The following is a 57671-nucleotide window of genomic DNA, read 5'->3' as shown; positions in this document are numbered from 1 at the left end:
CTCTCGTCGCCGCGACGACGGCCAGCTTTTCTCTCAGGTTCTTCGCAACGGGTATCTCGCCCTGCCCGTGTTTTTCATCTGCGGCGCGTTCGCCGGCATCGGCGTCGTTGCATTCGACACCGCCCGCGATCCGTTCGAGTGCAGCCCATCCGACGTCGGGATCGTCGAATGCGCACGCATCGATCACGCCGTGCGCCGCTTCGAACACGGCGCGCGAGCCGGGGCAACAGCGTTCGGCTTCCGCGAGCTGCTGCGCGGAAGGCCCATGCGAGCACGCGCCGGGCAGGTCGGTCGGGTCGCATGCGCAACCGCCGCTGTCCGTTGCGATCCACGGTACCAGCCGCTGAAGGGCTGCCGTCGCGTCGCGGGACAGGCTCTCGCCTGCCCGCACGCGTATTGCATGCGACGCGACGACGGTCGTGTCGCCGGCGTCGCCCGCCGCCATCGCGCAAGCGGCCGCGTCGAGATGTTCGATCAGGTACTGCAACCACGCGGCCGTGCGCAGCCGGTCAGGCGTCGCGCCGCGGGCATCACCATACTTCGCTGGGTCGGTGAGCATGGGTCGTCCGGGATAGTTCTGGCCAATCGGAATGATGTTGTTTCAGTCGAATCGGGTGGCGCGGTATGCCGCGCCGACCCTGCAAGGCCGCCCGCATCGGATCGCGACACGTGCGGCCAACCGGCCATCGCGCCGATACGCGCGACGATATGAATGGATCGAGGTAACGGAAACCCGCCACGCTTGCCGCACGGCCCTCGTACGCGGCGGGCTCCCGCTTCGTTCCGCGACGCTTACTGCACGTGGAACTTCGGCGACGTCGTGACCGTGCCGGACACCGAGCAATTCGGCGTCAGGACGGAGTTATTGAACGTCAGCGACGAGTTCGGATCGTTCCACGCCGTGACCACCTTGCTCGGGCCGCACGCGCCGAGCAGCGCGACGTTCACCTGCACGTTGTTGATCGACAGCTGCGTCGTGCTGTCTGCCTGGCCCGTCCACGGCGACGTGCTGCTCGCCGTGCCGCTGATCAGGCCGCAGGTGCCGCCGCCCGAGAACGTCGTCGACGTGATGTTGACGATACCGGTCGACGTGATCGTCCCGTTGAACGTCGCCGTGCAGGTCGCGCTGATCGAGCCCTTGCTGAGGCTCGTGAGCCCCGACACGGAAAACGGCTCGCCGTTCGGATTCATCGGCTGGCCATCGGCGCGCGAAACGGTGACGGCGAAAGCAGGCGCGGCCGAAACCGCGGTGAAAGCCACTGCAGCAACAAGCGACACGATTTTGCGAATGCTCATTTGAACTGCCCCCTCTCTTCACAAATGGCGGCACGCCGCCAGGAACGCAACCTTCCGGCCGGACGAATCCGGCCAGCCGGTCGCAGGAAACCGCCGGCGCGCGTCATGCGCGCCGGTCGGTTCAGAACTTGTAGGAAATCCCGACGAACGTGATCAGCGGATCGGCCTTCAGCCGCGTGCGCGTGGTCGCGAGCGTCGAACCGTCCGCCGCCTTGATCACGAGCGACGAGTAGGTCTTCAGCGGCATGTACGTCAGCGTCGCGGTGAGCCCCCAGTGCTTGTCGATCGCATAACTCGCGCCGACGTTGTAGACCGGCGTGAACGACGACGACGCCTTGCCCTCCACCGACGTCGGCCCCGGCTTGCCGGCGCCGGCCGCGAGCACGCTGCCGAGGTTCTGGTTGATGTCCTTCGCGAAGTTGCCGTTCAGTTCGATGTTGCTGAACCAGCTGTAGGCCACGCCGATCCCGACGAACGGCCGGAACCGTGCCGTCGACGAGTTGAAGTAGTACTGCAGAATGATCGTCGGGCTCCACTGCCGCGCGTTCTTCACGGCCGGCTGGTTCGCCGGATCGTCCATGTTGACGCTGCCAAGCGCGCCGGCCGGGCCGGGCGGCTTGATCGTGCCGTGGCCGGTCAGCGTGAACTCGGGCGGCACGCCGAGCACCGACGTCACCGCGATGTGATCGGTGAAGAAGTGCGTGAGCGTGAGGCCGACCGTATCGGCGTTGTTGACCGTCAGGCTCGTGCCCGGCGACGTGAACGAACCGGGCAGGCGCAGCGGCCCGTTGATCGGCATGCTCGCGAGATTCGTCGTCAGACCGTTGGTCGAATCCTGCGGCATGATGTGCAACCACCCGAGCGTCGCGACGTTGTCGCCCGCCTGCTGGGCCGATGCGAGCGTCGACATGCCTGCGACGACACCCGCGACAATCAGCTTCTTCATCAAGTCTCCCCCTCATTCTGTCCGGGCGCCGCGCATCCGCGCGCGACGCCGCCGTGTCTCCGTCCGGGTGTGGTCACTGCACGAACGCGCCGACCGTGAAGTACGGATTGCTCGTATCGGCCATGTCGAGGAACCCGAACACGCCGCCGGTGAACACGAACTTGCCGGTCGCCGGGCCCGACGCCGCATCCGCGTGCACGGTCGTCACGACGCCCGGCACTTTCTGCGTGTAGTCGAGGTTGAGCGCACGCGTGAGTGCGGCCTGCGACGCGTTGAACGGATCGAGCAGCGTCGCCTGCGCGCCGATGAGCGCGGTCGCGCGGTAGTTGAACGCGCTGTCGACACCCGTGTACTCGCCGTTCTGCGAGCCCAGCGCGATCGCCGTCTGCGGGCTCAGGAACGAGATGCCCGATTCGTCGTCCGCGCTCGGCGGGCCCTGCGTGAGGTCCGCGTTCGCCGCGCCGGTGCGGATGAAGATCGGCACGAGCTGGTTGCGCAGCTTGCCGACGATCAGGATCCCCTTGCCGGCCTTCGCCGGATCGAGCGCGGCCAGCGTCGGCGGAATCTGCGGCTGGTAGTTGAGCGACTGGAACGCCGGCGCATCGGGTCGCAGCGTGAACGGCTGGTTCACGGTCGCGCTCGACGCGAGCGGCTGCCCGCCGTTCTTCTTGCCGAAGTTGTCGGTCTCGACGTAGCTGCCGTCCGCGTTGATCGTCACCTTCTGATCGAGCGCCACCGGCTGGAAGCTCTGCGACGGCACCTGGTGATAGCCGAGCTGGTTGTAGGTTCCGGCGATCTTCGTGAGATCGGTTTCCAGCGACGAGAAACTGATGAACGGGTAGTACGGGAACGTCGTCTGCGGAATCTTGCCGACGCCGATCACGCCGTTGAACTGGATACTCGCGCCGGGAATCGCGCCGCCCAGCACGCCTTCGCCGAGGAACAGCCGCGCGGGCCGGCTCGGGTCGAGGCTCGCGTTCTGCATCCGGAACGTGCACTGGTTCAGCTTCACCGTCGGCAGCCCCGTTTCGTCGGCCAGCGTGCCGTCGACCACGTTCGCAGGCGCCGTATCGCGGGTCGGCTGCACGGTGCCCGTGGTGGTCGGCACCGGCGATGCGAGGTAGGTCATCCGGTACGTCATCTTCGTCGTGTCGAGCTGCACTTTCACGAGCTCGCCCGACCCCGACCCGCCAATGAACACCGTGTTGTAGTCGATCGTCTGCGGGCACAGCCGCACCACCGGCGCGGGTGGCGGGTCGCCGTCGCCGCCGCACGCAGCCAGCACCGGCGCGAGCGACGCCGCGGCCATCCAATGTTTCAAATTCATAGGAATCCTCTTGAAATTCGATTCGCCGGCGGCGACGCATGCGCCGCCGGTGTTACGTGTTCAGTACGCGGGGTTACTGGACGAACGCGCCGACCGTGAAGAACGGGTTGACCTGGCTGTTGTTGACGACCATCGCGTAGACGTTGCCGGCCGTCACGATCCAGCCCGTGTCGCCCTTCTTGAAGATCGCGACGTTGCCGCTTGCACCCTTCGCGTTGAAGTCCTGCGTGGCCGTGACCTTGATCTTGCCGGGCGTGGCCTGCGTGTAGTCCAGCGCGAACTGCGAGGTCACCGACGACGTCTGCGGGTCGATGAACGCCGCGGTGCTGCCCTGGAACAGCGTGGACGTATAGTTCGCGGCCATCGTCGATACCGCGGTGCCGTCGTTGCAGCTGCCCGCCTGCGCCAGGAAGAAGGTGCCGTTGAAACTGCCGGGCAGATCCGGGTGCGGCACGTTGTTGTTGAAGCTCGGGCCCGAATTCGCGACCGCGAACGTCGCGGTGCTGGGCGCCACGACACCGCATGCGGACGCGCTCGTTGCGCCGATGAAGCCGCCCTTCAGCGAGTTTGCCGCGATGGCGGTGGTCGACGAGAGCATCGAGATCCCCACTTCGGCATCGGCGACCGACGCCAGTGCATTGCTCGAATCGACATGCGTGTAACCGACTCGAATCACGACCGGCACCCGCACACCGTTCAGCTTGCCGACAATCATGATCCCCTTCGCCTGGCTCGGCGTCGCGATCACGAGGCCCGGCGCCTGACCCGCCACCGGATACGAGACCGCACCGAACTGGTTCGCCACCGCGTTGCTCACGAACACGTTGTCGGCCGATCCGTCGGCGTTCTTGCGCAATGCCCACGGCGACCCGGTGGTCTGGCACGAGTAGTCGCTATTCGGGGTGATCGTGCACGAACCGTCCGCATTGAACGTCTGGTTCCAGTTGACCACGTCCGGCTCCCAGCCGACCGCCCCGGCACTGCTCTGGGCGCTGCCGCCGACGGGCGACAGGTGGATACCCACTTCGTTGTAGTTGCCCGCGACCTTCGTGAAATCAGTTTCGGTTTGGGTAAAGCCGATGAACGGATAAAAATCGAACGTGCGCGACGGCACGACACCCAGCAAGAAGCCGGGGAACGGTTCGATCCCGGCGAACGCGATCGTCGCCCCGGGAATCCCGCCGCCCACCACACCATTGCCGACGAACAGCATCGGCGGATCCGCGCGGTTGATCGTCACCGCATACGCGCCGTCGCTCGTCGCGCCACTGTCGAGCACGAATGCGCAGCGGTTCTGCTCGGCGGTCGGGAGATTGGTCGGATGATGGAATGCGCCGCTGATCGTCAGGCCCGCACGCGTGTTGTTGACCTGTCCTGCCGACGTCGGCACCGACGATTCGATGAACTGCATCTGATAGGTGAGCTTCGTCGTGTCGAACTTCACCTTCACGTATTCGCCGCTGCCGGCGCCGCCCGTATAGGTCGTCGTGTAATCGAGCGCGTCCGGACACAGCTTCGTCACCACGGGCGGCGTCGTTTCGGCGCCGCTCGGCCCGCATGCGCTGCCCGAGCACTGCGGCACGTTGATCGGCCCCGGATCGTCGCCGCCGCCGCAACCGGCGACGAACGGCAGCGCCAGCACGGCGCACGACAGGATCGCCTTCCGCCATTCAGGAATGCAAAGCATCAACCCCTCCTTTTCAGGTACGACAAGTCTCGTCCGGCCGGGCTGCATGGCCCGCCGGTTGGTATCGCGCCGCCGCACGAATGCGCGGCGCATGATGGTGCGCGCAAGACAACCGCTCCGCGGCTCACGCAAATGCGATGAAAACCGCGGCGGCAGACAAGCGCTCTCCCGCGGCGCCGTCATCCGGCACGGCGCCGTCGGAACAATCGAAACGGAAAGTGGTTCGCCGCTACACGGCGATGCGATAACGCAGGCAGACGACCTGCGTCGCGCCTGCATTCAGCGAAAAACTGGGAAACGGCAGTCCGATTGGCCCCGCGGATACGCGCTTCATGAATGGGTCTCCGTACGTACGCTTGATTGGTTATCGTGATGCGTCGTTTGTCGAAACTATGAGCGGACCATTCAAACAAGTAAATGGATGCCGAGTTCCAAACGATGCAAGTCGCCCGACCCTAGCGTTTACACGGTATTTGACACATTTTCAAACAGCCTTCATTTTATTTGCTCAGACAAATACCGGAGCGGTGTAACACGCGTTTGAACGAAGGCGGCCAACCCGCGCCCAGCCAAGCGGGCCGGCCCGCGACGGCCCGCACGGATGCTGCGGCGCAACCTTACACGTCGATGATCGCAAGCGTGCCGTGGCTGCCGGGCAGCACCGCATGACGCGTGCCGGCGAGCGCGAGATACATCTGCCCGGCCTCGACCACGACCGTTTCCGCGTCGACTTCGAGCATCAGCTTGCCGTCGAGCACCAGCAGCCCCTCGTTGTAGTCGTGCACTTCCGCTTCGTAAGGCTGCGCGTCCATGCGCAACACCTTGATCCTGGCCGGCCCGACTTCGCCGACGATCGTGGATTTCCATGCGACGGCCTGCCCGGCCGCCACCGATTTGAAATCGATCAAAGACATTCGCCCCGCTCCGTGAACCATGAAAGGAACGCATTATCGCGAGCGCGGCACATGCCGTCCCGGTACGGCGCGGCGGCGTTCGGGCGGCACAGTCGGCCGGCCGGCCGCGCCGGAACGCGATCGCCGCCCGATTCACGAAAAACGGCACGCATTGTTCACCCACTTCAAATAAACAGACGCTTTATTGAACGATGCACGTGCATTTCACGCAAATCCGGCGCCGATCCTGCGCGGCCTTTCCATCAGAATGCATTTCCATCTACCGATTGCTAATATGGCGGTCCCGCGATCCCGCATCACAGCGCCGTTCGACATGACGCCCGTCCGCCATGCCGTCCCCGGTCCCGGCCGCTTCGCAGCGGCGGCGACGCCGGGCACGCGCGGCGCACACCGTCGCGCCGGCCGGCCATGCCATCCGTGAGCATGCAACCGATCCTTTCCGTCTCCGACCTCTCCAAGACTTACGCGTCCGGCTTCCAGGCGCTGAAGCACGTGACCCTCGACATCCGCCCCGGCGAGATCTTCGCGCTGCTCGGGCCGAACGGCGCCGGCAAGACGACGCTGATCGGCTCGATCTGCGGCATCGTCACGCCGACAGCAGGCCGCGTGACGGTCGGCGGCCACGACATCCGCGATCAATACCGTGCGGCCCGCGAAATGATCGGCCTCGTGCCGCAGGAACTGACGACCGACGCGTTCGAAACCGTCTGGGCGACCGTGTCGTTCAGCCGCGGCCTGTTCGGCAAGGCGCCCGATCCCGCGCATATCGAGAAGACGCTGAAGGCGCTGTCGCTGTGGGACAAGCGCGACAACAAGCTGATGACGCTGTCGGGCGGCATGAAGCGCCGCGTGATGATCGCGAAGGCGCTGTCGCACGAGCCGCGCATCCTGTTCCTCGACGAACCGACGGCCGGCGTCGACGTCGAGCTGCGCCGCGACATGTGGAAGCTCGTCGATTCGCTGCGCGAAAGCGGCGTGACGATCCTGCTGACCACGCACTACATCGAGGAAGCCGAGGAGATGGCCGACCGCATCGGCATCATCCTCGGCGGCGAGCTCGTGCTCGTCGAGGAAAAGCGCGAGCTGATGCGCAAGCTCGGCAAGAAGCAACTGACCGTGCAGCTCGAGCACCCGCTCACGGACGTGCCGCCCACGCTCGCGCCGTTCGGGCTCGAACGCGCGGACGACGGCACCGCGCTCGTCTACACGTACGACTCGCAGCGCGACGACGCGAGCATCGCGAAACTGATCAACGCGCTCGGCTCGGCCGGCATCGGCTTCCGCGACCTGCACACGACGCAGAGCTCGCTCGAGGATATTTTCGTCAGCCTGATCGACAACCGCCGCAACGGCGTACAAGGAGCCTGACGCCCATGAACCTGCAAGGCATCCGCGCGATCTACCGCGCAGAAATGGCCCGCACACGCCGCACGCTGATGCAGAGCATCATCGCGCCGGTGATCTCGACGTCGCTGTATTTCGTCGTGTTCGGCTCCGCGATCGGCTCGCGCATCAGCGACGTGAACGGCATCGGCTACGGGTCGTTCATCGTGCCGGGCCTCGTGATGCTGTCGTTGCTGTCGCAAAGCATCTCGAACGCGTCGTTCGGCATCTACTTCCCGCGCTTCACGGGCACGATCTACGAGATCCTGTCCGCGCCCGTGTCGTACTGGGAGATCGTGATCGCGTACGTGGGCGCGGCCGCGTCGAAGTCGCTGCTGCTCGGCGTCATCATCCTCGCCACGGCAGGCCTGTTCGTGCCGCTGCACATCCTGCATCCGTTCTGGATGGTGCTGTTCCTCGTGCTGACGGCGATCACGTTCAGCCTGTTCGGCTTCGTGATCGGCATCTGGGCCGACAGCTTCGAGAAGCTGCAGCTCGTGCCGCTCCTGATCATCACGCCGCTCACGTTCCTCGGCGGCAGCTTCTATTCGGTCGACATGCTGCCGCCCGCGTGGCGCATCATCACGCTGTTCAACCCGATCGTCTACCTGATCAGCGGCTTCCGCTGGTCGTTCTACGGGATCGCGGACGTGCACGTGTGGATCAGCCTCGCCGCGACCGGGCTGTTCCTCGTGATCCTGCTCGCGATCGTCGCGTGGATGTTCCGCACCGGATACAAGCTGAAGAATTGACGCGGCACGCGCCGCCGCCGATGACGCATTTGGGCAAGCAGGCGGCGCTTTTCCGCTGATGCGGCATTTTGTGGTCGCGTCTACTGAATACCGAAGCATCGGGGCCCTGGAGCATGCGCTGCAAGGCCCCTTTTCATTTCAGAGGACGCCATGCCCGCCGCCACCGCTCCCGCTTCCGCCGCCGCCCGGCTCGAACGCCTGCCGTTCTCCGGTTATCACAAGCGGATCTTCTTCATCATCGCGATCGCGTTCTTCTTCGATTCGGTCGACCTCGGCACGATGACGTTCGTGCTCGGCTCGATCCGCAAGGAGTTCGGGCTGTCGACCGCGGCCGCCGGCCTCGTTGCGAGCGCAAGCTTCTTCGGGATGGTGCTCGGCGCGGCCGTCGCCGGCCTGCTCGCCGACCGCTTCGGCCGCCGCCCCGTGTTCCAGTGGAGCATGGTGCTGTGGGGCGCCGCGTCGTACCTGTGTTCGACCGCGCAGAGCGTCGACGCGCTGATCGTCTACCGCGTGCTGCTCGGGATCGGGATGGGCATGGAATTCCCGGTCGCGCAGACGCTGCTGTCCGAATTCGTGCCGACCGAGAAACGCGGCCGCCTGATCGCGCTGATGGACGGCTTCTGGCCGCTCGGCTTCATCACGGCCGGCATCGTCGCATACTTCGTGCTGCCGCAGTTCGGCTGGCGCACGGTGTTCGCGCTGCTCGCGATTCCCGCGGTGTTCGTGCTCGTCGTGCGCCGCATCGTGCCCGAATCGCCGCGCTGGCTCGAACACGCGGGCCGGCACGCGGAAGCCGACACGGTGATGCACGTGATCGAGGCGAAGGTGATGCGCTCGGCCGGCGTCACGACGCTGCCGCCGCCGTCGCGGCTCGCCGAACCGGTGGCCGCGCGCGGCCGTGGCGCGCTGCGCGAGATCTGGAGCGGCGTGTACCGCCGCCGCACGGTGATGGTGTGGCTGCTGTGGTTCTTCGCGCTGCTCGGCTTCTACGGCCTCACGTCGTGGCTCGGCGCGCTGCTGCAGCAGGCCGGCTTCGAGGTCACGAAATCGGTGTTCTACACGGTGCTGATCTCGCTCGGCGGCGTGCCGGGCTTCCTGTGCGCCGCGTGGCTCGTCGAACGCTGGGGGCGCAAGCCGACCTGCATCGCATCGCTGATCGGCGGCGGCGCGATGGCGTACGCGTACGGCCAGAGCGCGCTGTACGGCGGCAGCATGGCGCTGCTGATCGGCACCGGCCTCGCGATGCAGTTCTTCCTGTTCGGGATGTGGGCCGCGCTGTACACGTACACGCCCGAGCTGTACGGCACCGGCGCACGTGCGACGGGCTCGGGCTTCGCGTCGGCGATCGGGCGCGTCGGTTCGCTGATCGGGCCTTACGTGGTCGGCGTCGTGCTGCCCGTGTTCGGCCAGGGCGGCGTGTTCACGCTCGGCGCGCTGTCGTTCATCGCGGCCGCGATCGCCGTGTGGACGCTCGGGATCGAGACGAAGGGCCTTGCGCTGGAACAACTGGCGGCGGGCGACGAAGCCGGCGGCAACGGCCGGTATGCGGCGGCAGCGGCGGACAAGGTGTCCTGAGCCGCGGATCGGAGGGGGCTTGCAGGCCGTGAAGGCGCTGCTGTCGTCGGACATCCTGATGCGCTTCGGCGCCGCCGCCGCCGACGACCCGCTGCCGGCGATCATCGACTCGATCACCCGCTCGGACTACCTGCCGTCGCTCGCGCACATGGCGAGCGCGCTGCGCCGCATCCAGGCGCTCGATCTCGACATCATCCTGCCGATGCACGGCGCGGCCATCACGCACGACATCCCGCGCGTGCTGGCCGGTGCGATCGCGCATTGCGAAGCCGCCGCCGCGTAGGTCACGCAGGCGGCGACACCAGCCTGGTATGACGGATCGTGGTCAGGCGCCGGAGACGACGAACTCTTCGGCCGCCTTGCGCTGGACCGCGGCCATCACCGCCAGTTCGCGCTTGCTGCGCGCATCGCCGGACACGACGCCCGTCGCATGCTTCGCCTTCGCGCCCAGCGGGAAAAACACGAACGACGCGCCGTCCGGGGCCGCCGGTTCGGCACGCAAGCGTTTGTTCAGGATTTTCAGGTATTTCTTCTTCGAGACTTCTTTAGCAGCCATGGCACCCTCCGCGTAAACGTGGTGAGGATCAGCATACCAGTTTTGGAGAAGGGGTCGGCCAGCGCGCACGCCGCCCGCGCAACGGCGTTTTTTCGTGCCGATGTCGATTTCGCCGCGCGCCGCCCGTCGTACCATCGCAAGAACGGGTCGGCTTTCCCGCAAGGCCGACGCCCCTCCCCCTTTCCGAACCCAGGAGAAACAACCATGCGCGTGATGGTCATCATCAAGGCGACCGCCGATTCCGAAGCCGGCAAGATGCCCGACACCGAACTGCTGGCCGCGATGGGCCAGTACAACGAAGCGCTCGTGAAAGCGGGCGTGATGCTCGCCGGCGAAGGGCTGCACCCGAGCGCCCGCGGCAAGCGCGTACGCTTCGCCGGCAAGGACCGGTCCGTGACCGACGGCCCGTTCGCCGAAACCAAGGAACTCATTGCCGGGTTCTGGCTGTGGCAGGTGAGCTCGATGGACGAAGCCGTCGAATGGGTGAAGCGCTGCCCGAACCCGATGCTCGGCGACTCGGAGATCGAGATCCGGCAAGTGTTTTCGCCCGAGGATTTCGGCGCGGAATTCACACCCGAGCTGCAGGAGCAGGAAGCGAAACTGCGCGCGCAACTCGGCGACGGCCACCAGGCCCCGCCGGCCGGGAACTGACCGAACGCTTGAACCGGGCCGCGCGGCGCGGCGGCCCGCCCGCAACACCGCATTTCGATCGACCGCCGGCAACGCACCGCCGTTGCCGCACCGCCGTACGAAATCTTTTTCGTGTCCGCCGTCGATTTCCCCGATCGTTGTCCGTCGTAGTGTCGTAAGCCACGTTGACCTGTCGGCCAACGAACCCTCCCCCCATTCAAGGAGATACGACAATGCGCGTCATGGTAATCGTCAAGGCCACCGCCGATTCCGAGTCCGGCCGGATGCCCGACACCCGGATCATGGCCGAGATGGGCCGCTTCAACGAAGAACTGGTGAAAGCCGGCATCCTGCTCGCCGCCGACGGGCTGCACCCGAGCAGTCGCGGCAAGCGCGTGCATTTTTCCGGCAAGAACCGCACCGTCATCGACGGCCCGTTCGCCGAAACGAAGGAGCTCGTCGCGGGCTACTGGCTGTGGCAGGTGAGATCGATCGAAGAAGCCATCGAATGGGTAAAGCGCTGCCCGAATCCGATGCCGGTGGACTCCGACATCGAGATCCGCCCGCTGTTCGAAGCCGAGGATTTCGGCGCCGCATTGACGGACGAGCTGCGCGAGCAGGAAGGTCGGATGCGCGCGCAAGTCGAGGCCGGGAAGCACGCGTAAGTCGGGCGGCACCAGACGGTTTCACATGGCCGCCGGGCGCCGCCCCTACCCGCTGACGCGGGCGCGGCTCACGCGCGTTTGCGCGGCACCGCGAGCCGCTCGACCGCCCCGCCGGTCACGTCCCTGAACATCCCGGCATTGCCGTACGCCCGCGCGGCAAGCATCGCGCCGTAGACCAGCGACACGAACGTCGCGGCCTCGGTCTGCACCGACACGCCCGGCTGCACGACACCGTCTTTCACCCCTGCCTCGAGCACGCGCACCAGCCACGCGGCAAGGTCGTCGAAATGCGCCTTCACCGCCCGCGCGACTTCGTCAGGCAACGCCGGCAACTCCGCGCCGAGCATGCCGGCAACGCAGAACGGCGCGCTGTCGTCCGCGATGCAGCGTTCCCAGTAGCCGATGTAGGCACGCATCTGCACCAGCGCGTCGGCGCCGCTCGAGTCGAGCAACGCCATGTCGGCATCGAATTTCGCCTGCGACTGCTGCAGCACGGCGACCGCAAGATCCGCCTTCGTCGGGAAGTGGTGGTGAATGCTCGCCTTCCGGATGTCGATCGCGTCGGCGATGTCGGCATAACTGAACCCGCTGTAGCCGCGCCGCATGATCAGTTGCCGCCCGGCTTCGAGAATGCGGCCCGCCGTACTGTCCCCCGTTACCGTCATACTCACCTACCATCTAGTCGGATGAAAAATGGGGATAGTTTACTGCCCGGAGATACTCTTTTCCAGCAACGATTTCTTCTTGCCCATCATCCTACCTACTAGTAGGATGACTTCATCGACAGAACAAGACGCCTGTCGATATCCGACGGTTTCCTACCCTGTCTTCCTTCTGGAGAATGAAAATGAAGCGCTTTTCCCAAGTCCGCCAGATTGCCGCGGCACTCGCGTTGTCCGCTGCCGCACTCGGCTCGCATGCGGCTGTCGCCGCCCCCGTCAAGAACGTCGTGCTGGTTCACGGCTACTTCGCCGACGGCTCTGGCTGGCAAGCCGTCTCGAACATCCTGACGCGCGACGGCTACAAGGTTTCCGTCGTTCAGCAGCCGGAAACGTCGTTCGACGAAGACGTGAAGGCAACCCGGCGCGTCGTCGACGCACAGGACGGCCCGAGCATCCTCGTCGGCCACAGCTACGGCGGCGCGGTCATCACCGAAGCCGGCAACGACGACAAGGTAGCGGGCCTCGTCTACGTGGCCGCGTTCCAGCCCGACACCGGCGAAAGCCCGCTCGACCTGACCAGGAAAACGCCGCCCGCGACGAAGGCGATCAAGGCCACCGACGACGGCCACCTGTATTTCGACGAAGCGTCGTTCCACGCCGACTTCGCGGCCGATGTGCCGGCCGCCGAAGCGAAATTCATGGCGATCTCGCAAGTCACGCCGGCCGCACAGTCGTTCGGCGTGCCGATCACACACGCCGCGTGGCGGACGAAACCGAGCTGGGCAGCGGTCGCCACGGCGGATCGCGCGATCAACCCCGAGCTCGAACGCTTCATGACGCAACGCGCCGGCAGCAAGACGATCGAACTCAAGTCGAGCCACGTGGCCTACATCTCGCATCCCGCCGAAGTCGCGAAGCTGATCGAACAGGCAGCCAAGGGTGCCGGCAAGGAGTGATGCAACGCATCGGCAGCATCCCGCGTTGACGCTATCGACCGAGTAACGTATCGTTTTGATACGTTACTCGGTAGGGCCTGTCCGTCATGCATTCCCGTTTCGACCGTTTCCGCACCACCGCGCTCGGCGCCCAGCTCGAAGCGCTGATCGCGCAACCCGAGCGTTATCTCGAGTTCGCGGCGCTGTCGCGCGTGGGCGTCGCCGCGATCGGCGCGATCCAGCACGAGATCGCGCGCAAATTTCCCGAAATCGAGGCCGACACGACGGCCCGCCAGTTCTGCGGCGCGATGGTCGCGGAAGTCATGCGCCGCCACAGTCATGAGGTCGTGCAGGCACGCGGGCGGCTCGGCGGCACGCTGTTCAGCTATGGCGCGGTGTTCAGCCCGTATCCGCAACGGCTGCCGTTCGCCGACGTCGTCGTCGCGCTCGCGCGCATGCCCGGCCGGCTCGCCGCGTATGCGGCGCACGTGCCGGCCGCGCTGTGGACGCGCCGCCCGGCCGGCACCGGCTTCTCGCTCGTCGAACATGCGTGCCACCTGCGCGATCTCGACGCGGTGTTCGCCGAACGCATCGATGCCGTGCGCACGGCCGAGCTGCCCGTGATCGCGTCGGTCGACGGCACCGCGCTCGCGGCGCAACGCGACTATCTCGCGCAGCCGCTGGACCGCGCGGTTACGGCCTTCCGCACGGGGCGCGCCGCACTGTGCGCGACGGCCGCCACGCTGCAGCCGCCGCAGCTCGAGCGTTGCGGGCTGCGCGACGGCATCCGCCGCATGTCGCTCGACGAACTCGTGCGCGAACTGCTCGACCACGACCGCACGCACGTGCTCGAACTCGACGAACTGCTCGCCGAACTCGACTTGCCGCCCCTTCCTTCCGAGCCCGCCGCATGACCCAACCCATTCCCGTCGTCTTCATTCACGGCTTCATCGGCACGTTCGACGTGCACGGATGGCACGGCCCGCATCTCGCCCCCGACCTGCTCGGCTATGGCGCGCATCGCGCGGCGCCATTCGATGCGATCACGCTCGCCGCGCAGGTCGAGCATGTCCGGTACGCCATCGACGCGCACTTCGGCGCGCAGCCGGTCGATGTCGTCGGCCACTCGGTCGGCGGCGCGATCGCGATGCTGTTCGCGCATGCGCACCCCGAACGCGTGCGGCGGATCGTCAACGTCGAAGGCAACTTCACGCTCGACGACGCGTTCTGGTCGGCGTCGGTCGGCCGCATGACGCCCGCCGAAGCCGACGCGATGCTCGACGGCCTGCGCGCCGATCCGCTCGCGTGGCTGCGCGGCGCGATCGACGAACCGTCGCCGCGTTTGCTCGACGACGCACGCCGCTGGCTCGCGCATCAGCCGGCATCGACGCTGCGTGCGATGGGCCGCTCGGTCGTCGCGACGACGGACGTTCCGGGCTACCTGCAGGCGCTCGCGCAGGTGTTCGAGCGCCACCCGGTCTGGCTGGTCGCCGGCGAACGCTCGCGCGCGGGCTGGCACGTGCCGGACTGGGCGCTCGCGCGCTGCGCCGGCTTCGACACGATCGAGCGCTGCGGGCACCTGCTGCCGGCCGAACGGCCCGATGCGTTTCGCGCGGCGGTCGAGCGCTGCCTGGGCTGAAGCGCGCCTGACAATGCGTAGGGTTCGTCGAAATATGGTTGAAAGGCGCGGTTGCTAGAGTCGTCCGAACAGGGTTTCCCCGGCGCCCGGCCGCCGGACAGGGTCGACACATGCAAGGATCGATGCACCTCGCACGCGCCTTCTGGCTGCTTCTGCTGCTCGCCGTCACGAGCCCTGCGTTCGCATTTCATGCGCGGGTCGTTGCGATTCCCAGCGCCGCGATGAGCGAGACGCTCAAGGCGACCGTCGTGCTGCCCGACGACTACGCACGCGGCAACCGCGACGGCGAACGCTATCCGGTCGTCTATCTGCTGCACGGCTCGGGCGGCGACCATACCGACTGGACGTCGAACACACCTATCGCCGCGCTGGCCGACCGCTACCACGTGATCCTCGTGATGCCCGACGGCGGGCACGAAAGCTGGTACATCGACAGCCCGTTCGATTCCGGCAGCCGCTACGAAACCTTCATCGGCGACGAAGTCGTGTCCTACGTCGATGCGCACTTCCGCACGATCGCGACGCAGCGCGCCCGCGCGATCACCGGGCTCAGCATGGGCGGCTTCGGCGCGCTGCGCATCGCGCTCGACCGGCCCGACACGTTCGGCGCGGTCGGCAGCATCAGCGGCGCGGTCGATCCGCGCTGCTGCGAGGACGAGCCGGGCATCGACCACGTGTTCGGCGACCCCGGCCGCCATCCGTCGTTCTGGAATCGCAACGTGATCGTCGAAAACGCGCGTGCGTTCGTGCGTGCGCATCTCGACCTGACGATCGATTGCGGCCGCGACGACGCGTTCGTCGGCTCGAACCGCACGCTGCACGAACGGCTCGTCGCGCTCGGCGTGCCGCACGACTACGCGGAGCGGCCGGGCGGCCATACCTGGGATTACTGGGCGAACGCGATTCGCTACCAGATGCGCTTCTTCGCGGCATCGTTCCAGCATCGCGGCTACGCGTACCATCCGGCGAACTCCGCACCGGGCATGACGCGCGCGGGCTGACGCACGCGCCGCGTCGCCGCGCGTCCCGGCGACCCCGGTGGTACGATGCGCTGGCATCGACCACCCGACTTCCTCCATGCCGCGCGACACCTTTGCGGACCTGCTCGCCTTCATCGCCGTCGCGCGCGAGCGCAGCTTCACGCGTGCGGCCGCCCAGCTCGGCGTGTCGCAATCCGCGCTCAGCCATAAGATCCGTTCACTCGAAACGCGCCTCGGCGTGCGGCTGCTCACGCGCACGACGCGCAGCGTCGCGCCGACCGAAGCCGGCGAGCGCCTGCTGCGCAATCTCGCGCCGCGCTTCGACGAAATCGAGGCCGAGCTGTCGACGCTCGCGGAACTGCGCGACAAGCCGGCCGGCACCGTGCGCATCAACGCGACCGACTATGCGATCCGCACGCTGCTGTGGCCGAAGCTCGCCCCGATGCTGCGCGACTATCGCGACCTGAAGGTCGAGTTCGTGACCGACTACGGGCTGTCCGACATCGTCGCGGAGCGCTTCGACATCGGCGTCCGGCTCGGCGACCAGGTCGCGAAGGACATGATCGCCGTGCGCATTTCACCGGACCTGAAAATGGCGATCGTCGGCGCGCCCGCGTATTTCGCGGATCGCGCACGCCCCGCGTCGCCGCAGGATCTCGTCGCGCACGACTGCATCAACCTGCGCCTGCCGACACACGGTGCGCTGTACGCGTGGGAGCTGGCGCGCGGCGACGACACGCTGCAGGTACGCGTCGACGGGCAGGTCACGTTCAACGGCACGTACGAAATGCTCGACGCGGCGCTCGCGGGCTACGGGCTCGCGTACGTGCCGGCCGAGCTCGCCGCGCCGCATGTCGCCGCCGGCCGCCTCGACAGCGTGCTCGACGACTGGTGCCCGACGTTTCCCGGCCATCACCTGTACTACGCGAGCCGGCGGCAATCGTCGCGCGCGCTCGCGGTGATCGTCGACGCGCTGCGCTACCGCGCATGAGTCGCCGGCGCGCCGCGATTCATGAATCCGTTCGATAAGTGCATGCGAGCGAGCGGGGATTATCGATAAGCGTTTCGATGGCTACCATCGTCGATGTCCGCAACGTTCCCCGGAGCCCTCGATGTCCGAACCGACGTCCGCCGCGCGCAAAGCGTTCGGCGCCATCGCCCCCGCCCTCGCCGACTACACCGACCACGTGCTGTTCGGCGACGTGTGGCAACGCGCCGGCCTGTCGCCGCGCGATCGCAGCCTGATCACGGTCGCGAGCCTCGTGTCGCTGTATCGTGTGAACGAGTTGCCGTTCCACCTGAAGAAGGCGCTCGACAACGGCCTCACGCGCGACGAGCTGATCGAAGCGATCACGCACCTCGCGTTCTACTCGGGCTGGCCGACCGCGAGTTCGGCGCTGCCGATCGCGCAACGCGTCTTCGACGAAGCCGGCATATAACCTGTCATTCAACCGGCGGGCACCTGCCCGCATGGAGCCTCACACATGGATTACCGTTATCTCGGGCGCAGTGCGCTGAAGGTGTCGCCGCTGTGTCTCGGCGCAATGATGTTCGGCGGCGAGACCGACGAAGCGACGTCGGCGCGCATCATCGACAAGGCGTTCGACCAGGGTGTCAATTTCATCGACACGGCCGACGTCTATCACGCCGGTCGTTCGGAAACGGTCGTCGGCCGCGCGATCGCACCGCGTCGCGACAGCTGGGTCGTCGCGACGAAGTTCGGCTATCCGGCCGGACCGGATGCGGGACCGAACCGGCAAGGCCAGTCGCGCAAATGGATCGTCGAATCGGTCGACGCGAGCCTGAAGCGGCTCGGCACCGATTACATCGACATCCTCTATTTCCATCGCGCGCTGACCGACGCGCCGCTCGACGAAGGCATGCGTGCAGTTGCCGACCTGATCCGGCAAGGCAAGGTGCGCTACTTCGGGCTGTCGAACTTCAAGGGCTGGCGCATTGCCGAGATCGTGCGGCTCGCGGACCAGCTCGGCATCGATCGTCCTGTCGCGAGCGAACCGCTGTACAACCTCGTCGATCGCACGGCCGAGGTCGAACAGCTTCCGGCCGCCGCGCACTACGGAATCGGCGTCGTGCCATACAGCCCGCTCGCGCGCGGCGTGCTGACCGGTAAATACGCAGTGGATGCGCAGCCGCCCGCCGATTCGCGCGCGGGCCGCGGCGACCGGCGTATCCAGCAAACGGAATGGCGGCCCGAATCGTTGCACATCGCGCAGCAGGTGGCTGCGCACGCGGCCGCGCGCGGCACAACGTCGGTCGCGTTCGCGCTCGCGTGGGTGATGAAGAACCGCATCGTCAGTTCGACGATCGCGGGACCGCGCACCGAAGCGCACTGGGACAGCTACATCGATGCGCTGACGCTCGAACTCGGCCCCGACGACGAACGGTTCGTCGATTCGCTCGTGCCGCCCGGGCACGCGTCGACGCACGGCTACACCGATCCCGGTTATCCGGTCGAAGGCCGCAAGGTCTAAAGTTCGGATGGGATGAAAGACTGACATGCCGGGCGGCGCGCCCGGCATGAAGATGAACGCGCGTCGCCCGACGCGCGCAAAAGCGGCCGTGGCGGAATCAGTTGCCGCTTGCCGCGTCGGCGCCGACCACGCGATCGAAGCATTCCTGCGCACGCGCCAACTCGTCGAGCGCGCGATCGAGGCGCGACATCGCACGTGCGTATTCGACCGACGAGACGTCGTCGTCGCTTTCGCCGCGCACCGCGCGAAACGCCTGATCGACGTTGCGCGTCGCTTCGACGAAGCGTTGCGCGGCCCGGGCTTCCTGCGAACAGATGTGGGTCGACATCGACACTTCTCCTACAGGGTTGCAGTGTGAAGCAAGCCGACGCTCAGTGTGCGTGGTGCGCATGTCGGCGGCGTGAACCACGGCGCATCGATTGTCGACGCATCGGCCGCCGCGCAGCGCGCTTCGTGCCGATTGTCCCTCCGCACTCGCCGCTCCGCTATGGCGAGATTGCAACAAATTCTTGCGCGACCTTCTCCGCGCTTGCCATCACGCGCGCCCGATGCGCGGGTGTGCAAGGCCGCCGAACGCAGTGGGCTCGCCCGGCGACAGGTCGAACAGGTCGCCGGTGAGATCACGCGGATGCTCGACCGCCGGCCGGCTGCGCAAGCGCGCCGCATGCGTGGGCGCGACATACGCGGCCGCGGTTTCGAGCGGCGGCACGTCGAACAGATCGCGCGTGACGCCGCGCACGGCGTCCGTCGGCGAACGGCCGCGCAACCGCGCGACGAGTTCGACAAAACGATCGAAATCGCCCGCGCGCGTCGCCTTGTTCACTTCGGCGAGATCGCGCGCCTTCAGCACGCACGGCTGCGCGAGCCGCACGAAATACGGTGCTTCGAGCTCGACCGACAGCGCGAGCGGATAACTCTTGCCCGTCTGCTCCTTCGCACGCCCGACGCAATCGACCACGGCCGCACCCTGTGCGGCACCCAGCGGCTTACCGGTGCTCACGCTGCGCAGGTGGTCGGGATACACGCGCAGTTGCGTGCCGACCGTCAGCGCGGTGGATGACGCGCACACGAGCGCGTAGTGCTGTTCGCGACGCCGGCCCGACGGCAACGTCGAGCGGCTCGCGATGAACGTGTGCGGCGGAAGCGGCCGCACCTGCCCGTTCGTATCGACCCATGCATTCCACAACAGCGCGTCCTTGCGCTCGCCCGCGCGCGGGCGCGACGCGACCGGCGAGAACAGCGCGAGCAACGAGCCCGTGCGATGCGCGGCGACTTGCGCGCTGCTGCCGAGCGGCTGGTTAATGCCCCACAGAAAACGCCCGCCCCCAAGCCGGCGCTCCCATTCCTTGCGGAGCACGACGGTCGGCAGTTCCTCGCCGGACTCGGTACCGATCTTGGTCCAGCAGAACGTGGGTGGGAGGTGTTTCAGTGTCATCAACTTTCTCGGGATACAGCCTCGCTGGTGACAGCAAGCCCATTCAACAGCCGTAACTGTATAGGTATAATGCATCGCATGGAAGCCCCGGACCAAGATTTTCCCGTTCAAGACCTGTTGCGCCGCCTGATGGCAGATACACGCTCGTCCAGCGAAATCGCGCGACTTTCCGGGGTCAGCCAGCCAACCGTGTCACGGCTTCGGCTGTCGAACGGGCATCGGCTGCGTCGCAGCGTGCCATTCAATAAGCTATGCAGTTTCTATGGCGTCGACATGGAGCCGTCGCGTCGTCGTTATAACGACCTGCTGCGCGACGCGATCGTCGACGCATGGGACGGCTCCGACGAGCACGGCCGTGCGTTGCTGGTCGTGATTCAGGGGTTGAAGGATCTGCAGGCGAAGGCGGACGACGGGTGACGGCGTGGAAGTGACGCATGACGCGCGGCGTGCGACCCGGCACCGCCGCGGCGAAAACGGGAAGACCGACAAGAAAGAAAAGTAGAAGTCGCACCCATCCACACGATCAACCGGAGCCGCCCGGTTTCGATCGGCGAGCACCTGCCGTTGCGCCGGATGCCTACTCCCCAGCTACACGCATGCAAGGAAACATCGAGAACCGGTTGTCCGTCGTCGCTGCGGAATGACCGTGGCGGCAGCATTTTTTTTGCTGCACCTGCGCTTCGCCCGAGCCCCGTCATGCAGCGTTCGCCAAGGATGACGAATGACTTACATCATCGTTTCCCGCTTATTAAAAATACCCGCCGAAGCGATTATCTAAACTTTTTAGACCTAATCAAAAAAAGTTTGACGTTCCGTTTTCTTTCTTGCTATCTTTCCCCGCAAGAAAACCCGCCGTGCAATCGAATCCGCATCAAGAAATCAACGGCCCGACAAACAGCTTCCGTTTTAATTACGTCGCACGAGGACAGTAGCTGATTCGTAATCCGTATCATCTGCTCGCAATACACAGTCCCCGCTTCACCGGTCATCCCGTTCCGCCGCAGGCGGAAAAGGCCGATATCGACATCTCCCCCGGCTGACCGGGATATTCGATCTCGCTCCCGGCACCTCACACGGAACACGCGCACCTCGCTTTCGAACGACAATGCAGCACCCGCTTATCCGGATTTTATATATTGGATTCCTAATTAAGTGATAACGCATTGAAGCAGCCGTCGCAGCAGATTGAAGAGAACGAGATGGTCGGGCCGCGACGCCGTGGATGCGTCGCGACCCGACACGATAGAGGGCCGTGCGCGGGATCGACGCTCGCAATGGGCGAGTCCGATGCCCCGACCGGCCTCCGGTCTTGATGGTGGGAGGGGGAGGAAAACTTATGTCGCCGTGAATCTTGCTGGTCGGTCTGGTCTTGCGTCAGGTTGCATCCGCCGCCCCGTCGCTACCCGCGATCCGGGCCGCGCGCTGCACCGGTTCTTCGTCGAAATCCCGGAGCTCACAATGCAGAGAACTCAGCACATCAAACGCACACTCTCGCAACGCTTTGCCCTCGCCGCGCTGCCGCTCGCGGTAGCCGCCACACTGGCGCCGCTGCCCGCCCAGGCCGCGACCAACTGGGTCCCGACCCGCACCGCCGCTTTCCTGCTGTCGAATGCACCCGCCGCGGCGGCTTCGACTGCCTCGCAGGCACAGCCCGCGTACTCGCTCAACAGCGTCGGCACGCCGGCGCTCGCCGACACGCACGTGACGCCGCTCGAACTGAGCCAGCCGCTGCATGTCACCGTGGTGCTGAAGCACCGCAATACCGACCAGCTCGACGCGTTCCTGCACGACGTCAACCTGCCGGGCAGCGCGAGTTATCACAAGTACCTCACGCCGGCCCAGTTCAAGGCACGCTTCGCGCCGACCGACGCGCAGGTCGCGGCCGTGGTGGCGCACCTGAAGGCGAACGGTTTCAGCAACATCTCGGTGTCGGCGAACAACACGCTGGTCTCCGCCGACGGCAACGCGGGCAATGCACAAAACGGCTTCCAGGCCAGCATCAAGCGCTTCAACTATCGCGGCAAGCCGGTCTTCGCGAACGATTCGGCCGCACTGATCCCGGCGTCGCTCGGCTCGATCGTCGATTCGGTGCTCGGTCTGCAGAACGCCGCCGTGCCGCACCGCCTGCTTCACCGCTTCGCGCCGGCCGCCGCGATCGAACCGAACAAGATCTCGAAGAACGCGACCGCTGCTTCGCAGCAAGTCGGCCACCAGCCGACCGATTTCGCGAAGATCTATGACGCAAGCGGCCTGCCCGCCGCGACCAACACCACGGTGGGCATCATCACCTGGGGCGACATGACCCAGACCATCGCCGACCTGAACACCTTCACGCAGAACGCCGGCCTGGCGACCGTCAACACGGCGGTGGTCGCCGGCGGGTCCGGCACGCTGGCCGACGACGGCGATCCGGGCGAATGGGATCTCGACAGCCAGGACATCATCGGCACCTCCGGCGGCGTCAAGCAGCTGATCTTCTATTCCGCCGTGAACGGCGACAGCAGCGACAGCGGCCTGACCGACGCGACGCTGACGGATGCCTACAACAAGGCGGTGACCGACAACAAGGCGACCGTCATCAACGTGTCGCTCGGCCTCGACGAAACCGCCGCCAATTCGGACGGCTCGCTCGCCGCCGACGACGCGGTGTTCAAGCAGGCCGTCGCGCAAGGCCAGGTCTTCTCGGTCTCGGCCGGCGACGCGGGCGTCTATCAATGGTCGACGTCGCCGCAAGGCGCGCCCGGCTACATCGGCACGTACAACGGCACCTCGGTCAGGACGACGATCAACCTGTCCAAGTACAGCGTATCGTCGCCCGCCAGCTCGCCGTACGTCGTCGCGGTCGGCGGCACGACGCTGTCGACCACCGGCACCACGACGTGGGCCGGCGAAACCGTATGGAACGAAGGCGTCGCGTATGCGGATCTCGACAGCAACGGCAACCCGGTCGACAACGCGGTGCGGATCTGGGCGACGGGCGGCGGCGTGAGCGCGTTCGAAGCCGCGCCGAGCTGGCAGACCGCCGCGCTCGGCAGCACGGTGACGAAGCGCGTGGTGCCGGACGTCGCGTTCGACGCCGCGCAGTCGACGGGCGCGTACATCGTCATCAACGGGCAGACCAACCAGCTCGTCGGCGGTACGAGCCTCGCGTCGCCGATCTTCGTCGGCGGCTGGGCGCGGGTCGAATCGGCGAACAACAACAGCCTCGGCCTGCCGACGTCGGCGTTCTATCAGAACTTCCCGACCAATACGTCGCTGCTCCACGACGTGACATCGGGCAACAACGGGTATAGCAGCCACGGCTATACCGCGAAGGCCGGCTGGGACGACGATACGGGCTTCGGCAGCCTGGACTTCGCGAAGGTCAGCGCGAGTTCGGCGAAGTAAGCAAGACCCCGGCGCGATGCGGTGCGGCGCAGCTGCCGCATCGCGTCACGCGCGCCTATTGCTCCAGTCCGACCGCAAGCGGCCGTTGATCGCTGCGGCCATGATCGTCGACCACCCGCACCGTATAACTGCCGGCCGTCTGCGGCTGCCAGAACAGCGCGTCGCCCGGCGTACTGCGGCCGACATACGCGTCGTTGACGAACCAGTACAGCGCATGCGCGCTCGCGTCGACTGTCGCGTTGAACGCGATGCGCGTCTCGTCCGTGCTCTTCACGCGCATCGCATACGTGCTGCCGCGCAGCGGCGACGTGATGCGCGGCGGATCGCCGTCGACCTGCCCCGCATCGCGGCAGTCCGCGTTCTGCGGCGGCCGCCGGCGCGGAATGCCGGCCTGCACGAACACCTGCTGCAGATCCGACGGCCAGAACTCGAAGATCTCCGTATGCGTGCGCTTGCCGTCGTACGGCGGGCACGCGGCCTTCCCCGTCGCGTCGTCGATCACGACGGGCCGGTGCACCGTGCTCACGCGAATCGGCGACGTGCCCGGAATGAACCACGTCCAGCCCTGCTGCGGGCACCACTCGTTCGGCAATTCGCCGCTCGCGAGGCAGATGCGCACGCGCTTCAGATGCGGCGGCACCGCGCGCGGCGGCTCGACGAGCGTGCGTTCGGCGTTCAGCGCATCGACGATCTGGAAGAACAGCGGCGCGGCCGCGTCGACGCCGACGAACGCCGTATTGGTCGAATTGTCGAAGTTGCCGACCCAGACGACCAGCACATACGGGCCGAACACGCCGGCCGTCCACGCATCGCGGAACGACCATGACGTGCCGGTCTTCCAGTAGACGGGCACGCTCGACGGCTGCGCGCCGCTCGTCTCGTCGGGGCGCAGATGCTGGCGCAGCATGTCCATCGTCATGTAGCTCGCCTCCGCGCTCAGCAGGCGCCGGCCGGGTGCGGCCGGCTCGTCCGCGCGCAGCCGCAGCGGCCTGAACTCGCCGCGATTCGCGAGCATCGCGTAGAGTGCCGCGAGATCCTGCATCGTCACCTCGCCGCCACCGAGCACCAGCGCGAGCCCGTAGTGCTGCGCGCTCGCGAGCCGGCGCACGCCGGCTTCCTGCAGGAAGCGGTACAGATCGGGCGACTTGAGTTGCGACGCGACCCACACGGCCGGCACGTTGCGGCTGCGGTTCAGCGCGTCGGTCGCGGTGATCGGCCCGAGGAAATGGCCATCGAAATTCTCCGGCGCGTACGGACCGAACGCGGTCGGCACGTCGCGCAGCACGGTCTGCGGATGCAGCACACCCTGGTCGAAGCCGAGCGCATAGATGAACGGCTTGAGCGTCGAGCCCGGCGAGCGCCGCGCGAGCGTGCCGTTCACCTGCCCGTCGATCGTGCGATCGAAGAAGTTCGCGGAGCCGACGAGCGCCTTCACGCCCATGTCGCGCGTGTCGACGAGCAGCGCGGCCGCGTTGCGCACGCCGCGCGTGTCGTTGCGCGCCACGTAGCGCGCGATCTGCCGTTCGAGCGTGCGCTGCAGATCGAGATCGAGCGTCGTCACGAGCCGCGCGCCGGCGTCGTGCACGTCATCGGCAGCGCCCGATGTCGTGCGCCACGCGCTGCGCGCGGCGAGCGCCTGGTCGACCGCGTGCGGCGCGTCGAACGGCAGCGCGGACAGCGGCCGCATAGCGAGCGGCAACGCGAACAGCGGCTTGAGCGACGCATCGCCCGGATGCCGCGTCAGCCAGCGCGCGTACAACCGGTTGCGCGACGCGGCCAGCGCGCGGTTGATCGCGTCCTGCCCGCCGCGCACGCGCCGCGCCGGGTCCTGCGGAATCACCGCGAGCGCGAGCGCCTCGGGCAGCGTCAGCGCGTCGGGCATCCGGTCGAAATAGACGACGCTCGCGGTGCCCGCGCCTTCGACGTTGCGGCCGTACGGCGCGTCGTTCAGATACGCCTCGAGAATCTGCCGCTTCGAGTAGAACAGTTCGAGCTGCACCGCGCGCGCGACCTGCTCGAGCTTGCCGGCCGGCGTGCGCGTGTTCAGCCGCCACAGCGAGCGCGCGAGCTGCATCGTCAGCGTCGAGCCGCCCTGCGGATTGCCGCCGCGCACGTACGTGATCCACGCACCGCGTGCGAGCCCGTACGGATTGAAACCCGGATGCCACCAGAACCAGCGGTCCTCGTGCAGCATCACGGCCTCGACGAGCTGCGGCGACATCCGGTCAAGTGGCACCCACAGCCGGTAGCGGTCGTCCTTCGCGAGCGTCAGGCGCAGCAGCCGGCCCTGCGCATCGACCACCGCGACCGACGTCGGTTTCCAGTCGCGCAGCGGCGGATGCGGCCACAACCGGCACGCGGCCAGCGCGCCGAACACGAGCAGCGCGCCGGCGATCCAGTTCTGCCAGCGATGCAGCCAGCGCCCGGCGCCGTGCAGCGCGCGCCGGAGCCCGGATACGTCAGCCATGCGCGGGCGCTCCGGCTGCCCGGTACGGCCTGTGCCTTCGCACCGTCATCGCACGCGCTCCACCGTCAGCGCCGCGCCGCCCGGCGCCTGCGCCTGCACGCGGCGGTCGTACATCGACTCGCCGTACGCGGGCGGTGCGACGAAGCGGCCCGCGTTGCTCGCCTTGATCCGGTAGACGAACTCGCGCACGTCGGTCGTCGCGGTGCCGTAGATCACCACGCGGTCCTCGCGCACGTCCGCGAACTGCGGCTGCCACGTCGACCCCGTCACGCCGATCGGCGAACGCCACGGCGCATCGGCCACCGGCGCCGACGCGCCGCCGTCCCCGCTGTCGCCGTCCTGCGTATCGGTCGCGGGCGGCGGCGCGATCACCGGATCGAAGCCGCCGGGCAGCAGGTCGACGATCGCGATGTTGCCGACGTTCGCCGAGCCCGTCGCGCGGATCTTCAGGTGCACGTCGATCTCCTGGCCGAGCGTGATCTTGTCGAGCGGTTTGCCGTTCGTGTCGGTGTAGTCGCGCACGATCTCCAGCCCGTTCTTGATCGCCTTCGTCGACGTGCCGCGGTCGTAGCCCGACTGGCTCGCGACCCACCACGCGGGCAGCGCGCTGCCGTTCACGAAGTCGACGCGCGACGCGCCGGCCGCCCACGTGCCAGAACGCAAGAGGTTCGCCTGGATCGACGACACGTCCTTAGCCGCAACACCCGCACGCACCTCGTCGATCGCGAGCTGGTCGAGCTGCCCCGCGTTCGACGCCGCATACGCATCGAGCGCGAGGATCGTCATCGCCGACGACAGCGTGTTGTAGCGGTTGTCGACCAGCGGCGCGGCGATGTTGTCCATCGCGCGCGGCGACAGCTTGCGCACGCGCTCGGGGAAGTGCTTCGCAAGCAGGTACAACACGCTCGCATCGCGCGTCAGCGGATCGATGTAGTAGCCCGTCACGTAGTCGCCATCGGACGCGCGCTTGCGTTCGAGCAACGCCTGCGGCCCGGCGATCAGCGCGGCGGCCTCCTTGTCCTGCTTCAGCAACTGGTACGACGCGGCGAGCCACGCGGCCGCGAGATCGTTCTTCCAGTCGTTCGGATACGCATCCTGCAAGCGCTTCTGCACGGCCGCGAGGCTGTTGGTCGTCACGTTGCCCTGGCGCGTCAGCAGGTACACCGCATACGCGCGCTGCCGCAGCAGGTCGAGCGAGCCAAGCGAATCGTTCGCCGCGAGCTTCTGCAGATACGCGTTGCCCGCGTCGAGCATGTCCTTCGGCACGGCCATCCCGCGCTCGCGCGCATCGAGCAGCACGTGCATCGCGTACGCGGACACGAACGGGTCGGCATCGGGCGTCGCGCTCCACAATCCGAAGCCGCCCTGCGCGTTCTGCCGGCTGCGCAGCACGCCGAGGAACTGCGTGATCGCGCTCGCGTTCGCCGCGTCGGCGCCGGCTTCGAGCGCATGCATCGCGCTCGTCAGCGCGCGCACCGACAGCCACTTCGACGCGAACACGCGCGGCACGACCGCGCTCAACATCTGCTCGCTGCAGTAGTGGTCGAAGTTGACGAGATACGACGACAGCCCTTCGGACAGCACCAGTGGCGCGGTCGAGATGCTCGCGTCGCGCGACGCATACGCGTCGTACATCGGTCGCAGGTTCGGCACGCTCGCCTTCTTGCCCGGGTCGAGCCGCGCGATGTCGAGCTGCGTGCGGAACGCGGCGGCCGGCCGCACCGACACGTCGACGCGCTGCTGCGCGCCCTTCGCGCCATAGCGCGCGCCGAACGACAGCGCGCCCGAGCCGAGCGTGTCGGTCGCCTTCACGCGGAACAGCGCGACGCCCTCGTGTTGCGGCGCGAGCGCGACGTTCTGCGTCGCCGGCCCGATCACCTGCAACTGCGGGCCCGTCTTCAGCGTGACCGCGACCGGCACCGGCTGGTTGCCCACGCCCGTCAGGTTGTTCGCGACGCCGACGCTGACGTCGGCCTCGTCGCCCGGCGCGAGTGTCGTCGGCACGTTCGGCGACAACACGAAATCGCCGCGCACCGTCGTCGCGCCTTCGAACGTGCCGACCAGGTCCGGCGACACCGACACGGCCATCACGCGCAGCTTGCCGTTGAAGTAGTCGGGCACCGTGTAGCTCAGGCGCGTGTCGCCGTTCACGTCGACGATCCCCGACCAGTAGACGACCGGCTTGTCGCGCTTGCGCTTGAACGGGTTCAACTGGCGGCCGATCGCATCGTCGGCGTCGCCGCCGGGCGCGGCCATCGCCATCAGCTTCTCGAAGTCCGGCAGGATCAGGTCGAGGATCTGCGACGTGCCGACTTCGAGCATCCGCTTGCGGAAGAAGAACTTCAGCGGATCGCCGAGCTTGTAGCGCGCGACCTGCAGGATGCCTTCGTCGACCGCGAACACGACGACCTTCGCGGGCTTCGCCGAATGCACGGTGAAGGTGGCCGTATCGCCCGGCTTCACGAGCGCGGGCGCGTCGACCGTCAGTGCGTTGCGGCGCGCGTCGAGGTTCACCGAGAACGGCACGACGCCGTAGCTCAGCGGGCTCATGAAGATCTCGTCCGACGACGGATCGCGGATGTACTGCACGTTGATGTAGCCGTTGCCTTCGAAGCCGGCCGGCACCGTGATGTGCTGGATCGAGCTCGTCGTGTCCGCATGGAACCATGCGTGCGCATACACCTTGTCGCGCTCGATCGTGATCAGGCCGCTGCCCGCGTAAGGCGCGCGGATCGCGATCTCGACCTGCTCGCCCGGCTTGTAGTCGTGCTTCGCGAGGCTCACCTGCAGCTCGGCGTTGCGGTCGAGCGAGCGCGTGACATTCGCGTCGCCCGTGACCGAATACTCGATCCGGTTCACCGCGGTGCCGTCCGCACCGCGGATCACGAGCGCATAGCTGCCCGGCTTGTCGGTGCGCAACGTGAAGTCGAGCCCGGCCGCCGGAATCGTCAGCGGCTTCTCGTCGACCGGCACTTCTTTCAGCCGCGAGTCGTATTTGTACGCGCCGGAATCCTGCTTGGTCAGCACCGACACGTAACGCTCCTCGACGAGCTGCGCGCGCAGGTCCTTCACGTCGATCGCCTTCGCGCCCGGATCGATCGCGACGAGCCGCACCGTGCGCGGGCTGCCGCGCTTCACGTAGCCGAGATCGTCGGCCGACTTGTAGCCGACGAGCCAGTCGTTGTTCGACACGAGCGCTTGCGCGTTCGCGGCGACGTTGCGCCCGCCTTCCGCTTCATACGCCTTCGCCTGGAAGTAGACCTGGTAGGTCGCGTCCGCGTACTTGTCGAGATCGAGGTCGAACTCGGCATGGCCCTTGTCGTCGGTCGTGCCGTCCTGCAGCGTCGTCGTATAGCCCTCCTTCGCGCGCCGCGCGTCGAAGAAGTGGTAACCCTGCCAGCTGCGGAACGACGGCCACACGGGGCGCAGCGTCAGCGTCGCCGCGACGCGGCGCTTCTCGGCCGGCGTGCCGAACAGGTTCTGCGCATCGACGATGCCCTTCAGCCCCTTCGGCTTCACCCACCCTTCGACGACCTGCTGCGACAGCTTCGCGTCGACCTTCATCCGGTCGGGCAGGAACTCCTTCACCTGCACCGTCGTGCTGCCGATCGGCTCGGCGCCCGGCTGGCCGTCCTTGACGATGTACAGGTTGACCGTCCAGGTGCCGGTCGGCGCCGTTTCGGCCGTCGTATAACCGAGCTCGGTGAAACCCGTCGCGTCGACGGATACCGGCTTGCGCTCGACGGTGATCCCGCGCGGGTCGACGATTTCCGCCTGCAGCGGCACGCCGGCCGGGCTGCGCGCCCAGCTCGCCGCGCGCACGATCAGGCCGATGTGGAACGGATCGCCGGGCCGGTACAGGCCGCGGTCCGAGAACAGGTACGCGGACAGCTGCCCCTGGCCCGTCGCGTTGCGTTCGCCGTCGACGTCGAAGCGCGAGAAGTCGAGCTGGCGGTCGCGGCCGGCCACCGGCAGGAACGACAGGTCGGTGTCCTTCTTCACGATATACAGTTGCGGACGCTTCTCGCGGTCGAGCCCCTTGAACGCGGGGAAATGCACGACGCCGTCGGCGCCGGTGGTCTGCGTGAACAGCGCCTGGCCGTTCACCGCGAGCACCGACACGGTTGCGCCCGCAACCGGTCGGCCGTTGCGGATCGACTGGATGAACACGTCCTGGCTGCCGTCCAGCGCGCGCTTGACCAGCATCCCGAGATCGGTCACGACGATCAGGCGCGTGTCGCCGAGCGCGTTGTCGCTGTCGTCGCCGTTGCCGTTGTTGTTGCCCGAATCGGCGTTGTCGGACTGATCCTGGCTGCTGTCGTCAGACGACGCATCGCCGTCCTTCGCATCGTCGGCTTTCTTCTTCTCGGCGGCCGGATCGTACTTCGACAGGTGCAGCAGGAACACGCCGCGCTTGCCGCCCTTCAGGTACTGGCCGAGATCGACGCCTTCGTAATGCGCCTTGCCGGGGTCGCCGGCCGGGAACGCGCGCGTCTGCACGAAGCGCTCGACGATGTGATCCTCGCTGAACGAATACGACAGCTCGGGCCGCGCGTACGTGCCGTTGTTGAAGCTCACGAGATGCTGGAGCTGGTCGGGCAGCACGCGGCCGATCTCGACCTTCATCCCCGGCAGGTTGCGCGACACGACCGACAGCCGCTTGCTGCCGCTCATCGACAGCAGCGAACCGTCGGCCATGAAACGCAGCAGCTTCGGATAGTCGGGCACCGTGAACGCGGTCGTCACCGGCGCGCCGAGCAGGTAGCCGCCCGCCGACTTCAGGTCGCCCTCGAAACGCACGACGATGCGGTCGCCCGGCGTCGCGTGATACTTGAAGCTCTGCAGCGTCGCGAAGTCGTTCTCGGTCGGCACCGCTTCGAGCGGCAGCGGCTTCGACTGCTTCAGCACCGCATCGCTGATGTCGGCCACGTTCCATTCGTACGGCGGATCGTCGTCCGACTGATCGACGCCCGGCTTGCGCTTCGGCAACACCCACGCCTTCGCGCGCGCGGCGAGATCGGCGCTGCGCACGCCGTCGGACGTTTCCGCGACGAGCACCTGTTCGGGTTCGTAGCGCTCGTTGTCGACGAGCGTCGGCGCGACGTTGGCGATCGACAGGCTGTAGAGCCCCGGCACGCCGACCGTCGCATGCAGCACGGCCGGTGTGCCGTCGCCGCCGCGCGCGCTCTTCACGCCCTTGTCGACGTCGAGCCGCACCGTCAGCGGATCGCGCGGAATCTCGAGCGGCTGCGAGTAGACCCACGCGCTCGTCTTCATCTTGTCGTAGTTGACCGTGTAGCGCAGCGGCGTCGCGGTCTTGCCGTCGCGGGCAAGCAGCACGAGGCCGATGCGCTTCTCGAGCTCGGCCGGATCGACTGGATAGTTGAAGCGCAACTGCAGCAGCGCCTGCTTCTCCGCCGGATTGTCGGGGTTCTGGTAGAACTGGTTGTCGCCCGACGTCGCGGTGAACGCCGGCAGGTCGAACGCGAAATGATCGTCGCGCATCACCACCTGCGGCGCGAACACCTGATGCACCGCGAAGCGCACCTCGACGTGCGCGCCGACCGGCCAGTCGGCCGCCGGCGTAAAGCGCAGCGTCTTGTCGTCGGCCCATTCCCACGCGCCCTTGAGCGCGGGCGTCATCTCGATGCCCTGCCCGGCCGGCTTGCCGACGAGCTCGATCGGCGCGGCCGATTGCGCGAACGCCACTTCGAGCGGATGCACGGTGATCTTCGGCTTGCCGCTGTCGTCCGCCTCGTAGGTCGTGATCGCCGGCGCCTTCACGGTGAAGCCGACGGTCTGCGGCTCAGGGGGCTTCGGCCGATGCTTGAACCAGTATGCGCCGTACCCGAGCGCGGCCGCGAGCAGCACGATGCCGCCGGCATGCCACGGGCGGCGACGCACGGCCGCGGCGGTCACGCCGGGCCACGCGGGCGCCGTCCACGACACGTCGCCGACCAGCGGCCGCAGCACGCGGCCGAGCAGGCGCCAGACGAACCCGGCCGCGCGAATCGGCAGGAGCAGCAGGAAGCGCAGCAAATCCATTTTGTTATTTCCTTGTCAAGGACGTGCTGCCGACTGCGGCGACGTACCCCGAGATTTATTGGTCTGTGGCGGCGCGGCCCTGGTTGCGCCGTGAATGCTTGGAATGTTTTGTTCGACCGGATGCTGGGCGCCATTATCGACCAGAGCCGAAACGATGGAAATATCGGTGTGCCGGCGCGCAACGCCGGCCGATGACCGGCCGGTCGGGCGGCATTTCATCCGCGTCCCGGCCTCTGCACGCGGCCGCGCCGCGTTCGCTAGAATGCGCGGCTCGACAGGGCTCGAATCGAAATGAAAGGAAACCGCTTGAAACTCCCGTTCGAATGGCAGATCGGGCTGCGCTACGCGCGCGGCGGCCGGCGCTCGGCCGGCGACGGCTTCGTGTCGTTCATCGCCGGCGCCGCGATGGCCGGCATCGCGCTCGGCGTCGCCGCGCTGATCGTCGTGCTGTCGGTGATGAATGGCTTTCGCACCGAGGTGCGCGACCGGATGCTGTCGGTGCTCGCGCATGTGGAAATCTTCTCGCCGTCCGGCGCGATGCCCGACTGGCGGCTCACCGCGCACGAATCGCTGCGGAACCCCGCCGTGCGCGCCGTCGCACCTTATGTCGACGCGCAGGCGCTGCTGACGAACGCGGGCAGCGTGACGGGCGTCGCGCTGCGCGGCATCGATCCGGTGCTCGAACCGCGCGTGTCCGAGATCGCGCGCAAGCTGAAGACCGGGCGCCTCGACGCGCTCGTGCCGGGCGAGATGGGCATCGTGCTCGGCGCGGCGCTGGCCGACGCGCTGCACGTGAAGATCGGCGATCGCGTCACGTTCTTCGCGCCCGGCAACCGCGCGCGCATCGGCGACGCGCTGCCGCGGTTCCGCCAGTTCAACGTGGTCGGCACGTTCGAGTCGGGTCACTATCAGTACGACAGCGCACTCGCGTACATCCACATCCGCGACGCACAGACGCTGTTCAACGCGCCCGCGCCGACCGGCATCCGGCTGCGGCTCGACGATCTCCAGCGCGCCCCCGAAATCGCAATGGCGCTGTCGCGCACGCTGTCGGGCGATCTCTATATCCGCGACTGGACACGGCAGAACCGCACGTGGTTCGAAGCCGAGCGGCTGCAGAAGCGCATGCTGTCGCTGATCCTGATGCTGATCGTCGCGGTCGCCGCGTTCAACCTGGTGTCGTCGCTCGTGATGACCGTCACGCAGAAGCAGGGCGACATCGCGATCCTGCGCACGCTCGGCGCGCCGCCCGGGTCGATCACGAAGATCTTCGCGATCCAGGGAATGACGATCGGCCTCGCCGGCACGCTGGCGGGCGTCGCGCTCGGCTGCGCGATCGCGGTGAGCATCCCGTGGGTGCTGCCGGCGATCGAGCAGTTGCTCGGCATCCGCTTCCTGACGCCGTCCGTGTATTTCCTCAGTTCGCTGCCGTCGAAGCTCGCGGCGAGCGACGTGATCGAGATCGCCGCGTCCGCGTTCCTGATGTCGTGCGTCGCGACGCTCTACCCGAGCTGGCGCGCCGCGCGGGTGCGGCCGGCCGAAGCGCTGCGCGACGAATAGGCGCGACGGCCGGTACGGCGTTACGCGATCTCGTGGAAACCGACGCTGTGGCTGCCGTTCAGGATGTCTTCGAACGCGCCGCCCAGGCCGACGTCGATCAGGTTCGCGCGCCTGCCGTACGTCTTCTGACCTGCATCGTCGACGAAAACCGCCGCGCCCGACGACAACTGACGATCGGTATCCAGCAACGCGAGCGTGCCGCGCGCGCTGCCGGCCGACTGCTCGAACTTCAGCCGCGTGCCATCCTGCGTGGTGAAATGCCCGCCGATCTCTTCGAACTTCTGGTTGCGCGCGACGGACGCGTTGATCTCGCTCATGAAGTGGAAGTCCGCATCGGCGCGCTGGCTGGCCACCGTGCGATCGTCGTCCGTGAACGTGTCGCCCACCGCGGCGGCGCCCTGCTCGGCGAAGTCGACGGCCTGCTCGTGAAAGTCGCGTGTCGCGAGCACGAGGCCCGCGTTCGCGTTCAGCGTCGACTCGACCCACGCGCGATCGCTTTCCGTCATCGTCTTCGACACGACCTTGATCCGGCCGTTGTCGGTCATGAAATCGAACTGCGCGTCGGCCAGATCCGGACGCTTCGCGATGATCTCGTGCATGCTCGTCGCGAGCTGGCTGGTGACGCCGCGCAGCTTCGTCGTCAGGTCGCCCAGGATCGACATCTGCTTCATGCGCGCCGCCTGCATCGCCTCCTGATCGAGTGCCCGGATCACAAGCGGCGGGTCCTCCGGTTTCCCGGACGCCGTGTCCGCCTGCTGGCGCCCGTCGAGCGCCGCTTCCTGCGCCATCTGCGCGAGCGAAAGGCCGCCCGCCGCCGTGACCGAAATCGTCATTGCCCTCTCTCTCCTTTCAGACTGTTTTTTATTGTTTACGGACCGATTTCGGCGAAATTGAGACCGATGCCGCCCGGATCGTCGACGACGTGCGATACGCAATTAGAAACTTTGTTTGATACAAACTAAAAAAGTTTGACACCAAGATTTCACTGAGATAAGTTTGCGCAAGCTTCCGGAAAGAAAACCGGCCAGCCATGCCGACATGTGTCGCGCTTTCCTGCCGTTGCAGCACCGCTGTTCGCAACATCCCCGCCTCATCGCATCGTGCCGTTCCGTTTCATCTGAAACCTGAAGGAAGGTCGGGCATGCCCGCATTTGATTCGCACTCCTGCATTCATGTCATGCCATCGGCATGGCTTCGACCGCGCGGCCCGAACCCGCTGCCGCGCTGACGCTTTCCGGTCGGGGCGATGCGATTGCCCCGACGCTCGCCGGGTTGCGCGCCGCGTGACGCGCGTCGACACCGGCCGTGACACCCGGGCATGTCGCCCGGCGCTTTCGAAGGTGCAGTTCCGCTTCATCCGACGCAGCACCCGGCCAGGCCGCAGGGGGCATATCGCGAGCCGGCCGGTTCACGACAATCACGAACAAGAACGAGGTCGAAATGAACATTCATCGAACCGGATTGCGGCGCGCGTGGCTTCCCGCGCTCGTTGCGGCCGCAACGCTCGCCGCCTGCGGCGGCGACGACGGCGGCAGCGTGGCGGGCGCCTCCGCGCTCGCGCAGGGCCAACAGGAGGGGGCCGCTGCATCGGCGGCCGACAAGCAGTCGCTGGCGTCACGCGTTTCGCCGTCCGGCGTCCCGTACGCCAACCCGGCAAGCGGCGGGCGCTACCGGCCCGTGATCACGAACGGCCAGGTACAGCCGTCGCTGTCGGGCGGCACGATCGAGGAAAACGCGTGGGTCGACACGCCGGTCGATTCCGACGGCGACGGCACGCGCGACCGCATCCACGTACGCATCGTCCGCCCGGCCGAAACCGCAAACGGCGCACGCACGCCTGTCATCGTGCTCGCGAGCCCGTACTACGCAGGGCTTGCCGACAGCCCCGACCACAACGTCGACGTCGAACTCGACGGCACGCCGCATCCGGCCGCGAACGCATCCGCGTCCGGATCCGCATCGGCGTCCGCGCGCATCATGGCCGCCGCGCCGCAGGTGCGGATGCTGCAACAGGTCGAAGCGGCCGCCGCCGGGCGCTCGTGGATCGAAAGCTACTTCGTGCCGCGCGGCTTCACGATCGTTTATGCGGATTCGCTCGGCACCGCCGGCTCGGACGGCTGCCCGACGATCCTGACGCGCGACGAATCGGTCGCGATGGCGTCGGTGATCCGCTGGCTCGGCCGCGATGCGACCGCGAAGGACGCGAACGGCAAGACGGTCGTCGCGAACTGGTCGACGGGCCACGTCGGCATGTACGGCGTGTCGTACGACGGCACGCTGCCGAAGATGGTCGCGAGCCTGCGCACGCGCGGGCTCGACGCGATCGTGCCGGTCGCCGGGTTGACGAACATGTACGGCTACTACCGCTCGGGCGGGCTCGTGCGTGCGCCGGAAGGCTATCAGGGCGAGGACGTCGACGTCTATATCAAGGCGTTGCTGACGAACGCGCACCCGGAGCGCTGCACGCACCTGATCGACGAAGCGTTGCAGCAGGAAGACCGCAAGACCGGCGACTATTCGCCGTTCTGGGCCGCGCGCGACATCCCGACCGCGTTCGCGGTCGCGCCGGCGCTCGTCGCGCAGGGGCTGACCGACGACAACGTGCGCGTCGACCAGTCGACCTCGTGGTATCTCGCGATGCGGCGCCAGGGCGTGCCGACGCAGCTGTGGCTGCACCGCCTGAAGCACACCGATCCGTCACGCGTGCCGGCGATGGCCGACGCATGGACCGCGGAGGTGAACCGGTGGTTTACGCGCTACCTGATCGGCTATGACAACGGCGTCGAGCACGATCCGCGCGCGGTGATCGAGCAGGCGGACGGCAAGCTGCTGAAGGAAGCGGACTGGGCCGCACGTCATGCCACGCCGGTCACGTATTTCGCGGGCGGCGACGGCACGGGCACCGGCACGCTGCTGCGGATGCCGACCGGCGGCCCGCTCGCACGCTTCACCGACGATGCGCGCATTACCGCGCTCACGCTGGCGAATGCGCCGACCGGCGAAAACCGCAGCCGCTTCGAGACCGCGCCGCTCACGGCCGCGACGCGTCTTTCCGGCGCCGCGACCGCGCGCGTCAGGCTGACCTTCACGGGCGTGGCCAACGTGACGGCGTTGCTCGTCGACCGCGCGCCGGACGGCACGGCCACGATCGTCACGCGCGCCTGGACCGACCCGCGCAACCGCTTGTCCGACTGGCTGTCGGAACCCGTGCTGCCCGGGATGCCGTACGACCTGAAGCTGACCTTCATGCCGCGCGACTACAAGCTGGAAGCCGGCCACCGGCTGAGCCTCGTCGTCCTCTCGAGCGACAACGAGGCGACGCTGCGGCCGACGCCGGGCACGGGCCTGACGCTCGATCCGGCCGGCACGTCGGTCACGGTGCCGCTCGCGTCGGTTTCGTCCTGAGCAAGCGCGCGTGACTCAACGCGGACGGCGACCGGCGTCTCCTCGACGCCGGTCGCCGTCCGCATCGCTTGATCGCCGCAGGACCTGATTCAACCGCGACTCAAACGGGCGTCAGCACCGGCTGCCCCGCGAAATGCCGCGCCGCGTTGTCGAGAAACTGCTGCACCGAACGATCGAGTGCCTCGGGCGACCAGCCGCCCATGTGCGGCGTCAGCACGACACTGTCGAGATCCGTCAGCGCGCGCGGCGGCTCGGGTTCGCCTTCATACACGTCGAGCCCGGCACCCGCGATGCGCCCTTCGCGCAGTGCATCCGCCAAAGCAGTGGTATCGACGACGCTGCCACGCGACACGTTGACGAGAAAACCGCCGGGTCCGAGCGCATCGAGCACCGCGCGATCGATCAGGTGCCGCGTGTCCGCGCCGCCCGGCGTCGCGACGATCAGGAAATCGGCCCACTGCGCGAGCGCGTCGATCCGGTCGAAATAGCGGTACGGAACGGGCTTCGCCGAGCGGTTGTGATAACCGATCTCGATGTCGAAGCCGGCCGCCCGGCGCGCGCACTTCTCGCCGATCTTGCCGAGCCCGACGATGCCAAGCTTCTTGCCCGACACGTTCGGCGGCATCGGCAACCCCTCACGCCACACGCCCGCGCGGGTTTTCGCATCGAGCCGCACGACGCCGCGCACCGCCGCGAGCAGCAGCGCGAACGCGTGATCGGCGACGCAATCGTCGTTGGTGCCCGCACCCGTGACCACGGTGATGCCGCGCGCCTTCGCATGCGCGACGTCGATGTGCTCGTAGCCCGCGCCCAGCGCGCTGACGAACGTCAGTTGCGGAAGCCGATCGATCTCGGCAGCGGCCAGGCCCGTGCTGCCGTTGGTCAGCACCGCGCGAATCGTGCCGCCGGATTCGGCGATCGCGCGCTCGCGCTCCTCGGGGGTCGGGGCATAGCGCACGTCGAACGACGCGGCGATCTCGCGATGCGCGTCGCCGCGCAATGCGATGAGGACCAGCAACTCGGGCTTCATGGCAGGAAGTGTCCGCAGGCGGGAATGGATTTCAGTGTAACAAGCCCGCGTGACGGATGCGGGTTATCCCCACACGGGCTGTGGACGCGCCGCCGCACGCGGTTTGCCAAAGCCCGTTCAGTCAAGTAACTTTCGGCCTACGCCCCCGCTCTGGAGATTGGCCAATGAAGCTCGCCCTGCCCGCCCGGATCCTGGGCCTCGCGCTCGCCGCCGCCCTCGTCGCGCCCGGCGCGCACGCCGACGCACCCGTCGTGGTGTCGTCGAAGATCGACACTGAAGGCAACCTGCTCGGCAACATCATCGCGCAGGTGCTGAAGGCCCACGGCATCGCCGTCACCGAAAAGATCGCGCTCGGCACGACGCCGATCGTGCGCAAGGCGCTCACGAGTGGCGAGATCGACATCTACCCCGAATACACGGGCAACGCCGCGTTCTTCTTCAACAAGGCCGACGATCCGGTCTGGAAGGACGCCGCCAAAGGCTACGACACCGCGAAGCAGCTCGACTACGCGGCGAACCATCTCGTGTGGCTCACCCCTGCACCCGCGAACAACACGTGGGGCGTCGCCGTGCTCGCACCCGTCGCGCAATCGCAGCATCTGAAGACCTTCTCGGATTTCGGCAAGTGGGTCGCGGGCGGCGGCAAGGTGAAGCTCGCCGCGTCGGCCGAATTCGTGAACAGCGCATCCGCGCTGCCGTCGTTCGAGAAGGCTTACGGCTTCAAGCTGAAACCCGAGCAGCTCGTCGTGCTGTCCGGCGGCGACACGGCCGCGACGATCAAGGCCGCCGCGAACCAGACCGACGGCGTAAACGCCGCGATGGTCTACGGCACCGACGGCGGCATCGCGTCGAGCGGCCTCGCGGTGCTCGACGACGACAAGCACGTGCAGCCCGTCTATGCGCCGACGCCCGTGATCCGCGAAGCGGTGCTGAAAGCGCATCCGCAGATCGCCGACTACCTGAAGCCGGTCTTCGCGAGCCTCGACCTGAAGACGCTGCAGTCGCTGAACGCGCGCATCCAGATCAACGGCGAGCCGGCGGCCGGCGTCGCGAAAAGCTATCTGAAATCGAAGGGCTTCGTTAAATGACCGATCGCGCGGCGGCGTCCGCGCGGCGCGTGACTTTCGACAAGGTCGGCATCCTGATCGGTGTCCTGACGATCGTCGCCGTGCTCGGCCTGCCGTTCGCGGTGCTGCGGCCGAACCGGATCGCGGCCGGCACCGATCTGTCGCTGTTCGCCGCGCTGCCCGCCATCCAGGGTGCCGCGCTCGCCGCGCTGTGGATCGTCGGCGCGCTGTGGACGATGACGGCAAGCCGCCCCGCGTGGCGGCTCGCGGCCGGCTGCACGTGGCTCGCGACGCTCGCTTATGCGGTCGGCGCGATCGCGACGCACGTCGTTGCACCCGACGACACGCTTGCACGCGTGTCGCCCGCCGCCGGGGTCTGGCTGCTGCTGTTCGCCTGGGCGGTGCTCGTCGCCGACGCGCTCGCTCGGCTCTCGTTCGGTCCGTGGCGGCGGCTCGTCGCGCTCGTCGTCGCGATTGCGGCGATATCCGCGCCGCTTGCGAGCGGCTGGTGGGACGGCCTCTCCGTGATGCGCGAATACGCGGTGCGCAGCGACGATTTCTGGAACGAGGCGATCCGGCACGTGTCGCTCGCGGGCGGCTCCGTTGCGGCCGCACTCGTCGCGGGCGTGCCGCTCGGCATCGCGTGCGCGCGCGTCGCGGCGGTACGGACCGTCGCGATGCCCGTGCTCAATATCGTGCAGACGATCCCCAGCATCGCGATGTACGGGCTGATGATGGCGCCGCTCGGCGTGCTCGCCGCGCACGTGCCGCTCGCGGCCGCGCTCGGCATCCGCGGCATCGGCGTCGCGCCGGCCGTGCTCGCGCTGTTCCTGTATTCGCTGCTGCCGATCGCCTCGAGCGTCGTGGTCGGGCTCGAGCAAGTGCCGCCGCACGTGACCGAAGCGGCGCGCGCGATGGGCATGACGCGCGCGCAGAGGTTGCTGCGCGTCGATCTCGTGCTCGCGCTGCCGGTGATCCTGAGCGGCGTGCGCATCGTGCTCGTGCAGAACATCGGTTTGACCGCGGTCGCCGCGCTGATTGGCGGCGGCGGCTTCGGTACCTTCATCTTCCAGGGGATCGGGCAATCGGCCGCCGATCTCGTGCTGCTCGGCGCGATCCCGACGATCGCGCTCGCACTGGCGGCGGCCGTCGTGTTCGAAGCCGCGACGTCGCTCGCGAAGGGGCGTGCAGGATGATCGAGATCGAACGTGCGGGCAAACGCTTCGGCGACGTCGTCGCCGTCGACGACGTCTCGCTGACGATCAAACGCGGCACGATCACCGCGCTCGTCGGCGCATCGGGCAGCGGCAAGTCGACGCTGCTGCGCATGATCAACCGGCTGATCGCGCCCACCAGCGGCACGATCCGCATCGACGGCGTCGATACGGCGACCGTCGCACCCGAGCAGTTGCGGCGCGGCATCGGCTACGCGATCCAGGGGCACGGGCTGTTTCCGCACTGGAGCGTCGCGCGCAACATCGCGACCGTGCCGCGCCTGCTCGGCTGGCCGTCGGATCGCATCGGCGCGCGCGTGAACGAGCTGCTCGAACTGTTCCATCTCGCGCCGGCCGAATTCGCGGACAAGCTGCCGCACGAGCTGTCGGGCGGCCAGCAACAGCGCGTCGGCGTCGCGCGCGCGCTCGCGGCCGAGCCCGCGATGCTGCTGATGGACGAACCATTCGGCGCGCTCGATCCGATCATTCGCGGCAAGGCGCAGGACGACCTGTTCGCGTTGCAGCGCCGCCTCGGCATCACGGTCGTGATCGTCACGCACGATATCGAGGAAGCGCTGAAGCTCGGCGACACGATCGCGGTGATGGACGGCGGACGGCTGCTGCAGGTCGCGTCGCCGGCCGAGATTCTCGGCAAGCCGGCGGCAGGCGTCGTCGAGCAGCTCGTCGCGGGCGTCGACCGGCCGCTGCGCCTGCTTGCGCTGACGCCGATCGACGCGGTCGCCGAACCCGGCCATGTCGACGGTGAACCGATCGCCGCGACGCGCACGCTGCGCGATGCGGTATCCGAGCTGTTGTGGCGTGGCGTCGATGCGCTGCCGGTCGACGATGGCGACGGCCGCAACGAATCCGGCGCGCGCCGCATCACGCTCGACGCGATCCGCGCACACGCGCGGAAGCCCGCATGACGGCGCACCGCGTGCGGCCCGCGCGTTCGGTTATGCCCGCCTTGGTAGCCCGCGCCGCCGCGTTCGCGCTGCTGCTCGTGCTGCTGTTGCGCCCCGCATGGCTGCAGGGCCTCTTCGCACCGTTCGCCGACAACGGCGCGCCTGTCATCTACGATCGCGCGAGTCTGCTCGACCTCACGCTCGCGCATCTCGGTACGGTCGCACTGTCGAGCCTGATCGGCACGATCGTCGCAGTCGCAGCCGGGATCTTCGTCACGCGGCCGTCCGGCGCGGATTTCCTGCCGGTCGCGCGCAGCGTCGTCGATATCGGCCAGACCTTCCCGCCGGTCGCGGTGCTCGCGCTCGCGGTGCCGGCCGTCGGTTTCGGCTTGAAGCCGGTGCTGATCGCGCTCGTGCTGTATGGACTCCTGCCCGTTTTCGAAAGCACGATCGCCGGGCTCGAAGACGTGCCGCGCGACGTCGTCGACGCCGCGCGCGGGATGGGGATGAGCGGCTGGCAGCAACTGGTGTCCGTCGAGTTGCCGCTCGCGTTTCCGGTGATCGTCAACGGGATCCGGCTCGCGGTCGTGATCAATCTCGGCACCGCGACGATCGGCTCGACGGTCGCCGCGCGCGGGCTCGGCGACGTGATCATCGCGGGCCTGCAGACGTCGAATACCGCGTTCGTGCTGCAGGGCGGCCTGATCGTCGGGCTGCTCGCGGTGCTGGTCAGCGATGCGATCGGCGCGATTGCGCGGGTGGCGACCGCGCGGCGCGCGTAAGGTTTGCGGTGCAGCACGCTTTAAGCGTGTGTTAAAAAACGTCAGCGCGCGATCGCGCGGCGTTTATCCGGACTACGATGCGTGTCCGCGCAACGATCGCCCCATCGAATCGTTGTGCACCGAAACAAGCCTACATGTCGCTTTCATTCGAGCCGGCGTTCGACAACCCGTGGCCATTGGCCGATATACTATGCGCCTTCCATTTCCCCGCACTTCACCATGCGACGGTTTCTCTCGCTAATCGTGCTTTCGTTCGGCATCGCGCAACAGGCATCAGCGCAACAAGCGCCCGCACTGCCTGCGTCCGCGCCCGAAGCGATTGCATCGGCACCGGCCGTCGCATCCGCGCCGCTCGCCAACGCCAACGATCAGCCGAACGAAGCAAACCGTCGCATCACGTCCTACCTGACGAAGAAATTCGGTGTCGCGAAGGAACGGGCCGCGAAACTCGCCGATATCGTGAGCGTCACTGCGACGAAATATTCGCTGCCGCCGGCACTCGTTTACGCCATCATCTCGATCGAATCGCGCTTCCAGGAAAAGGCACGCGGCCAGCATGGCGCGACGGGGCTGATGCAGGTCGTGCCGGCCGCGCACCGCGGCCTGCTGCGCAACGTGAAGGATCTGACGGAGCCGAACGCGAACGTTGAAGCCGGGTCCGCGATCCTGTCGGGCTACGTCAGGGCGGCCGGCGGCAACGTGCAGGCCGGGCTGAAGAGTTATGGCGGTTCGAATGCGTATGCGGCAAAGGTGATGCAGCGCGTCGATTCGTTCCGGTTCGTGCTCGAGCCCGACGACGACGCGAAAGCCGCGAGCGATACGAAGGCGCGAATGGTGCCGGTCAGCGAATCGTCGACGTCGCCCTCGGCCGCGAATCGCGGCACCCGATAAGCGCAATTCGCGCGGCACGCCCCTTCATTCGTGCGCGAAATGCTCGCGCAGAAACTCGATGAAAATCTGCGTCTTCGCGGGCAACAAGCGCGTTTCCGTCATCGCGTAGACAGGAACGGCCGCGCCTTCCCATGCGGGCAGCACGCGGCGCAGCCGGCCGGCGGCCACGTCGTCAGCCACTACCGCCTCCGGCACCTGAATGATCCCCGCGTCGTGCACGGCCAGTTGCCGGTTCATGCCGACGCTGTTCACGACGAACCGCCCGCCCACCGGCACCTCGACCTCCCGCGCGCTGTCGTGCATCGCCCACGTATCGACGCGCTGCACGCTCAGGCACTGATGCTGCCGCAGGTCGTCCGGTTCACGCGGCTCGCCCGCTCGTTCGAGATAACGCGGCGACGCATACAGCTGACTGCGAAACGTCGCGAGCCGCCGCGCGACGAGCTGCGAATCCGCGGATTCGCCGATGCGGATCGCGACGTCGAACGGCTCGCTCACCAGGTCGACGCGCCGTGACGTCAGCTCGAAATCGAAGGTCAGCTTCGGGTGACGGTTCGCGAATTCGACAATCAGCGGCGTCAGGTAGATCACCGCGAAATCGACCGGAAACGACGCGCGCAGCACGCCCGCGGGTTCGGCCAGCAGTTCGCCGAGCTGCTCGTGCGCGAGCCGCGCCTCGTCGACGATGCGCTTGCAGCGCTCGAAATACAGCTGCCCGGCCTCCGTGAGCTCGATGCGGCGCGTCGTGCGATGCAGCAGCCGCAGGCCGATCGCCTTTTCCAGCGCGCCGATCCGCCGCGACAGCGTCGAATTCGGCATCCCCAGCGCGTCGGCCGCACTGCGAAAGCCCTTCGCCTTCACGACCTCCACGAACAACGCCATGTCGTTCAGCAGTTCCACGCCCACTGCTCCATCAATGGATCAATGTTATCCAAACTACCATATTTATCTCGAAAAGGAAGCAATGGATGATGTGTCCATGGCAGCGAGGTTCGCGCAACGATGCGCGGCCGGCGCCCGATACGGCATCGCCCCGGTGCCGTGACCCGACCCTAGAGGAGCACGCATCATGGACGCACTGTTCACCCCGGCCCGTGTCGGCCGTTACACGCTGCAAAACCGCCTCGTCATGGCGCCGATGACGCGCAGCCGCGCGGCATTCGACGGCACGCCCGGCGAACTGGCTGCCGAGTACTACGCGCAGCGCGCGGGCCTCGGCCTGATCGTCACCGAGGGCACGCAGCCGTCGGACGACGGCCAGGGCTACCTGATGACGCCCGGCATCTACACCGATGCGCACGTCGCCGGCTGGAAGGCGGTCAGCGATCGCGTCCATGCGCACGGCGGCCGTCTGTTCATTCAGCTGATGCATGCGGGGCGCATGTCGCATCCCGACAATACGCCGCATCATCGCCAGGGCGTCGCGCCGTCGGCGATCGCGCCGGGCGTACCGATGTTCACGGCGACGGGGATGCAGGACATTCCCGCGCCGCGCGCGCTGACGACGGACGAAGTGCGCGACACCGTGAATGATTTCCGCTTCGCCGCGCGCCGCGCGATCGAAGCCGGCGCCGACGGCGTCGAGATCCATGGTGCGAACGGGTATCTGATCCAGCAATTCTTCGCGCCGAGCGCCAATACGCGCAGCGATGTCTACGGCGGTTCGATCGAGAATCGCGCCCGCTTCGCGATCGAGGTCGCAACGGCGATCGCCGACGAAATCGGCGCGGACCGCACGGCGATCCGCCTGTCGCCGGGCAACACGATGTGGGGCATTGACGAAGGCGCGGAAGGTCCGGATCTGTACCGTTATCTCGCGACGCAGCTCGACCCGCTCGGCCTCGCTTACGTGCATGTGATGCACCACGGCGACGATGCGCTGCTGGCCGACCTGCGCGAACGGTGGAGCGGCACGCTGATCCTGAACCGGCCGGGCCGCGCGCGCGACGCGATCGGGACGGATGTCGCAGCAGGTATTGCCGATCTCGAAGCCTACGGGCAGATGGTGCTCGCCAATCCGGATTTCGTGACGCGGCTGAAGGCCGGCGCGCCGATGAACGATGCGCAACACGCGACGTACTTCGGCGGCGATGCGCGTGGGTATGTCGACTATCCGGCGCTGAGCGGGACGGCTGCGGCGTAACGCATTCGCATAGGGCGGTCGCTGCGACATGCCGAATCGGGTGTCGCAGCGTCGCCCGTTAATCGCCCGATATCAAAGAAGGTCGACGTTTACCTTGGAAATCATGGGAGCAATACGCAACGTACGGTCGGCCTGAGCACACACGTACTCCGAAATATTGCGCACCCACACACGTTCCTCGCCTACATACTCGGCGGACTCCGCCAACTCGGGAGCCAGCTTCCTCGCCAGCGTCGCCATCTTTGTCAATTCACGTGCGACGAACGACGGCCGGATTTGCGCACGATGCGCAAAATCCGCCAGCGCAAAAGCGGTCAGTTCCTCCATCCGGAAAACATCCCCGAAAGCCATCGCCATATCCTGGACATACGCGTCACCGTACACGTTGACGCAAACGAGATCGTAGAGCGGCGCCGGATCCAGACCGCCGCTGCTGACGAAAAACGAAATATTCTTGCCGTGCGCGTCGCTGTTGCCGATCAGCAATTGCAGCAGCCCCCAGCGAAGCATCGCTGCGCGGGCAACCGCTGGAGTCTCGAGACTCGGCGTCAACGAAAACAGCTTCTCGAAGCTCACGCCTTCGCGAATATTACGCACGTCCGCATTGTTGCCGAGGTTGCGTTCGTACTTGAGCGTCGCCGGCAAATCCAGCGCCTGGCATCCGTCGATGATATGGAGACGCCGCACCGCGCGGACGCATTGCGGATCGTCCGGTTCGGTCGTCACGATTCGGTCGAATCGTTCGATGAGCAGAATGGGTTCCGGGATGCGCCGAATCTCGACATGTGCCACCGGCAATCCCATTCGGGCGGCCAGTGTCATGCAGAAATGCTCGTTCGCAACCATGAACGGAGCATGCGGGTTTTGGGACTCGGGCTTGAGAATATGCGTGCTGCTGAGCGCCCCCTCGACGAGCGCGAATTGCTCGCCCTCGACCAGTACCTGCAGCTTGTCCTGGTGGCCTGCAATCGACAGCCGGACCTGATCGTCCCAGACGGGAAACGGAATCGCATCACGCTTGCGAATGCGATCGGTCAACTCTTCCGCGGATATCACGCGCCGCACGGATTCGAGGGCCTCCGGCGCCTGCGCATCGGCATCGTCGTCCGGGAAGAAACTCAACGCGCCGACAGGCTCCTTCCCGAGCATTCGGATCAAACCGAACACATTGTCCTTCGATATCTGATACATCGCCGCGGCCACTTCGAGCGCGCGGCCCTCGGGCAGCAGGTTGCCGATGAAGCGCTGGACCGCGCCGGCAGGTAGCGGGCCACCGTCGAGCGGAATGCACGGCGACAACGCAAACGCGTCGGCGCGCGCCTGCCACGCCGGATCGTACGAAAAGCCGTAATCGTCCCGGCGGGCATCGTAAGTCAACTGACCGACAGGCGAGGCGTTGGTCGAAATGCCCAGGCGATGAACCATCAGGCGCCCTCCTGCGACTCCGCCGACACGGCCTGCGCCGCCATGTGCTCGTGCAACGCCTTGCGGGCCACCGGCACTTCGCGTTTCGGCACGACGAGCAGATTGAGACCGAAGCCGTCGAGCACCTTGAACAATTTGTCGAGGCTCACCGCCCGGCCGTTTTCCAGCCGCGACAGCACGTCTTTGGAGACACCGAGCATATCGGCCGCGTCGTCGATGCGCATTCGGCTCTGCGCCCGCCGATTGCGGACGAGCGCCCCCAGCGTTGCCAGATCCAGTGCAAGCGGGTCAGGGGTCGCGATCGGATGCGGTAAGGTGCGGGCCATAATTCCGGGATTTCAGGAACAAAGTGCTGTCAGCCAGGCTACTACAGCATAGTTACGAGAATATCGGAATTATACTTACACAAACACGAAACGGCGAATTATTCCGATATTTCAGGAATAATAGCGAATGTGGCCGCTATCGGCACATTATTCTCATATTTCAGGAATTAATTCGAGCGGCAAGCTACACCGCTCGATTGCGACCGACCGACATCCCTCCGCCGTTTCCGTCGATCGATTCTCCGAACCACCCCGTTCAAATCTGCCCCGCCGCCCCCGTCCACCGCAAATAATCCCCACGCGTCCAGTCGAGCGACACGCCGACGCGCTTCGTCCCCGGCCGGATCTTCGGCTTGTACACCGACAGCGTCAGCGACTCCAGCGCCGGCCATTCGCGGAACGACAGCACCGCGATATCGGCGACAAGCGTCTCCAGCAGCCGCGTATGCGGCTTGTGCGACAGAAACGCCGCGACGCGCGCGCAATAACCGTCGTAGTCGATCCACTCGCCCTGCTCGCTCGGCTCGCAGCGATACCCGAGCCGCGCATCGATCACGATCGGCTGCGGCGCTTCATGCTCGTGCGCGTGAATGCCGATCCGCGTAGGCACCTTCAGTTCGTCGACGAACACGCTCCAGCCGCGCCCGCGCAGGCGCGGCGCGTCGATCGCCACGAACGGTTCGTCGAACGGCTTCATGACGCGAGCGGCGCGGCCGCGTCGAGCATGATGCGCACGAAGTAGTCGGCGAAGCTGCGGCGCAGGACGATCTCGAACGCATCGTCGCCGGTCGGGATCAGCACGATCGACGTCTTGAAGTAGTGCGACTGCGCGCACTGGCCCGGCTTGAATGCACGCGGATGGAAATCGAGCGGGCAGCCGCGTGCAAGCACGTCGCGCACGCGTTCGCCGCTGATCTCGGCCACCGTATAACCGCTGCCGACGTCGACGGCCGCCGCATACGAACCCTGCACGGCCTCCGCGAGCCTGGCCTCGAGCACGCCGGCCTGCACGGGACCGTTCGAGCGCACGAGCCATTCGTCGGGGCCGAGCCACAGCACGTCGTACTCGGCGCCGCGCACGATCGTGTTCGGCTCGGCGGGCGGCCGGCAGCCGACCACGCGCTCGAACGCAGCGACGAACGCCGGATCGCTCAACTCGCCACGCACGTTGACGAGGTCGAGGAACGGCCGCTCGCGCAGCGCGAACTTCTTCGACGCGCGCGCCTGGTGCGTCTTCAGCACGTCGACCGCGCCGACGAACGGCGATTCAAGCGTCACGCCGCCCGCGCCCGCCACCTGCGTCTGGTTTCTCGTTTCATTCCACATGCTGGCGCACCCCTTCGGTATCGTAGAAAACCGGGCTCGAGATCTTCGCGGTGATGCGCTTGCCGTTGGCCAGCGGAATCACGACGCTCTCGCCCATCTTGTTCAGGCCGCCCTTCACCACCGCGAGCGCGATCGAGCGCTTCAGGATCGGGCTGTAGTAGCTCGACGTCACATGGCCGATCATCGGCGTCGGATCGACCGCCGACACCTGCGTGTCCTTCGCGACGATCTGCGCACCTTCCGGCAGCACGACCTGCTCGTCCTCGGTCAGCAGGCCGACGAACTGCTTGCGGCCTTCCTTCGCGGTGTCCGAGCGTGCCAGCGAGCGCTTGCCAAGGAAATCCTTCGACTTCGCGACGAGCCCGCCCATCCCGAGGTCGTACGGTGTGACCGAGCCGTCGGTATCCTGCCCGACGATGATGTAGCCCTTCTCCGCGCGCAGCACGTGCATCGTCTCGGTGCCGTACGGCGTGATGTCGAACTCCGCACCCGCGGCCATCAGCGCTTCCCACACCGCGCGGCCCGCATTCGCCGGCACGTTCACTTCATAGGCCAGCTCGCCCGAGAAGCTGATCCGCATCACGCGCGCCTTCGCGCCCGCAACGGTGCCGTTCCGGTAGCTCATGAACGGGAACGCCTCGTTGCCGAAGTCGATGTCCTGACACACCTTCTGCACGACCTTGCGGCTCTTCGGGCCGACCACCGCGAACGTCGCCCAGTGATCGGTGACGGACGACAGCCGCACCTTCATGTCGGGCCATTCGGTCTGCAGCCAGCGTTCGAGCCACGTGAGCACGCGCGCCGCGCCGCCCGTCGTGGTCGTCATCATGAAATGCTGGTCGGCGAGGCGCACCGTCACGCCGTCGTCGAACACCATCCCGTTCTCGTCGAGCATCAGCCCGTAGCGGCACTTGCCGATTTCGAGCTTGTTCCACGGGTTCGTGTACATCCAGTTCAGCAGCTTCACTGCATCGGGGCCCTGGATGTCGATCTTGCCGAGCGTCGATGCATCGAGGATGCCGACGCTGTTGCGCACCGCGAGGCATTCGCGCTTCACGGCCGCATGCAGATCCTCGCCGTTCTTCGGGAAATACCACGGCCGCTTCCAGTTGCCGACGTCCTCGAACAGCGCGCCGTGCTCGACGTGCCATTCATGCACGCAGGTCTTGCGGATCGGGTCGAGGAAATCGCCGAGCTCGCGGCCCGCGAACGCGCCGAACGTCACCGGCGTGTAGTTCGGGCGGAACGTCGTCGTGCCCGTTTCCGGAATCGTCTTGCCGAGCGCCTGCGCGAGGATCGCCATCCCGTTGATGTTGCCGAGCTTGCCCTGGTCGGTGCCGAAGCCCATCGCCGTGTAGCGCTTCACGTGCTCGACCGACTCGAAGCCTTCGCGCGCGGCGAGCAGGATGTCGGCGGCCGACACGTCGTTCTGGAAATCGACGAACTGCTTCGGCCCGCGCGCCGCGGCCTCGCGGCTGCCGACGAGCCACAGCGGCTGCAGTGCACCTTCGACGGTTTCGGCAACCTGCGGCGCGACCGGGCGCTGTGCGGCCGTGAAGCCCGCTGCCTTCGCCGCTTCCGCGCCTGCATCGACCGCAAGCCGCAGCGCGCGCGCCAGGCCGAATTCGCCCGCCGCCGCACCGATGCTCGCCTCCGCCTGCACGGGCTTGCCCGGCAGGAAGCACGCCTTCTCGTCGTTCCAGCAGGCCTTGCCGCCCGACTGCGCGAACAGGTGCAGCACGGGGCTGAAGCCGCCCGACATCGCGACGAGATCGCACGGCAGTGTCTGCAGCTTGCCGCCCACCTGGCCGTTGGTGATGGACGCGACGTCGACCGACGCCACGCGCCACTTGCCCGACGCGGCCGTCACGACCGCGCCGCTCATCACCGTCACGCCCTGCCGCTTGGCAGCGGCCGGCAGCGCGCCGTTCGACGACGCACGGGAATCGACGACCGTCACCTTCGCGCCGCATGCCTTCAGGTCGAGCGCGGCCTGGTAGGCGCGGTCGTTGTTCGTGAACACGACCGCATTGCGGCCCGGCAGCACGCCGAAGCGATGCACGTAGGTGGACACGGCGGACGCGAGCATCACGCCCGGCAGGTCGTTGTTGCCGAACACGATTGGACGCTCGTGCGCACCGGTCGCGAGGATCACGCGCTTTGCGCGGACCTTCCACAGCAACTCGCGCGTGCCCTTGCGCATCGACACCGGCAGGTGATCGGTCAGGCGCTGCGTGACCGTCACGAGGTTGTGGTCCTGGTAGCCGAACGCGGTGCTGCGCGACAGGATCGTCACGTCGGGCAGCTTGCGCAGTTCGGCCTCGATCTTCTCGACCCACTGCAGCGCGGGCTTCGCGTCGATCTCGGCGCGGCACGACAGCAGGCTGCCGCCGAGCTCGCGCTGGTCGTCGACGAGGATCACGCGCGCACCGGCCACGGCCGCCGCATGCGCGGCCGCGAGACCCGACGGGCCGCCGCCGACGACGAGCACGTCGCAGTGCGCGTAGCACTTGTCGTAGCGATCGGCGTCGAGCACTTCAGGGGCCTTGCCGAGGCCAGCCGCCTCGCGGATCTTCTCTTCGTACTTCGGCCACATCTTGCGCGGCCACATGAAGGTCTTGTAATAGAAGCCGGCCGGCAGGAAGCGCGAGAACTTCTGGTTGATCGCGTACTTGTCGTTCTCGAGCGTCGGCTCGGCATTCACGCTCGTCGCGACGAGCCCCTGGTACAGCTCGATTTCGGTCGCGCGCGCGTTCGGCACCGTGTACGGGCCCGATTCGAGCTGCACGACGGCATTCGGTTCCGCGACGTCCGCCGTCACGATCCCGCGCGGGCGGTGGTACTTGAAGCTGCGCGCGACGAAGTGCACGCCGTTCGCGAGCAGCGCGGACGCGAGCGTGTCGCCCTGGAAGCCCTGGTACGTGCGGCCGTTGAACGTGAAGGTCAACGGAATCGCGCGATTGATGCGGCCACCGGTGCCGAGACGGTCTTTCTGGCTCATTTGCTCGTGCCCTCTTCGTGTGCGTTGCCGGCAGCTGCGCCGCCAAACTTTTCGTAGCCCTTGATATCGTAGGTCACCGTGTCGCGCGTGGCCTTGAACCAGCGGCGGCAACCCTGCGCATGCAGCCATTGCTCCTTGTGCAGCCCGCGCTTGTTCTCGCGCATGAACACGTATTCGCCCCACTCGCGGTCGGTCATGTTCTCGTTATTGACCGGGCGCACGATGTCGGCTTCGCCGCCGCACGAGAACTCGGATTCGGCGCGCGGCCCGCACCACGGACATTCGATCAGCAACATGTTTCTTTCTCCAATGGTCGGGTTAGTGCGCCACGGCGGCAGCGCCGTGCTCGTCGATCAGGTGGCCCGTGTAGAAGCGGTCGAGCGCGAACGGTGCGTTCAGCGGATGCGGTTCGTCGCGGGCGATCGTGTGCGCGAACACCCAGCCCGAGCCGGGCGTCGCCTTGAAGCCGCCGGTGCCCCAGCCGCAGTTGAAATAGAGGCCCTTCACGTCGGTCTTGGTGATGATCGGGCACGCGTCCGGCGACACGTCGACGATGCCGCCCCACTGGCGGTTCATCCGCACGCGCGAGAACACCGGGAACATCTCGACGATCGCCTGCAGCGTGCTTTCGATGATGTGGAAGCTGCCGCGCTGGCCGAAGCCCGTGTACTGGTCGATGCCCGCGCCGATCACGAGGTCGCCCTTGTCGGACTGGCTGATGTATGCGTGCACCGCGTTCGACATGATCACCGAGTTGACGACCGGCTTGATCGGCTCGGACACCAGCGCTTGCAGCGGGTGGCTCTCGATCGGCAGACGGACGCCGGCCATGTCGGCAAGCGTCGTCGTGTTGCCGGCCGCGACCACCGCGACCTTCTTCGCCTTGATGAAGCCCTTCACCGTATCGACGCCGACCACCGCGCCGCCTTCGCGGCGAATACCCGTCACCTGGCAGTTCTGGATGATGTCGACGCCGGCGCGGTCCGCGCCGCGCGCGAAGCCCCAGGCCACCGCATCGTGACGCGCGACGCCTGCGCGACGCTGGATCGATGCGCCGAGCACCGGGTAGCGGCTGTTCAGGTTGATGGTCGGCTCGATTTCCTTGATCTGCTCGGGCGTCAGGAACTCGGCGTCGACACCGTTCAGCCGGTTCGCGTTCACGCGGCGCTCGGTGTCGCGCACGTCCTGCAGCGTGTGCGCGAGGTTCATCACGCCGCGCTGGCTGAACATCACGTTGTAGTTCAGGTCCTGCGACAGCCCTTCCCACAGCTTCATCGCCTTCTCGTACAGCGCGGCCGATTCGTCCCACAGATAGTTCGAGCGCACGATCGTCGTGTTGCGCGCGGTGTTGCCGCCGCCGATCCAGCCCTTCTCGAGGATCGCGACGTTCGTGATCCCGTGTTCCTTCGCGAGGTAGTACGCGGTCGCGAGGCCGTGGCCGCCGCCGCCGACGATCACGACGTCGTATTCCTTCTTCGGTTCCGGGCTCTTCCACTGCTTTTCCCAGTTCTCGTGATACGAGAGGCCGTTGCGGAACAGGCTGAATATCGAGTAGCGGCTCATGATGATTGACCCTTCGTTAGCATTCGATGACGTTCACGGCGAGACCGCCGCGCGACGTTTCCTTGTATTTCGTCTTCATGTCGGCGCCGGTCTCGCGCATCGTCTTGATCACGGAATCGAGCGACACGTAGTGCTGGCCGTTGCCCTTGAGCGCCATGCGCGACGCGTTCAGCGCCTTGATCGCGCCCATCGCGTTGCGCTCGATGCACGGGATCTGCACGAGCCCGCCGACGGGGTCGCAGGTCATCCCGAGGTTGTGCTCCATGCCGATCTCGGCCGCGTTCTCGACCTGGTCGGGCGTGCCGCCCATCACGGCCGCGAGCGCGGCGGCGGCCATCGAGCACGCGACGCCCACTTCGCCCTGGCAGCCGACTTCCGCGCCGGAGATCGACGCGGTTTCCTTGTAGATGATTCCGATCGCCGCGGCCGTCAGCAGGAATTCGACGATGCCGGCTTCGTTCGAGCCCGGCACGAATTTCACGTAGTAGTGCAGCACCGCGGGAATCACGCCGGCCGCGCCATTGGTCGGCGCGGTCACGACGCGCCCGCCCGCCGCGTTCTCCTCGTTGACGGCCATCGCGTACAGGTTGACCCAGTCGAGCATCGACAGCGGGTCGCGCAGCGACTCTTCCGAACGCGCGCGCAGGCGGCCGTTCAGCCCGGCCGCGCGGCGCTTCACGCGCATCGGGCCCGGCAGCTCGCCCTCGACCTTGCAGCCGCGCTCAACACACGCGGCCATCGTGCGCCAGATCGCGAGCAGCCCGGCGCGCACTTCGTCGGCGGGGCGCAGCGCGCATTCGTTGCGCAGCATCAGTTCGGCGATCGACAGCCCGTGTTCGCGGCACTGCCGCATCAGGTCGTCGCCGGTGCGGAACGGATAAGGCACCTCGACCGCCGCGCGCACGCCGTTCACGCGATCGCCGTCGCGGTTCACGACGAAACCGCCGCCGACCGAGTAATACTCTTTCTCGACCAGCAGCTGGCCGTGTTCGTCGAACGCCTGGAAGCGCATCCCGTTCGGGTGCACGATGCTCGTGCCGCTCATCAGCTTGCGATAGAAGCCGATGTGCTCCTTTTCCTCGAAGCGGACCGTCTGCTTGCCGAGCAGCGACAGCGACTTCTCCGCGCGGATCGCGGCGAGCCGCGGCTCGATCAGGTCGGGATCGATCGTATCGGGCAGGTGGCCCTCGAGACCGAGCAGCACGGCCTTGTCGGTGCCGTGGCCCTTGCCGGTCGCGCCGAGCGAGCCGTACAGCTCGATCCGCACGCGGCGCACGAAGCCGAGCAGGTTCGCGTCCTCGACGTGCGACGCGAAGCGGCACGCGGCGATCATCGGGCCGACCGTATGCGAACTGGACGGGCCGATACCGATCTTGAACAGGTCGAACGCGCTGACGTTCATCTGGCTGCCTTTGCGCTTTCACGCGTTGAGTGACGTTGATTGGACGCCAGTACACCAAAGCGTAAAATTGGCCGATAGAACAAAAGCGGCATCGACGTGGGATACCGCCGCCAAGCACCGTGCCGGTCGGCCCGAAAGTGCGTTTTGGCGATGGTTCGCGACGGAAAACCACAAGTCCGGCCCGGGCCGATCGGCGACGCTGGCTTCATCCGCGCCGCCTCGGCAGCCGTACCCGCAAACAGAGTGAAACGAGTGAGACCGCCTGCCCGGCGTGACGAGATTGGCCGCGATGACACCCGACGTACCCGCTTCCCCCCTTGCAGAACCCGCGCCGCGGCGCATCCGCTTCGGCATCGTGCTGCTGCCGAACTTCACGCTGACGGCCTTCTCGGGCTTCGTCGACATGCTGCGGCTGTCGGCCGATGACGGCGACTACAGCAAGCCCGTGCGCTGCGCGTGGAGCGTGATCGGCGAGACCCTCGCGCCGGTACGCGCGAGTTGCGGGATCCAGATCACGCCGTGGGAAACGTTCGATGCGGCCGAACCGTTCGACTACGTGGTCGTGGTCGGCGGGTTGCTGCATTCGGGGCCGCAGGCCGGCGCTGAAACGCTCGACTTCATCCGCCGCGCGGCGACGGGCGGCGCGACGGTCGTCGGCATCTGCACCGGCGTGTTTACGCTGATGCGCGCCGGCGTGCTCGACGGCTACCGCACCTGCGTGAGCTGGTTCCACTACTGGGATTTCATCGAACGCTTTCCGAACGCCGATCCGGACCTCCTGATCGCCGACCGGCTGTTCGTGATCGACCGCCGCCGGATCACCTGTTCGGGTGGTCGCGCGTCGATCGACGTCGCCGCCGCGATCCTGCTGCGCCATTTCGATCACGCGACCGTGCAGAAGGCGCTGCGCATCCTGCTCGTCGGCGAGATGCAGAAAGGCAATGCGCCGCAACCGCATCCGCCGGGCCTCGAGCCGGCGACGCACCCGAAGGTGAAGCGCGCGATTCTCCTGATGGAACAACATGTCGGGCGCACGCTGCCGCTCGAGGAGCTTGCGTGCAAGCTCGACCTGTCGACGCGGCAGCTCGAGCGCCTGTTCAAGGCCGAGACGGGCAAGAGCCCGCAGGCGTTCGCGAAGCAGGTGCGGCTGCGCACCGCTGCGTGGCTGCTGACGAGTTCGGACCGGACCGTCGCCGATATCGCGTCGAGCTGCGGGTTCGCCGATGCGTCGCACCTCGGGCGCGAATTCCGCAAGCAGTTCGGCGTGCCGCCGGCGGCCTATCGGGAGCGCGGCGGTGAAGTCGTGGAAGCCGGCGACGCGCCGGATGCGGCGGCCGACCCAGTCGAAGACATCGCCGACTGACAGCCGTGGGCACCTGCCCCTTTCCGATCGACCGTGGAACGACGCACGATCGCGTCGGTTTCGGCGTCGATGGAACCGGTACCAGATGATTTGACCGACGTTGGTCACCGTTAACCGAGGGTTATCCCGGATGCTGATGCACACTCAAATTTGTATGATGACCACATCACCTTACAAACCAGAGCATCATGTTCGAGAAAATTCCCGCCCGTGCGATGAGCGACCATGTCGCGCAGCAACTGCTCAAGCAGATCGAAGCCGGCAGTTTCTCGGCCAGCGGCAAGCTGCCGACCGAAGCCGTGCTCGCGCAGGAATTCGGCGTGAGCCGCACCGTGATCCGCGAGGCGATCTCGCGGCTGAAGAACGAAGGCGTGGTCGAGCCGCGCCAGGGCAGCGGCGTGTTCGTGAACCAGCATGGCGCGATCCGGCCGCTGCGGATCGACTACGCGGAAGCGGTCGAGGCGAGCTCGCTGCCGCACCTGCTCGCGGTGCGCCGCGCGATCGAGGCTGAAGTCGCGGCCGAAGCCGCGCTGCACCACACCGCCGACGACATGGCCGACATCGACGACGCACTGCGCAAGATCGACGATGCGGTGGCCGAAGGGCGCGACGGCGTCGCGGAAGACGTCGCATTCCACCGCACGATCGCGGCCGTCACCGGCAACCCGTATTTCCTGAAGACGCTGCAGTTCCTGAACCAGTACCTCGAAGCCGGCGTGAAGGTCACGCGGCGCAACGAAGCGACGCGCGAGGACTTCTCGCGCCAGGTGCGCGAGGAACACGCCGCGATCGCCGACGCGATCCGTGCGCGCGACCCGATGGCGGCGCGCAACGCGGCGCGCACGCACATGTACAACGCTGCCCGCCGTCTCGCGGAAGCCGGCATCTGCTGAAGCCGGCGGCCGCCGCCGAACCCGGCGCCGCCGTTGTCCCGAACCTCCCCCCGAATCGATCAAGGTTGACCATGTCACGAAATGTTGGAGTCATCGGCCTCGGCGCGATGGGCCTCGGCGTCGCCCGCTCGCTGCTGCGCGCCGGCCTGCGCGTGCACGCGTGCGACGTGCGCGACACCGTGCTGCAGGCGTTCGCCGCCGAAGGCGGCATTGCCTGCGCGACGCCGGCCGAACTCGGCGCGCAGTGCGACGTCGTCGTCACGCTCGTCGTCAATGCCGCGCAGACCGAAACGGTGCTGTTCGGCGAGCACGGCGCGGTCGCGGCGATGAAGCCGGGCGGTGTCGTGATCGCGAGCGCGACGGTCGCGCCCGAATTCGCGGTCGCACTCGGCGCGCGGATCGGGGCTGCCGGCCTGCAGATGCTCGATGCGCCCGTGTCGGGCGGCGCCGCGCGCGCGGCGTCCGGCGAGATGACGATGATGACGTCGGGCCCGGCCGCCGCGTACGCGCGCTGCGAGGACGTGCTCGCCGCGATCGCCGGCAAGGTCTATCGCCTCGGCGACGCGCACGGCATCGGCTCGAAAGTGAAGATCATCAACCAGCTGCTGGCCGGCGTGCATATCGCGGCGGCGGCCGAGGCGATGGCGCTGGGCCTGCGCGAAGGCGTCGATGCCGACGCGCTGTACGACGTGATCACGCACAGCGCCGGCAATTCGTGGATGTTCGAGAACCGCGTGCCGCACATCCTGAACGGCGACTACACGCCGCTGTCGGCCGTCGACATCTTCGTGAAGGATCTCGGCCTCGTGCTCGATACCGCGCGCCGCAGCAAGTTCCCGCTGCCGCTGTCGGCCACCGCGCACCAGATGTTCATGAGCGCGTCGAGCGCCGGCCACGGCGGCGAGGACGATTCCGCCGTGATCAAGACCTTCCCCGGCATCACGCTGCCGCCCGCCCGCTGATTCGAACGACGTTCCTGCCATGACCGCTTCCGCTTCCCGTCCCCTGCTCGGCTGCATCGCCGACGATTTCACCGGCGCGACCGATCTCGCGAACATGCTCGTCAAGAGCGGCATGCGCACCGTGCAGACGATCGGCGTGCCCGCCGACGGCGCCGCGCTCGACGCCGACGCGATCGTCGTCGCGCTGAAGTCGCGCACGATCCCCGCGGCGGCCGCCGTCGCGCAATCGCTCGCCGCGTACGAATGGTTGCGCGCGCAAGGGTGCCGGCAGTTCTTCTTCAAGTACTGCTCGACATTCGACTCGACCGACGCGGGCAACATCGGGCCCGTCGCCGACGCGCTGCTCGACGCGGCCGGCGGCGGTTTCTCGATCGCGTGCCCGGCATTCCCCGAGAACGGCCGCACGATCTATCGCGGCCACCTGTTCGTCGGCGACGTGCTGCTGAACGAATCGGGGATGGAGAACCATCCGCTCACGCCGATGCAGGACGCGAACCTCGTGCGCGTGCTGCAACGCCAGACGAAGTCGCCGGTCGGCCTGATCCGCTACGACACGATCGCGCTGGGCGCGGCCGCCGTGCGCGCGCGGATCGACCAGCTGCGCGCGGAAGGCGCGCGCTTCGCGATCGCCGACGCGCTG

The 57671-nt window shown here is 67.1% G+C and carries 51 protein-coding genes (2 of these 51 only partly in view); 27 read left to right on the top strand and 24 right to left on the bottom strand.

The window, feature by feature from the left end:
* From ACN22W_RS32840 to ACN22W_RS32815, 6 genes are all read right to left on the bottom strand, one after another.
* Positions 1-559: the 5' end (the start) of a hypothetical protein gene (locus ACN22W_RS32840; protein WP_419688683.1), read on the bottom strand. 563 nt of this gene lie to the left of the window's left edge; 559 of the gene's 1122 nt are visible here — the first part of the coding sequence; it begins with the start codon at positions 557-559; the stop codon falls past the left edge of the window.
* A 233-nt stretch (positions 560-792) separates the two neighbouring features.
* On the bottom strand, positions 793-1296 hold the full coding sequence (locus ACN22W_RS32835) for an activator protein (protein WP_129515668.1): 504 nt from the start codon (positions 1294-1296) through the stop codon (positions 793-795).
* Positions 1297-1417: 121 nt separating this feature from the next.
* Positions 1418-2242 carry an OmpW/AlkL family protein gene (locus ACN22W_RS32830; protein ID WP_048243265.1) on the bottom strand — a complete coding sequence of 275 codons (825 nt, stop codon included), beginning with the start codon at positions 2240-2242 and terminating at the stop codon, positions 1418-1420.
* Positions 2243-2315: 73 nt separating this feature from the next.
* Positions 2316-3569: a DUF2957 domain-containing protein gene (locus ACN22W_RS32825; RefSeq protein WP_343493517.1), complete on the bottom strand. Its 1254-nt coding sequence runs from the start codon at positions 3567-3569 to the stop codon at positions 2316-2318.
* A 73-nt stretch (positions 3570-3642) separates the two neighbouring features.
* Complete coding sequence (locus ACN22W_RS32820; protein WP_419688680.1) at positions 3643-5256, bottom strand: DUF2957 domain-containing protein; 1614 nt, start codon at positions 5254-5256, stop codon at positions 3643-3645.
* Positions 5257-5873: 617 nt separating this feature from the next.
* Positions 5874-6170 carry a cupin domain-containing protein gene (locus tag ACN22W_RS32815; protein WP_129515671.1) on the bottom strand — a complete coding sequence of 99 codons (297 nt, stop codon included), beginning with the start codon at positions 6168-6170 and terminating at the stop codon, positions 5874-5876.
* Positions 6171-6593: 423 nt separating this feature from the next.
* Here ACN22W_RS32815 and ACN22W_RS32810 point away from each other — a divergent pair, with 423 nt between their 5' ends.
* The 4 genes from ACN22W_RS32810 (at position 6594) to ACN22W_RS32795 (ending at position 10163) form a co-directional block, all read left to right on the top strand.
* Complete coding sequence (locus ACN22W_RS32810) at positions 6594-7538, top strand: ABC transporter ATP-binding protein (protein ID WP_419688678.1); 945 nt, start codon at positions 6594-6596, stop codon at positions 7536-7538.
* 5 nt (positions 7539-7543) lie between these two features.
* Positions 7544-8305 carry an ABC transporter permease gene (locus ACN22W_RS32805; RefSeq protein ID WP_048243260.1) on the top strand — a complete coding sequence of 254 codons (762 nt, stop codon included), beginning with the start codon at positions 7544-7546 and terminating at the stop codon, positions 8303-8305.
* A 150-nt stretch (positions 8306-8455) separates the two neighbouring features.
* Positions 8456-9880 carry an MFS transporter gene (locus ACN22W_RS32800; protein WP_419688677.1) on the top strand — a complete coding sequence of 475 codons (1425 nt, stop codon included), beginning with the start codon at positions 8456-8458 and terminating at the stop codon, positions 9878-9880.
* 19 nt (positions 9881-9899) lie between these two features.
* Positions 9900-10163 (top strand): hypothetical protein, encoded by a 264-nt coding sequence (locus tag ACN22W_RS32795; RefSeq protein ID WP_419688675.1) that lies wholly within the window; start codon positions 9900-9902, stop codon positions 10161-10163.
* A gap of 42 nt (positions 10164-10205) precedes the next feature.
* Here the strand turns inward: ACN22W_RS32795 and ACN22W_RS32790 are convergent, their stop codons facing one another.
* Entirely contained in the window at positions 10206-10436 is a 231-nt protein-coding gene (locus ACN22W_RS32790) for a hypothetical protein (protein ID WP_048243257.1), read from the bottom strand.
* 204 nt (positions 10437-10640) lie between these two features.
* Here ACN22W_RS32790 and ACN22W_RS32785 point away from each other — a divergent pair, with 204 nt between their 5' ends.
* Both ACN22W_RS32785 and ACN22W_RS32780 read left to right on the top strand, forming a co-directional pair.
* Positions 10641-11087: a YciI family protein gene (locus tag ACN22W_RS32785; RefSeq protein ID WP_412023838.1), complete on the top strand. Its 447-nt coding sequence runs from the start codon at positions 10641-10643 to the stop codon at positions 11085-11087.
* A 212-nt stretch (positions 11088-11299) separates the two neighbouring features.
* Positions 11300-11731, top strand: coding sequence for a YciI family protein (locus ACN22W_RS32780; RefSeq protein WP_419688674.1), 432 nt, complete (start codon positions 11300-11302; stop codon positions 11729-11731).
* 68 nt (positions 11732-11799) lie between these two features.
* On the opposite strand, the gene ACN22W_RS32775 is transcribed toward ACN22W_RS32780, so the two are convergent.
* Positions 11800-12396 (bottom strand): TetR/AcrR family transcriptional regulator, encoded by a 597-nt coding sequence (locus ACN22W_RS32775; protein WP_419689865.1) that lies wholly within the window; start codon positions 12394-12396, stop codon positions 11800-11802.
* Between the two features lie 182 nt (positions 12397-12578).
* Between ACN22W_RS32775 and ACN22W_RS32770 the strand changes: the two genes are divergently transcribed.
* The 7 genes from ACN22W_RS32770 (at position 12579) to ACN22W_RS32740 (ending at position 18439) form a co-directional block, all read left to right on the top strand.
* Positions 12579-13349, top strand: a complete 771-nt coding sequence (locus tag ACN22W_RS32770) for an alpha/beta hydrolase (protein WP_419688673.1) — start codon at positions 12579-12581, stop codon at positions 13347-13349.
* Positions 13350-13435: 86 nt separating this feature from the next.
* Entirely contained in the window at positions 13436-14242 is an 807-nt protein-coding gene (locus tag ACN22W_RS32765; protein WP_419688672.1) for a DinB family protein, read from the top strand.
* Positions 14239-14967 carry an alpha/beta fold hydrolase gene (locus ACN22W_RS32760; protein ID WP_419688671.1) on the top strand — a complete coding sequence of 243 codons (729 nt, stop codon included), beginning with the start codon at positions 14239-14241 and terminating at the stop codon, positions 14965-14967. Before ACN22W_RS32765 ends, ACN22W_RS32760 begins: the two co-directional genes overlap by 4 nt.
* Positions 14968-15089: 122 nt before the next feature.
* Positions 15090-15968, top strand: a complete 879-nt coding sequence (locus ACN22W_RS32755) for an alpha/beta hydrolase (RefSeq protein WP_419689864.1) — start codon at positions 15090-15092, stop codon at positions 15966-15968.
* A 76-nt stretch (positions 15969-16044) separates the two neighbouring features.
* Positions 16045-16938, top strand: a complete 894-nt coding sequence (locus tag ACN22W_RS32750) for a LysR family transcriptional regulator (RefSeq protein ID WP_419688670.1) — start codon at positions 16045-16047, stop codon at positions 16936-16938.
* Positions 16939-17059: 121 nt separating this feature from the next.
* The gene (locus tag ACN22W_RS32745) at positions 17060-17386 is read left to right on the top strand and encodes a carboxymuconolactone decarboxylase family protein (RefSeq protein ID WP_129515681.1); all 327 of its coding nucleotides are present in this window, start codon (positions 17060-17062) and stop codon (positions 17384-17386) included.
* Positions 17387-17431: 45 nt separating this feature from the next.
* Positions 17432-18439, top strand: a complete 1008-nt coding sequence (locus ACN22W_RS32740) for an aldo/keto reductase (RefSeq protein WP_129515682.1) — start codon at positions 17432-17434, stop codon at positions 18437-18439.
* Between the two features lie 97 nt (positions 18440-18536).
* Here ACN22W_RS32740 and ACN22W_RS32735 read toward each other — a convergent pair whose 3' ends face one another.
* Both ACN22W_RS32735 and ACN22W_RS32730 read right to left on the bottom strand, forming a co-directional pair.
* A complete protein-coding gene (locus tag ACN22W_RS32735) occupies positions 18537-18767 on the bottom strand; it encodes a hypothetical protein (protein WP_343493530.1) in 231 nt (76 codons plus the stop codon).
* A gap of 207 nt (positions 18768-18974) precedes the next feature.
* A complete protein-coding gene (locus tag ACN22W_RS32730) occupies positions 18975-19874 on the bottom strand; it encodes a hypothetical protein (protein WP_419688667.1) in 900 nt (299 codons plus the stop codon).
* A gap of 78 nt (positions 19875-19952) precedes the next feature.
* Here ACN22W_RS32730 and ACN22W_RS32725 point away from each other — a divergent pair, with 78 nt between their 5' ends.
* Both ACN22W_RS32725 and ACN22W_RS32720 read left to right on the top strand, forming a co-directional pair.
* Positions 19953-20291, top strand: coding sequence for a helix-turn-helix domain-containing protein (locus ACN22W_RS32725; RefSeq protein WP_419688665.1), 339 nt, complete (start codon positions 19953-19955; stop codon positions 20289-20291).
* Between the two features lie 1041 nt (positions 20292-21332).
* Positions 21333-23261, top strand: a complete 1929-nt coding sequence (locus tag ACN22W_RS32720; RefSeq protein WP_419688663.1) for a S53 family peptidase — start codon at positions 21333-21335, stop codon at positions 23259-23261.
* 55 nt (positions 23262-23316) lie between these two features.
* Here the strand turns inward: ACN22W_RS32720 and pbpC are convergent, their stop codons facing one another.
* Together pbpC and ACN22W_RS32710 are read right to left on the bottom strand one after the other, a co-directional pair.
* On the bottom strand, positions 23317-25728 hold the full coding sequence (pbpC, locus tag ACN22W_RS32715; protein ID WP_419688661.1) for a penicillin-binding protein 1C: 2412 nt from the start codon (positions 25726-25728) through the stop codon (positions 23317-23319).
* A 45-nt stretch (positions 25729-25773) separates the two neighbouring features.
* Positions 25774-31773: an MG2 domain-containing protein gene (locus ACN22W_RS32710; protein WP_419688659.1), complete on the bottom strand. Its 6000-nt coding sequence runs from the start codon at positions 31771-31773 to the stop codon at positions 25774-25776.
* A gap of 291 nt (positions 31774-32064) precedes the next feature.
* Between ACN22W_RS32710 and ACN22W_RS32705 the strand changes: the two genes are divergently transcribed.
* Positions 32065-33333, top strand: a complete 1269-nt coding sequence (locus tag ACN22W_RS32705) for a lipoprotein-releasing ABC transporter permease subunit (RefSeq protein ID WP_419688658.1) — start codon at positions 32065-32067, stop codon at positions 33331-33333.
* Between the two features lie 20 nt (positions 33334-33353).
* Here the strand turns inward: ACN22W_RS32705 and ACN22W_RS32700 are convergent, their stop codons facing one another.
* A complete protein-coding gene (locus ACN22W_RS32700) occupies positions 33354-34166 on the bottom strand; it encodes a hypothetical protein (RefSeq protein ID WP_419688657.1) in 813 nt (270 codons plus the stop codon).
* A gap of 342 nt (positions 34167-34508) precedes the next feature.
* A complete protein-coding gene (locus ACN22W_RS32695) occupies positions 34509-34781 on the bottom strand; it encodes a hypothetical protein (protein WP_129515692.1) in 273 nt (90 codons plus the stop codon).
* Here ACN22W_RS32695 and ACN22W_RS32690 point away from each other — a divergent pair.
* Positions 34774-36738, top strand: a complete 1965-nt coding sequence (locus ACN22W_RS32690; protein WP_129515693.1) for a Xaa-Pro dipeptidyl-peptidase — start codon at positions 34774-34776, stop codon at positions 36736-36738. The genes ACN22W_RS32695 and ACN22W_RS32690 overlap by 8 nt on opposite strands.
* 100 nt (positions 36739-36838) lie before the next feature.
* Here the strand turns inward: ACN22W_RS32690 and ACN22W_RS32685 are convergent, their stop codons facing one another.
* Positions 36839-37768 carry a 2-hydroxyacid dehydrogenase gene (locus ACN22W_RS32685; RefSeq protein WP_419688656.1) on the bottom strand — a complete coding sequence of 310 codons (930 nt, stop codon included), beginning with the start codon at positions 37766-37768 and terminating at the stop codon, positions 36839-36841.
* A 164-nt stretch (positions 37769-37932) separates the two neighbouring features.
* On the opposite strand from ACN22W_RS32685, the gene ACN22W_RS32680 reads away from it, so the two are divergent.
* The 5 genes from ACN22W_RS32680 (at position 37933) to ACN22W_RS32660 (ending at position 42627) form a co-directional block, all read left to right on the top strand.
* Positions 37933-38856: an ABC transporter substrate-binding protein gene (locus ACN22W_RS32680; protein ID WP_419688655.1), complete on the top strand. Its 924-nt coding sequence runs from the start codon at positions 37933-37935 to the stop codon at positions 38854-38856.
* Entirely contained in the window at positions 38853-40031 is a 1179-nt protein-coding gene (locus ACN22W_RS32675; protein WP_419688654.1) for an ABC transporter permease, read from the top strand. Before ACN22W_RS32680 ends, ACN22W_RS32675 begins: the two co-directional genes overlap by 4 nt.
* Positions 40028-40975, top strand: coding sequence for an ABC transporter ATP-binding protein (locus ACN22W_RS32670; RefSeq protein WP_419688652.1), 948 nt, complete (start codon positions 40028-40030; stop codon positions 40973-40975). The genes ACN22W_RS32675 and ACN22W_RS32670 overlap by 4 nt, the downstream gene beginning before the upstream one ends.
* Positions 40972-41736 (top strand): ABC transporter permease, encoded by a 765-nt coding sequence (locus ACN22W_RS32665; RefSeq protein WP_419688650.1) that lies wholly within the window; start codon positions 40972-40974, stop codon positions 41734-41736. Before ACN22W_RS32670 ends, ACN22W_RS32665 begins: the two co-directional genes overlap by 4 nt.
* A 219-nt stretch (positions 41737-41955) precedes the next feature.
* Positions 41956-42627 carry a lytic transglycosylase domain-containing protein gene (locus ACN22W_RS32660; RefSeq protein ID WP_419688648.1) on the top strand — a complete coding sequence of 224 codons (672 nt, stop codon included), beginning with the start codon at positions 41956-41958 and terminating at the stop codon, positions 42625-42627.
* A gap of 24 nt (positions 42628-42651) precedes the next feature.
* Here the strand turns inward: ACN22W_RS32660 and ACN22W_RS32655 are convergent, their stop codons facing one another.
* Complete coding sequence (locus ACN22W_RS32655; protein ID WP_419688646.1) at positions 42652-43527, bottom strand: LysR family transcriptional regulator; 876 nt, start codon at positions 43525-43527, stop codon at positions 42652-42654.
* 169 nt (positions 43528-43696) lie between these two features.
* On the opposite strand from ACN22W_RS32655, the gene ACN22W_RS32650 reads away from it, so the two are divergent.
* Positions 43697-44770 carry an alkene reductase gene (locus ACN22W_RS32650; protein WP_419688645.1) on the top strand — a complete coding sequence of 358 codons (1074 nt, stop codon included), beginning with the start codon at positions 43697-43699 and terminating at the stop codon, positions 44768-44770.
* A 72-nt stretch (positions 44771-44842) separates the two neighbouring features.
* Here the strand turns inward: ACN22W_RS32650 and ACN22W_RS32645 are convergent, their stop codons facing one another.
* From ACN22W_RS32645 to ACN22W_RS32610, 8 genes are all read right to left on the bottom strand, one after another.
* Positions 44843-46195: a HipA domain-containing protein gene (locus ACN22W_RS32645; protein ID WP_419688643.1), complete on the bottom strand. Its 1353-nt coding sequence runs from the start codon at positions 46193-46195 to the stop codon at positions 44843-44845.
* Entirely contained in the window at positions 46195-46521 is a 327-nt protein-coding gene (locus ACN22W_RS32640; RefSeq protein ID WP_080970706.1) for a helix-turn-helix domain-containing protein, read from the bottom strand. The genes ACN22W_RS32645 and ACN22W_RS32640 overlap by 1 nt, the downstream gene beginning before the upstream one ends.
* 256 nt (positions 46522-46777) lie before the next feature.
* Positions 46778-47218: a dihydroneopterin aldolase gene (locus tag ACN22W_RS32635; protein WP_419688641.1), complete on the bottom strand. Its 441-nt coding sequence runs from the start codon at positions 47216-47218 to the stop codon at positions 46778-46780.
* The gene (locus tag ACN22W_RS32630) at positions 47215-47847 is read right to left on the bottom strand and encodes a sarcosine oxidase subunit gamma (protein ID WP_419688639.1); all 633 of its coding nucleotides are present in this window, start codon (positions 47845-47847) and stop codon (positions 47215-47217) included. Before ACN22W_RS32630 ends, ACN22W_RS32635 begins: the two co-directional genes overlap by 4 nt.
* Positions 47837-50848, bottom strand: a complete 3012-nt coding sequence (locus tag ACN22W_RS32625; protein ID WP_343493549.1) for a sarcosine oxidase subunit alpha family protein — start codon at positions 50846-50848, stop codon at positions 47837-47839. Before ACN22W_RS32625 ends, ACN22W_RS32630 begins: the two co-directional genes overlap by 11 nt.
* On the bottom strand, positions 50845-51144 hold the full coding sequence (locus tag ACN22W_RS32620) for a sarcosine oxidase subunit delta (RefSeq protein ID WP_174379763.1): 300 nt from the start codon (positions 51142-51144) through the stop codon (positions 50845-50847). Before ACN22W_RS32620 ends, ACN22W_RS32625 begins: the two co-directional genes overlap by 4 nt.
* A 22-nt stretch (positions 51145-51166) precedes the next feature.
* Positions 51167-52411 carry a sarcosine oxidase subunit beta family protein gene (locus ACN22W_RS32615; RefSeq protein ID WP_048242597.1) on the bottom strand — a complete coding sequence of 415 codons (1245 nt, stop codon included), beginning with the start codon at positions 52409-52411 and terminating at the stop codon, positions 51167-51169.
* 16 nt (positions 52412-52427) lie between these two features.
* Positions 52428-53813 carry an L-serine ammonia-lyase gene (locus ACN22W_RS32610; protein WP_419688636.1) on the bottom strand — a complete coding sequence of 462 codons (1386 nt, stop codon included), beginning with the start codon at positions 53811-53813 and terminating at the stop codon, positions 52428-52430.
* A gap of 289 nt (positions 53814-54102) precedes the next feature.
* Here ACN22W_RS32610 and ACN22W_RS32605 point away from each other — a divergent pair, with 289 nt between their 5' ends.
* The 4 genes from ACN22W_RS32605 to otnK form a co-directional block, all read left to right on the top strand.
* Complete coding sequence (locus tag ACN22W_RS32605; protein ID WP_129515708.1) at positions 54103-55176, top strand: GlxA family transcriptional regulator; 1074 nt, start codon at positions 54103-54105, stop codon at positions 55174-55176.
* Positions 55177-55364: 188 nt separating this feature from the next.
* The gene (locus tag ACN22W_RS32600) at positions 55365-56069 is read left to right on the top strand and encodes a FadR/GntR family transcriptional regulator (protein ID WP_412023809.1); all 705 of its coding nucleotides are present in this window, start codon (positions 55365-55367) and stop codon (positions 56067-56069) included.
* A 71-nt stretch (positions 56070-56140) separates the two neighbouring features.
* Positions 56141-57031, top strand: coding sequence for an L-threonate dehydrogenase (ltnD, locus tag ACN22W_RS32595; protein WP_419688634.1), 891 nt, complete (start codon positions 56141-56143; stop codon positions 57029-57031).
* Positions 57032-57050: 19 nt separating this feature from the next.
* Positions 57051-57671, top strand: the start of a protein-coding gene (gene otnK / locus ACN22W_RS32590) for a 3-oxo-tetronate kinase (RefSeq protein ID WP_419688632.1). 669 nt of this gene lie beyond the right edge of the window; only the first 621 of its 1290 coding nucleotides appear in the window; its start codon is at positions 57051-57053; its stop codon lies off the right edge, out of view.

This window comes from Burkholderia theae, assembly GCF_048565265.1.
Taxonomy (GTDB): Bacteria; Pseudomonadota; Gammaproteobacteria; order Burkholderiales; family Burkholderiaceae; genus Burkholderia; species Burkholderia theae.
Note: the sequence above shows the minus strand (reverse complement) of the source record. Positions and strands in the feature narration are given on the sequence as shown.

Coding starts and splice junctions, on each gene's coding strand:
- ACN22W_RS32670 (WP_419688652.1), top strand. CDS start 40,028: ATGATCGAGATCGAACGTGCGGGCAAACGCTTCGGCGACGTCGTCGCC.
- ACN22W_RS32620 (WP_174379763.1), bottom strand. CDS start 51,144: ATGTTGCTGATCGAATGTCCGTGGTGCGGGCCGCGCGCCGAATCCGAG.
- ACN22W_RS32600 (WP_412023809.1), top strand. CDS start 55,365: ATGTTCGAGAAAATTCCCGCCCGTGCGATGAGCGACCATGTCGCGCAG.
- ACN22W_RS32615 (WP_048242597.1), bottom strand. CDS start 52,411: ATGAGCCGCTACTCGATATTCAGCCTGTTCCGCAACGGCCTCTCGTAT.
- ACN22W_RS32785 (WP_412023838.1), top strand. CDS start 10,641: ATGCGCGTGATGGTCATCATCAAGGCGACCGCCGATTCCGAAGCCGGC.
- ACN22W_RS32710 (WP_419688659.1), bottom strand. CDS start 31,773: ATGGATTTGCTGCGCTTCCTGCTGCTCCTGCCGATTCGCGCGGCCGGG.
- ACN22W_RS32685 (WP_419688656.1), bottom strand. CDS start 37,768: ATGAAGCCCGAGTTGCTGGTCCTCATCGCATTGCGCGGCGACGCGCAT.
- ACN22W_RS32770 (WP_419688673.1), top strand. CDS start 12,579: ATGAAGCGCTTTTCCCAAGTCCGCCAGATTGCCGCGGCACTCGCGTTG.
- ACN22W_RS32660 (WP_419688648.1), top strand. CDS start 41,956: ATGCGACGGTTTCTCTCGCTAATCGTGCTTTCGTTCGGCATCGCGCAA.
- pbpC (WP_419688661.1), bottom strand. CDS start 25,728: ATGGCTGACGTATCCGGGCTCCGGCGCGCGCTGCACGGCGCCGGGCGC.
- ACN22W_RS32810 (WP_419688678.1), top strand. CDS start 6,594: ATGCAACCGATCCTTTCCGTCTCCGACCTCTCCAAGACTTACGCGTCC.
- ACN22W_RS32645 (WP_419688643.1), bottom strand. CDS start 46,195: ATGGTTCATCGCCTGGGCATTTCGACCAACGCCTCGCCTGTCGGTCAG.
- ACN22W_RS32695 (WP_129515692.1), bottom strand. CDS start 34,781: ATGTTCATTTCGACCTCGTTCTTGTTCGTGATTGTCGTGAACCGGCCG.
- ACN22W_RS32635 (WP_419688641.1), bottom strand. CDS start 47,218: ATGAAGCCGTTCGACGAACCGTTCGTGGCGATCGACGCGCCGCGCCTG.
- ACN22W_RS32705 (WP_419688658.1), top strand. CDS start 32,065: ATGAAAGGAAACCGCTTGAAACTCCCGTTCGAATGGCAGATCGGGCTG.
- ACN22W_RS32665 (WP_419688650.1), top strand. CDS start 40,972: ATGACGGCGCACCGCGTGCGGCCCGCGCGTTCGGTTATGCCCGCCTTG.
- ACN22W_RS32775 (WP_419689865.1), bottom strand. CDS start 12,396: ATGACGGTAACGGGGGACAGTACGGCGGGCCGCATTCTCGAAGCCGGG.
- ACN22W_RS32650 (WP_419688645.1), top strand. CDS start 43,697: ATGGACGCACTGTTCACCCCGGCCCGTGTCGGCCGTTACACGCTGCAA.
- ACN22W_RS32790 (WP_048243257.1), bottom strand. CDS start 10,436: ATGGCTGCTAAAGAAGTCTCGAAGAAGAAATACCTGAAAATCCTGAAC.
- ACN22W_RS32675 (WP_419688654.1), top strand. CDS start 38,853: ATGACCGATCGCGCGGCGGCGTCCGCGCGGCGCGTGACTTTCGACAAG.
- ACN22W_RS32830 (WP_048243265.1), bottom strand. CDS start 2,242: ATGAAGAAGCTGATTGTCGCGGGTGTCGTCGCAGGCATGTCGACGCTC.
- ACN22W_RS32730 (WP_419688667.1), bottom strand. CDS start 19,874: ATGACACTGAAACACCTCCCACCCACGTTCTGCTGGACCAAGATCGGT.
- ACN22W_RS32800 (WP_419688677.1), top strand. CDS start 8,456: ATGCCCGCCGCCACCGCTCCCGCTTCCGCCGCCGCCCGGCTCGAACGC.
- ACN22W_RS32700 (WP_419688657.1), bottom strand. CDS start 34,166: ATGACGATTTCGGTCACGGCGGCGGGCGGCCTTTCGCTCGCGCAGATG.
- ACN22W_RS32640 (WP_080970706.1), bottom strand. CDS start 46,521: ATGGCCCGCACCTTACCGCATCCGATCGCGACCCCTGACCCGCTTGCA.
- ACN22W_RS32765 (WP_419688672.1), top strand. CDS start 13,436: ATGCATTCCCGTTTCGACCGTTTCCGCACCACCGCGCTCGGCGCCCAG.
- ACN22W_RS32735 (WP_343493530.1), bottom strand. CDS start 18,767: ATGTCGACCCACATCTGTTCGCAGGAAGCCCGGGCCGCGCAACGCTTC.
- ltnD (WP_419688634.1), top strand. CDS start 56,141: ATGTCACGAAATGTTGGAGTCATCGGCCTCGGCGCGATGGGCCTCGGC.
- ACN22W_RS32680 (WP_419688655.1), top strand. CDS start 37,933: ATGAAGCTCGCCCTGCCCGCCCGGATCCTGGGCCTCGCGCTCGCCGCC.
- ACN22W_RS32755 (WP_419689864.1), top strand. CDS start 15,090: ATGCACCTCGCACGCGCCTTCTGGCTGCTTCTGCTGCTCGCCGTCACG.
- ACN22W_RS32720 (WP_419688663.1), top strand. CDS start 21,333: ATGCAGAGAACTCAGCACATCAAACGCACACTCTCGCAACGCTTTGCC.
- ACN22W_RS32605 (WP_129515708.1), top strand. CDS start 54,103: ATGACACCCGACGTACCCGCTTCCCCCCTTGCAGAACCCGCGCCGCGG.
- ACN22W_RS32745 (WP_129515681.1), top strand. CDS start 17,060: ATGTCCGAACCGACGTCCGCCGCGCGCAAAGCGTTCGGCGCCATCGCC.
- ACN22W_RS32750 (WP_419688670.1), top strand. CDS start 16,045: ATGCCGCGCGACACCTTTGCGGACCTGCTCGCCTTCATCGCCGTCGCG.
- ACN22W_RS32815 (WP_129515671.1), bottom strand. CDS start 6,170: ATGTCTTTGATCGATTTCAAATCGGTGGCGGCCGGGCAGGCCGTCGCA.
- ACN22W_RS32625 (WP_343493549.1), bottom strand. CDS start 50,848: ATGAGCCAGAAAGACCGTCTCGGCACCGGTGGCCGCATCAATCGCGCG.
- ACN22W_RS32740 (WP_129515682.1), top strand. CDS start 17,432: ATGGATTACCGTTATCTCGGGCGCAGTGCGCTGAAGGTGTCGCCGCTG.
- ACN22W_RS32820 (WP_419688680.1), bottom strand. CDS start 5,256: ATGCTTTGCATTCCTGAATGGCGGAAGGCGATCCTGTCGTGCGCCGTG.
- ACN22W_RS32805 (WP_048243260.1), top strand. CDS start 7,544: ATGAACCTGCAAGGCATCCGCGCGATCTACCGCGCAGAAATGGCCCGC.
- ACN22W_RS32630 (WP_419688639.1), bottom strand. CDS start 47,847: ATGTGGAATGAAACGAGAAACCAGACGCAGGTGGCGGGCGCGGGCGGC.
- ACN22W_RS32835 (WP_129515668.1), bottom strand. CDS start 1,296: ATGAGCATTCGCAAAATCGTGTCGCTTGTTGCTGCAGTGGCTTTCACC.
- ACN22W_RS32610 (WP_419688636.1), bottom strand. CDS start 53,813: ATGAACGTCAGCGCGTTCGACCTGTTCAAGATCGGTATCGGCCCGTCC.
- ACN22W_RS32780 (WP_419688674.1), top strand. CDS start 11,300: ATGCGCGTCATGGTAATCGTCAAGGCCACCGCCGATTCCGAGTCCGGC.
- ACN22W_RS32760 (WP_419688671.1), top strand. CDS start 14,239: ATGACCCAACCCATTCCCGTCGTCTTCATTCACGGCTTCATCGGCACG.
- ACN22W_RS32825 (WP_343493517.1), bottom strand. CDS start 3,569: ATGAATTTGAAACATTGGATGGCCGCGGCGTCGCTCGCGCCGGTGCTG.
- ACN22W_RS32725 (WP_419688665.1), top strand. CDS start 19,953: ATGGAAGCCCCGGACCAAGATTTTCCCGTTCAAGACCTGTTGCGCCGC.
- ACN22W_RS32690 (WP_129515693.1), top strand. CDS start 34,774: ATGAACATTCATCGAACCGGATTGCGGCGCGCGTGGCTTCCCGCGCTC.